The 57671-nt window shown below is 40.2% G+C and carries 34 protein-coding genes and 1 tRNA gene (2 of these 35 running past the window's edge); 17 read left to right on the top strand and 18 right to left on the bottom strand.

The genetic code is table 11. From position 1 onward, the window contains the following. A protein-coding gene (locus JMN32_RS00720) for a Ppx/GppA phosphatase family protein (RefSeq protein WP_202854351.1) crosses the window boundary here: on the top strand, positions 1–619 show its 3' portion. Its footprint begins 281 nt before the window's first position; only the last 619 of its 900 coding nucleotides appear in the window; its start codon lies beyond the left edge, outside the window; it ends in the stop codon at positions 617–619. Between the two features lie 21 nt (positions 620–640). Here the strand turns inward: JMN32_RS00720 and ppk1 are convergent, their stop codons facing one another. From ppk1 to JMN32_RS00690, 6 genes are all read right to left on the bottom strand, one after another. Then, positions 641–2809, bottom strand: a complete 2169-nt coding sequence (gene ppk1, locus JMN32_RS00715) for a polyphosphate kinase 1 (protein ID WP_202854350.1) — start codon at positions 2807–2809, stop codon at positions 641–643. A gap of 128 nt (positions 2810–2937) precedes the next feature. Beyond that, positions 2938–4890, bottom strand: a complete 1953-nt coding sequence (gene gyrB / locus JMN32_RS00710) for a DNA topoisomerase (ATP-hydrolyzing) subunit B (RefSeq protein WP_202854349.1) — start codon at positions 4888–4890, stop codon at positions 2938–2940. 383 nt (positions 4891–5273) lie between these two features. Continuing rightward, the gene (locus JMN32_RS00705) at positions 5274–5639 is read right to left on the bottom strand and encodes a CoA-binding protein (protein WP_202854348.1); all 366 of its coding nucleotides are present in this window, start codon (positions 5637–5639) and stop codon (positions 5274–5276) included. A gap of 40 nt (positions 5640–5679) precedes the next feature. Continuing rightward, on the bottom strand, positions 5680–7257 hold the full coding sequence (locus JMN32_RS00700; RefSeq protein ID WP_202854347.1) for an NAD(P)/FAD-dependent oxidoreductase: 1578 nt from the start codon (positions 7255–7257) through the stop codon (positions 5680–5682). Between the two features lie 25 nt (positions 7258–7282). Continuing rightward, on the bottom strand, positions 7283–9100 hold the full coding sequence (locus tag JMN32_RS00695) for a toxin-antitoxin system YwqK family antitoxin (RefSeq protein WP_202854346.1): 1818 nt from the start codon (positions 9098–9100) through the stop codon (positions 7283–7285). Positions 9101–9161: 61 nt separating this feature from the next. Further along, positions 9162–10127 carry a tryptophan 2,3-dioxygenase family protein gene (locus tag JMN32_RS00690; protein ID WP_202854345.1) on the bottom strand — a complete coding sequence of 322 codons (966 nt, stop codon included), beginning with the start codon at positions 10125–10127 and terminating at the stop codon, positions 9162–9164. 177 nt (positions 10128–10304) lie between these two features. Between JMN32_RS00690 and JMN32_RS00685 the strand changes: the two genes are divergently transcribed. Continuing rightward, positions 10305–11522: an acyl-CoA dehydrogenase family protein gene (locus JMN32_RS00685; protein ID WP_202854344.1), complete on the top strand. Its 1218-nt coding sequence runs from the start codon at positions 10305–10307 to the stop codon at positions 11520–11522. 104 nt (positions 11523–11626) lie between these two features. On the opposite strand, the gene JMN32_RS00680 is transcribed toward JMN32_RS00685, so the two are convergent. Together JMN32_RS00680 and JMN32_RS00675 are read right to left on the bottom strand one after the other, a co-directional pair. Continuing rightward, the gene (locus tag JMN32_RS00680) at positions 11627–12715 is read right to left on the bottom strand and encodes a FecR domain-containing protein (protein ID WP_202854343.1); all 1089 of its coding nucleotides are present in this window, start codon (positions 12713–12715) and stop codon (positions 11627–11629) included. A gap of 281 nt (positions 12716–12996) precedes the next feature. Then, entirely contained in the window at positions 12997–13560 is a 564-nt protein-coding gene (locus JMN32_RS00675; protein ID WP_202854342.1) for an RNA polymerase sigma-70 factor, read from the bottom strand. Between the two features lie 160 nt (positions 13561–13720). Here JMN32_RS00675 and JMN32_RS00670 point away from each other — a divergent pair, with 160 nt between their 5' ends. The 5 genes from JMN32_RS00670 (at position 13721) to JMN32_RS00650 (ending at position 20136) form a co-directional block, all read left to right on the top strand. After that, a complete protein-coding gene (locus JMN32_RS00670) occupies positions 13721–15031 on the top strand; it encodes an MSCRAMM family protein (protein ID WP_238354291.1) in 1311 nt (436 codons plus the stop codon). Positions 15032–15769: 738 nt separating this feature from the next. Continuing rightward, positions 15770–16807, top strand: coding sequence for a T9SS type A sorting domain-containing protein (locus tag JMN32_RS00665; protein WP_202854340.1), 1038 nt, complete (start codon positions 15770–15772; stop codon positions 16805–16807). 175 nt (positions 16808–16982) lie between these two features. Further along, positions 16983–17861, top strand: coding sequence for a hydroxypyruvate isomerase family protein (locus tag JMN32_RS00660; RefSeq protein WP_202854339.1), 879 nt, complete (start codon positions 16983–16985; stop codon positions 17859–17861). Between the two features lie 15 nt (positions 17862–17876). Then, entirely contained in the window at positions 17877–19556 is a 1680-nt protein-coding gene (locus JMN32_RS00655) for a GMC oxidoreductase (RefSeq protein ID WP_202854338.1), read from the top strand. Positions 19557–19560: 4 nt separating this feature from the next. Continuing rightward, entirely contained in the window at positions 19561–20136 is a 576-nt protein-coding gene (locus JMN32_RS00650; protein WP_202854337.1) for a gluconate 2-dehydrogenase subunit 3 family protein, read from the top strand. Positions 20137–20206: 70 nt separating this feature from the next. Here JMN32_RS00650 and JMN32_RS00645 read toward each other — a convergent pair whose 3' ends face one another. After that, positions 20207–21304 (bottom strand): DUF1573 domain-containing protein, encoded by a 1098-nt coding sequence (locus JMN32_RS00645; protein WP_202854336.1) that lies wholly within the window; start codon positions 21302–21304, stop codon positions 20207–20209. Between the two features lie 243 nt (positions 21305–21547). On the opposite strand from JMN32_RS00645, the gene trpS reads away from it, so the two are divergent. After that, positions 21548–22519, top strand: coding sequence for a tryptophan--tRNA ligase (gene trpS, locus JMN32_RS00640; protein WP_202854335.1), 972 nt, complete (start codon positions 21548–21550; stop codon positions 22517–22519). A 134-nt stretch (positions 22520–22653) separates the two neighbouring features. Here the strand turns inward: trpS and JMN32_RS00635 are convergent, their stop codons facing one another. After that, positions 22654–23058 (bottom strand): hypothetical protein, encoded by a 405-nt coding sequence (locus JMN32_RS00635; protein ID WP_202854334.1) that lies wholly within the window; start codon positions 23056–23058, stop codon positions 22654–22656. Positions 23059–23357: 299 nt separating this feature from the next. On the opposite strand from JMN32_RS00635, the gene JMN32_RS00630 reads away from it, so the two are divergent. Together JMN32_RS00630 and JMN32_RS00625 are read left to right on the top strand one after the other, a co-directional pair. Beyond that, positions 23358–25076 (top strand): phospho-sugar mutase, encoded by a 1719-nt coding sequence (locus tag JMN32_RS00630; RefSeq protein WP_202854333.1) that lies wholly within the window; start codon positions 23358–23360, stop codon positions 25074–25076. 171 nt (positions 25077–25247) lie between these two features. Then, positions 25248–26213, top strand: coding sequence for a calcium/sodium antiporter (locus JMN32_RS00625; RefSeq protein ID WP_202854332.1), 966 nt, complete (start codon positions 25248–25250; stop codon positions 26211–26213). 107 nt (positions 26214–26320) lie between these two features. On the opposite strand, the gene JMN32_RS27590 is transcribed toward JMN32_RS00625, so the two are convergent. From JMN32_RS27590 to JMN32_RS00600, 5 genes are all read right to left on the bottom strand, one after another. Further along, a complete protein-coding gene (locus tag JMN32_RS27590; RefSeq protein WP_202854331.1) occupies positions 26321–28495 on the bottom strand; it encodes a T9SS type A sorting domain-containing protein in 2175 nt (724 codons plus the stop codon). A 624-nt stretch (positions 28496–29119) separates the two neighbouring features. Beyond that, positions 29120–30070 (bottom strand): PorP/SprF family type IX secretion system membrane protein, encoded by a 951-nt coding sequence (locus tag JMN32_RS00615; RefSeq protein ID WP_202854330.1) that lies wholly within the window; start codon positions 30068–30070, stop codon positions 29120–29122. Positions 30071–30073: 3 nt separating this feature from the next. Next, the gene (locus JMN32_RS00610) at positions 30074–43930 is read right to left on the bottom strand and encodes a T9SS type B sorting domain-containing protein (protein WP_202854329.1); all 13857 of its coding nucleotides are present in this window, start codon (positions 43928–43930) and stop codon (positions 30074–30076) included. 101 nt (positions 43931–44031) lie between these two features. Then, the gene (locus tag JMN32_RS00605) at positions 44032–47181 is read right to left on the bottom strand and encodes an FG-GAP-like repeat-containing protein (RefSeq protein ID WP_202854328.1); all 3150 of its coding nucleotides are present in this window, start codon (positions 47179–47181) and stop codon (positions 44032–44034) included. Between the two features lie 8 nt (positions 47182–47189). Continuing rightward, positions 47190–48833, bottom strand: a complete 1644-nt coding sequence (locus tag JMN32_RS00600) for a PorP/SprF family type IX secretion system membrane protein (protein WP_202854327.1) — start codon at positions 48831–48833, stop codon at positions 47190–47192. Positions 48834–48968: 135 nt separating this feature from the next. Here JMN32_RS00600 and JMN32_RS00595 point away from each other — a divergent pair, with 135 nt between their 5' ends. The 4 genes from JMN32_RS00595 to mtaB all read left to right on the top strand — a co-directional run bounded on the left by JMN32_RS00595 (position 48969) and on the right by mtaB (position 52735). Beyond that, positions 48969–49736 carry an outer membrane beta-barrel protein gene (locus JMN32_RS00595; RefSeq protein WP_202854326.1) on the top strand — a complete coding sequence of 256 codons (768 nt, stop codon included), beginning with the start codon at positions 48969–48971 and terminating at the stop codon, positions 49734–49736. A 1-nt stretch (position 49737) separates the two neighbouring features. Then, positions 49738–50181, top strand: a complete 444-nt coding sequence (locus JMN32_RS00590) for a DUF1572 family protein (RefSeq protein ID WP_202854325.1) — start codon at positions 49738–49740, stop codon at positions 50179–50181. A gap of 153 nt (positions 50182–50334) precedes the next feature. Then, entirely contained in the window at positions 50335–51252 is a 918-nt protein-coding gene (locus JMN32_RS00585; RefSeq protein WP_202854324.1) for a DNA/RNA non-specific endonuclease, read from the top strand. A 163-nt stretch (positions 51253–51415) separates the two neighbouring features. Next, positions 51416–52735 carry a tRNA (N(6)-L-threonylcarbamoyladenosine(37)-C(2))-methylthiotransferase MtaB gene (gene mtaB, locus JMN32_RS00580; RefSeq protein ID WP_202854323.1) on the top strand — a complete coding sequence of 440 codons (1320 nt, stop codon included), beginning with the start codon at positions 51416–51418 and terminating at the stop codon, positions 52733–52735. 24 nt (positions 52736–52759) lie between these two features. Here mtaB and JMN32_RS00575 read toward each other — a convergent pair whose 3' ends face one another. Both JMN32_RS00575 and JMN32_RS00570 read right to left on the bottom strand, forming a co-directional pair. After that, positions 52760–52933 (bottom strand): nitroreductase family protein, encoded by a 174-nt coding sequence (locus tag JMN32_RS00575; RefSeq protein ID WP_202854322.1) that lies wholly within the window; start codon positions 52931–52933, stop codon positions 52760–52762. 117 nt (positions 52934–53050) lie between these two features. Further along, positions 53051–53704 (bottom strand): ABC transporter ATP-binding protein, encoded by a 654-nt coding sequence (locus JMN32_RS00570; protein ID WP_202854370.1) that lies wholly within the window; start codon positions 53702–53704, stop codon positions 53051–53053. 138 nt (positions 53705–53842) lie between these two features. Between JMN32_RS00570 and sucC the strand changes: the two genes are divergently transcribed. The 3 genes from sucC (at position 53843) to JMN32_RS00555 (ending at position 56202) form a co-directional block, all read left to right on the top strand. Beyond that, positions 53843–55054, top strand: a complete 1212-nt coding sequence (gene sucC / locus JMN32_RS00565; RefSeq protein WP_202854321.1) for an ADP-forming succinate--CoA ligase subunit beta — start codon at positions 53843–53845, stop codon at positions 55052–55054. A gap of 27 nt (positions 55055–55081) precedes the next feature. Then, positions 55082–55155, top strand: a tRNA-Arg gene (locus JMN32_RS00560). 138 nt (positions 55156–55293) lie between these two features. Next, entirely contained in the window at positions 55294–56202 is a 909-nt protein-coding gene (locus JMN32_RS00555; RefSeq protein ID WP_202854320.1) for an outer membrane beta-barrel protein, read from the top strand. 183 nt (positions 56203–56385) lie between these two features. Here the strand turns inward: JMN32_RS00555 and JMN32_RS00550 are convergent, their stop codons facing one another. After that, positions 56386–57671 carry the 3' portion of a polysaccharide biosynthesis protein gene (locus tag JMN32_RS00550; protein ID WP_238354290.1) on the bottom strand. Its footprint extends 571 nt past the window's final position, so the window shows 1286 of its 1857 coding nt (coding positions 572–1857); the start codon falls outside the window, past its right edge; it ends in the stop codon at positions 56386–56388.

Below are 57671 nucleotides of genomic sequence, written 5' to 3'. Positions count from 1 at the left end.
AATAGTAAAAGAGATTGAAAATGATGTAAAGCTGAAGATCAGAGTAATTGATGGAAAAAACGAGGCTCTTCTAATCAACAATGCTATAAAATCCTTTCTAGACAAGAAAAAAAACTACCTCCACATTGATGTTGGTGGAGGTAGCACCGAATTGACCATCATTAAAGGTGGTGAAAAGGTAGCTTCAAGATCTTTCAAGATCGGATCTGTAAGAAGGTTAGAGCATCATGATTCCCCCATTATTTGGAAAAACATGAAAAAGTGGGTTACTGAAAAAATAGCTGAGTATAATGAAAAAATAACTGCCGTAGGCACTGGTGGTAACATCAACAAAATTTTCGAGTTAGCACAAAAATCTTCGGGAGATAAAATGTCATTAGCCAAAGTCAGAGAGGTACAGACATTCATAAAAGGGCTTAGTATGGATGAGCGGATCAATGAACTTCAACTTAATCCAGACCGGGCGGATGTGATCATACCCGCTTCGGAGATATACATGGCAGTAATGGAATGGTCTGGTGCTAAAAATATAATAGTACCTGATGTAGGACTCAAAGATGGCATTATGCAACACCTGTACGAGCGTAATACCAATAAGCAAACTATTAAATTCAGCTGAACAGTTCTTCTGATACCCATGTTACTCCTTTTCGATAAAGGATGCTTCCTCTGGCTGTTTTTCTCCTGCTACTTTCTCCAGATTCAGATCTAAATCCAATAGCGTATCTTTTGTTACTTTGTAAAACTCTTGATGAATGTTGAATTCCGGATCGCCTGCAGGGTGCTTTTTTCTATAGCTTCCATCTTCATCCATCACATAACTATTGACATTATCTTTCAGGTTACACTGTAAAATATTGATGATCTGTTTTTTCAACAGGTCATCGGTAATCATAAAAAGTGATTCCAAGCGACGTTCAAAACTGCGCACCATCATATCGGCACTACCGATATATACTTTAGAGTCTCCGTGGCTATGAAAATAGTAAATACGGGAATGCTCAAGGTACTGACCTACTATTGATATTACCTGTATATTTTCACTCAGTCCTGCCCTACCGGGCCGTAAGCAGCACATCCCACGAACAATCAGTTTTATCGGCACCCCTGCCTGCGATGCGGCATATAGCTCATCTATAGATTCCTTATCCTGCAGTGAATTAATTTTGATGACAATACCTGAAGGAAGTCCTTTCCTTGCATTCTCTGCCTCTGCTCTTATCAGTTCTACAAGCTGCTGGCGCATATCTTTTGGAGCAGTAATCAGGTTCAAGTATACATTCGGCATCGAATGCCCTGTAATAACATTAAAGAATTCTGATACATCATGTGCATAAACCTCATTTGTGGTCAATAGCCCCAGGTCAGTGTAGAACTTAGAAGTAGACTCATTGTAATTACCGCTAGATAGGTGTACATATCGTGTTACTTTCTCGCCTTCCTTTCTAACAATAAGCAGCAGCTTGGTATGTGTCTTGAAACTGCTAATACCATAAATCACAAAACAACCGGCCTTCTGAAGTCTTTGCGCCTCCCTAAGATTATTCTCCTCATCAAAGCGTGCCTTTACTTCAAACAAAACAGAAACGTGCTTACCGTTTTCAGCAGCTTTCAAAAGTGCAGCGGTTACACGACTATCTTTGGCTAAGCGATAAATGGTTATTTTAATGGCCAATACTCCTGGGTCTTCTGCTGCTTTCTCAAGTAGTTCCAGAACAGGCTCAATACTATTATAAGGGTGATGCAACAACACATCCCTCTTGTTCAGGACATCAAGAATATTGTAATCATGAATCTCTGGGTAACTCAATGGCGGAACCGGTACGGGCGATTCCATTCTAAGATCTCTGAACTGGGGATGGTTAACAATCTGAAGAAGTCCCGCAAAATCCAGAAGACTTTTTCTCTTTATCTTGAAGATGTTGTCATCATCAATATCCCACCTCTCTTTTAAAACTTTGAGCATCCAGGAATCAGGTCTACCGGACACTTCGAGTCTTACAACCCGGCCTGTTCTCCTTGTCTTAAGCTTCTTCTTGAGCTCTTCCAGAAAGTTAGCTTCTATATCATCACTCTCATCCAAGGTGAAGTCTCCGTTTCTAGTAATCCTAAACAGGTTAACAGATAAAACCTCTACGTTTCTAAAAAGGTGTTTAATGTTATTCCTGATTACATCTTCTACCGGAACAAAATGTATAACCTCCTCTCTTTCTATCTCAATAAACTTTGGAAGGTTGGACGGAATCTGAATAAAGGAAAGCTTTTTATAATCTACAGCACCATCTTCCGCCTTTGTAACCACTCCAAATACGAGCCTATTGGATATCAGAATCGGAAAGGTATGATAGTTATCGTATGCCATTGGAGTTAGCATAGGATAAATCGTGGTTTCGAAATAGGTGTTTACCCTTCCCTTTTCCTCGCTGGTTAAGTTTTTATAGACAGTAATAGAGAAATCGTGCTCCTCAAAAAGTGGCATGAGTTCATTAATAAAAAGGCTATGTTGCTGATCAGAAAACTGCTTGGTTCTCGCAAATATTACCTTTCTAAACTGTATTTCCTTTAGCCCTGAATAATCTATCCTGGGTTTATTATAGTCCAGGTAGTTATACAAACTACCTACTCTAATGGTGAAAAATTCGTCCAGGTTGGATTCTGTTATTGCCAGAAACCTCAGTCTTTCGATAATACTTTTGTTAGCATCTCTGGCTTGGTCCAGAACACGGTCATTAAATTTTAGCCAGCTCAAATCTCGACTGACATAATCACTCTGAGCGATTTGCTTCTTAATCTTTTCCGGTAACATCATAATTCTAACAAAATAACTATCTATGCTCAAATAAAAAACCAGTCAGAAAAAGTTTTCTTAGCCTTATAAACAGGGAAAGGGTTCCAATCAATAGAACCCTTTCCTCTGACTGGTATTTTACTATGTTATTAAATATCTACCTTTGCATATTTAGCATTGCGCTCAATGAACTCTCTTCGCGGTGCTACCTCATCCCCCATCAACATTGAGAACAAATGATCTGCTTCCGCAGCTGACTCAATAGTCACCTGCTTAAGACTTCTATTTTCAGGATCCATTGTGGTAGTCCACAATTGCTCAGGGTTCATCTCCCCAAGACCTTTATATCTTTGTACACTAACAGACTCTTCTTTACCATCTCCAGCCATTTCCTGAATGAGCCTAACTCTTTCCTCCTCTGTCCAGCAGTACCTCTCGGCTTTACCTTTTTTTAACTGATAAAGTGGTGGCAACGCTATGTACACATACCCTTTTTCAATCAAGGCATGCATATACCTAAAAAAGAATGTCAGGATCAACGTACGAATATGACTACCATCAACATCGGCATCCGTCATAATCACAATCTTATGATATCTAAGCTTCTCCATATTCAGAGCTTTGTCATCGTCCTCTGTTCCGAAGCTTACACCGAGGGCTGTGATCATATTTTTGATCTCCTCGTTTTCGTATATCTTATGCTCCTGAGCTTTTTCTACATTCAGGATTTTACCTCTCAATGGCAATATGGCTTGAAAATTCCTATCCCTTCCCTGCTTAGCTGATCCTCCTGCAGAGTCACCCTCCACAAGATAAAGTTCACTTACAACAGGGTCATTATTTGAACAGTCAGCAAGCTTTCCGGGAAGCCCTGTACCGCTAAGTACATTTTTTCTCTGCACCATTTCACGGGCCTTACGTGCTGCATGGCGAGCCTGAGCTGCGATTATCACCTTTTGTACAATAGCCTTGGCTTCCTTTGGGTTCTCCTCAAGATAATTATTAAGCATTTCACCCACCACTGTATCAACTGCACCACTCACATCCGAATTACCCAATTTAGTTTTGGTCTGACCTTCAAACTGAGGCTCAGCTACTTTTACTGATATAACTGAGGTAAGTCCCTCCCTAAAGTCATCTCCACTGATATCCACCTTTACCTTATCCAGCAAACCTGATCTATCAGCATAGGCTTTAAGTGTTCTGGTGAGCGCTCTTCTAAAACCTGCAACATGTGTACCTCCTTCAATAGTATTAATATTGTTCACATAAGACACTACATTTTCACTATAAGATGTGTTATAGCTCATTGCTACCTGAACCGGTATTTCTCCCTTTTCACTATCCATATAGATAGGTTCCGGAATCAATTTTTCTCTGGTGCTATCCAGGTACTGAACAAACTCCTTTAAGCCTCCCTCTGAAAGAAAAACGTCACTTTTAGGCTTTTCTTCTTCATCCATTTCACGCATATCCTGCAACAGAATGCGAATGCCTGCGTTCAGGTATGCAAGTTCACGAAGTCTTGAAGCAACTGTATCATAGGTAAATTCTGTTACAGTAAATATGCTTCCATCCGGCTTAAATGTAATGGTTGTTCCTGTCTTATCAGTTTTCCCTATTTCTCTAACCGAATATTGAGGTACTCCTATTTTATATTCTTGTTCATAGATCTTTCCATCTCGGTGGACTAATGCCTTTAGATCTGTGGACAGAGCATTAACACAAGACACACCGACACCGTGCAAACCTCCGGAAACCTTATATGTATCTTTATCGAATTTACCACCAGCATGTAGCACCGTCATTACCACCTCAAGAGCAGAGCGTTTTTCCTTAGCATGAATATCTACAGGAATTCCCCTGCCATTATCAGATACAGAGATTGAATTATCTTCATTGATGGTAACGGAGATCTCATCACAATGACCAGCCAGGGCTTCATCAATTGAGTTATCAACAACCTCCCAGATGAGATGATGAAGTCCCTTAACCCCCACATCTCCAATATACATTGCAGGTCTTTTCCTAACCGCCTCCAGGCCTTCTAGTACCTGAATATTACCCGCTGAATATTCCTTCTTATTTTCTTTATCGCTCATAAATTTTTATATAATTCCTATTAAAACACTGCTGCCAACAACTGGAATCCCCTATTGTGGATAAAAAGAAAACCACCTGCCAAACTCCATGGATCAAGGTATTTTAAGGTCTCCCAAAACTACAATAATTAATGATTTTTTTTAGGATTTTACCTGTTTATTCTTCACTATTTTCCTACTAATACTGAACCATAAAATCCCATAAAAAATCCATATATTACAATAAGATTTACCGAGCAATTTTTCAGGTAATTAATTGATGTGAAGCTATTTAAACACTATATAAAACTGATTTACTTCCCCCCGCTCCAAACTCTTCCAATTGAATTATTACATAATCGACATCGCTTGCAGCGACTTATGTGTGAAACAATAGTTTCCAATCAGTAATTCCCAACACGAAGCATTACCAGTGTACAAGCTTCCTCAGTTTCAATTCCCTGCTTGTGAGCTAACCTTTCCAACTCATGGTTTTCCGTACCTGGGTTGAAAATTATACGCTTAGGCCTTAAACTCAGAATGTAGGCATACCATTCTGGCTGATTCTGAGGGCCTAGATACATGGTGATAGTATCTATACCTTCCACCTGGGGTTTTTCCCGTATATCCAGAATTTGCTTATCAAAAACTTCCCCTTTCTTAATACCAATGGGTACTATTTCATGACCATATTCCGTTAAAAGTTGTGCAGCCATATATGCATACCTTCCTGGGTTAGTTGTAGCTCCTATTATTGCCGTCTTTTTCATATCAATCAATAGCCCGAAAACCGTAAGATCCAGGGCAGGTTTATAGGGTAATATTTAAATACTTACTCATCAATGCTTCGGCACATCGCTCACCGTCCATAGCTGCTGAAACTATTCCGCCAGCATAGCCGGCTCCTTCTCCACATGGAAAAAGTCTTTTCAGGTCAATGTGCTCCAATGTCTCTTTACTTCTGGGTATCCTCACGGGAGAAGAAGTTCGACTTTCAACCCCGATTATCTGAGCCTCATTGGTATAGTACCCCTTCATTTTCTTACCAAAAGCTTTGAAGCTTTGTCTAAGACTTTCTGCTACAAAGCCCGGAAGAACCTCTTTCATATCCATGGAAAGTATCCCTGGCTGGTATGAAGTATCCAGCAAAGATGATGAAATCCGGTTTTCCACAAAATCAACCATCCTCTGAGCAGGCGCTGTCTGTGTGCCACCTGCCAGTGTACAAGCCCTCTGCTCTATTTCCTTTTGAAAATACAGGGCAGCCATCTCCTCATACTTTTGCAAGTGTTTAAAATCATTAATTTCCACCGCCACAACAATACCTGAATTAGCAAAACGTGAATCACGCCTTGAAGGACTCATTCCATTAACAACTATTTCACCAGGGCTTGTGGCTGCAGGAACAATAAACCCTCCTGGACACATGCAAAATGAAAATACGCCTCTCTTGGCATGATTCACCAAGGCTTGATTAACCAAAGCATAGGAAGATGCTGGTAAATAAGGCCCTCTGTCGTTTGCACAACTATATTGTATATTATCAATTAATTGCTGTGGGTGCTCTATACGCACTCCGAGAGCAAATGGCTTAGCTTCAATAGCAACATTACGCGACTTCAGCAATTCAAATATATCGCGTGCAGAGTGTCCTGTTGCCAGGATAACACCTTCACCTTTTATCTCCTCTCCACTGACCAGTTTCACCCCGCATAGCTCATCACCCTTAAAAATTATGTCTACAACCTTCGCCTCAAAGTGTACTTCTCCTCCGGCACTTAGAATACTTTCCCTAAGTGCTGTAACTATCTGCGGTAACTTATTAGTACCAATATGCGGATGAGCATCAAACAATATCTCATTTCTGGCACCATGTGCAACAAGGATTTCTAAAATACGCTGTACATCTCCCCTCTTCTTAGATCTTGTATATAGCTTGCCATCTGAATAGGTACCGGCTCCCCCTTCTCCAAAGCAATAGTTTGAATCAGGATTAACCTTATGGTCTTTGTTGATTGCAGCAAGGTCTCTTCGTCTTGACCGAACATCCTTCCCTCTTTCCAAAACTATAGGCTTAATCCCCTTTTCTATCAGTCTTAATGCTGCAAACAGGCCCGCGGGGCCAGCTCCAACAATTACAACTTGCTTTGACTGGGAAACATTCGGGTACTCTTTCCGGTAACTTATCAGCTCAGGAAGGGGTTCATTTTCGTAAATATCAACTTGCACTCTTATCCAAACTGAGGCCTTACGAGCATCAATAGAGCGTTTTACTATTCTAAAGCCTGAACTGGTTCCTGGCTTTATTTTCTTCTGTATTATTTCTAGAAATTTATCTTCATCAAAAGCCTCCTCGGGCTTTAACTTGAGATCAAGTGTTTTTTTCAATAGGTAAGGTTTTTATCCTTAAAAATTATTTTTTACCCCTGGCTCCAAAGGAAAAGGTATAACCGAAACTAAGACCAAAATTAAAAGCTAGTGGCACTTCATTTTGCGGAAGGTCTGAAAATGCATCCTTAAAAGTATCACTAACATCAAAGCTTCTGTATCCGGTTCCCAGACTCACAAATGCGTCGACTGTAAAGCCAGAACTAACCGTACTTTGCATCAGACGGTAACCTAACAACACAGAATACTCTATCCTTTGCTCACTCGCACTAGCCCGCACTACATTATCAGGTATCAAAACATGACTTACATTAGCAAAATGACTTAGGTTGGTAAACCTTATTTCATGCCCAAAATACCATAAGCCAAATTCACCTCCCGGATTATAAAACTTTTGCTTTATAGCAATATCATAACCTCTGCTATATACCTCGTCAATAGGGACATCACTATCACTAATAAAGAATGGATCACGGATACCTTCAAACTCAAATTCATGTCCTAAGCGCTCCTGCAAATAAAACTCCATACCCACCGGAACCCTTCCTATAAATGAAAAAAATGGATTAGCGTTCGCAACTACCCCTTGAAATTCATTTATTTTAGACTGAAAATACCTAAATCTTTTACCTCTAAACCTAAAATCAGCTACACCGTATTTCTTGGTACTTTTAATTTCCTCCAGATCTTCTTTTTTAAGAAGATTATTATCATAAATTGGCTTAAAATAGCCAGACAAAGAGCCATCATTTTTATAAAGCTCCCACTTGCCTATTTTTTTCCCCTCTTCAATGATACCTTTAGTTTGAAGAGACCCATCCGGGTAATAGCCATAATACTCCCCTCTCCCACTTACAAACTTACATTCTCCCTCAAGGTTTCCTCCTTCATAATAGTATTTCCATACTCCATGGTTTTTACCATCCACAATAGGTCCTTGTACCTTAAGCTTGCCACTTTTATAATATTCGGAATATGCCCCACTACCATTTTCGAAATTACTTTCACCTTTAAGCGAGCCATCTTCATAGAACAGCCCCCAATAGCCACTCTTCTTTCCATCTACAAACTGTCCTTTTGAGTTTACAGCACCGTTTTCGTAGTAATAAACCCATTTTCCTTCTGGTTCACTGTTTACAAACTCACCAACTGCCATGAGCTCTCCATTGTGGTGATAATACTTCCAAAGCCCTGATTTCTTTCCATTTTGATACTGTCCTTCAGCCTGAATTGAGCCATCTTTGTAATAGTATTTCCAAATACCTACATTCCTTGAATCGGATTTAGGTCCCTCTGCTCGCTTTTCACTTGTCGGGTAATACTCGGTGTACCTCCCCTTTCCAAATGCATAGTCGATTTCACCTTTTATACCACCACCTTCAAAGTAGTCCGTCCAGTGCCCTTCTCTCTTATTGTCTAAGAACTTACCCTTTTCTTTTAATGCCCCACTTTCAAAGTAAATCTTCCATTCTCCCTGGCGTTTTTGGTCATTTATCTCTCCCTCCATGCTCTTGTTCCCATTCTCATAGAAATATTCCCAATAACCATCGTTTGAATTATTGGTAAGGTCTCCACGCATCTTCAGCTTACCAGTTTCATAGTAAAACTCCCATTGACCCGTGGTTTCATTATTAGTAAACTGGCCCTTTGATTCAATATTGCCATTGATGTGATATGAAAGGTATTTCCCCTCCAACACATTGCTTAAAGTGTCCTGCACATGGTAAATTTCTTTCAGGTGGGTTTTCTCTTCATCATGAAATGTATATCGGGTGTGTTGTGCTGACACAAAATGACAACAACCTAAAAAGCCAATGACGATATAAGCAATTAGTATTCTCAAAAAAATGTAATATTATACAACTAATATACACAGAAAAGCTCGTTTAGAAGTGTTTCCCTTGCTATTTATCAAAGACTTCCTTCATTACCCAGATCTTCCCCCATTCTTCAATTTCCTTCTCAGACCAAAGCTCTGGAAAAAACACTATTTTCTGAAATCGCGGAGGTAAGAACTTCTGCCAATTTGTACCTCCGGTAGCTGCTATGTCATCAGGGTCCTTATGTAGGTATCGGACCGCTGATTTGTAATGTGATAATGGCCATAGCACATTTGCAGCCAGATCATACTTTCTCATGGCTTGAACAATCTCGTCTTTACGTTCTGAGTTAATAAAATTACTTCTAAATACCTCTAGGATGTTTTTCGGCTTATACTCCTGCGCCAACTTAATAAATTCCTCCAGGTACTTCTCTTCAAACTGCTTCAGAGTTAGGGTCTTTTTACCTGAAGCAAGTTCGGTAGCACCACGTTTCCAATAGATCTTATCCACTAACCTTTCAGCATCATCATCTTTTGACAGCTTTTCCCTTGACTCAAATTCAACCAGGTTATACAGGTGAGTTGAGCAAATCTCAATTTTCCTATATTGTGCCGATTGAAATCCACTGGCAGGCAACAATGACATTCTAAATTTAAGGAACTGCTCTCTGTCCATTCCGTCTATCATTACAGAGAATGAATCTTCGAGTATACCGAAGTAGCGGTTTATTCGCTCCAACTTTGTTAAAAAATAATCTTCTGTAATATTGACTTCCGTGGCTATCTGATCTATTTCCCACAGAATAAGTTTAAAGAATATCTCGGTATGCTGATGATAGGCAATGAATATCATCTCATCTTTTAAACCTGTTTTCGGGTTTTGCAAGCTTAAAAGAGTATCTAGGTGAATATAATCCCAATAAGTAAGGTAATCAGAATATAAAAGACCATCCAGGTAAGAAGAAAGGTCCTGGCCCATCACTTCATATTTCTCTTCGAGCTTTTTAATCTGCTCAAGAATTTTTGGATCTATTTCCGACTTCTTCATAGACTTTACAGCGGATTTTTAGTGTAATTAATTGGCTTTCACCTGATATTGGGCCTTTTTATTTCAAACGTTTTAAAAATCAAATAAGAGCGAAATTGACTCCCAATAAATGGTAAATCTTTAAATGTTGCGTAAATTTGAAACTTAAAACTGAATAACCCAAATTATAGATAATTGATGACAACTAATACCGCGAAAGAAGAAGCTAAACGCAAACCTTCTAACGACTTATTTGAATCTCCGGATTTCTACCAGATAGATGACCTGCTAACTGAAGAACATAAACTAATAAGAGGTTCAATCAGGGATTTTGTTAAAAAAGAGATTTCTCCGTATATCGAAGATTGGTGCCAAAACGCACATTTTCCTTATGAGATCGTCAAGAAATTTGGTGATATAGGGGCATTCGGACCTACTATTCCACAGGAGTATGGAGGTGGAGGCCTTGATTATATCTCTTATGGTTTGATTATGCAGGAGGTTGAACGAGGTGATTCTGGCATGCGTTCTACAGCTTCTGTTCAAGGATCATTAGTAATGTATCCTATTTACAAATTTGGTTCAGAAGAACAGCGCAAGAAGTATTTACCCAAACTGGCATCAGGAGAATGGCTGGGCTGCTTTGGACTCACAGAGCCTGACCATGGTTCTAACCCAAGCGGTATGGTCACAAACTTTAAGGATATGGGTGATCACTATTTGCTCAACGGAGCTAAAATGTGGATATCCAACTCTCCAAAAGCAGATGTAGCTGTAGTTTGGGCCAAAAACGAAGAGGGGCGCATACATGGTCTTATTGTAGAGCGCGGCATGGAAGGCTTCAGCACTCCTGAAACACACGGCAAATGGTCTTTAAGAGCCAGTTGTACTGGTGAGTTGGTATTTGATAATGTAAAAGTACCTAAAGAAAACCTGCTTCCCGGTAAGAGTGGCCTTGGTGCTCCGATGATGTGTCTTGACTCTGCTAGATATGGTATAGCATGGGGTGCTATTGGAGCGGCTATGGATTGCTACGACTCAGCAAGAAGGTACTCAAAAGAAAGGATACAGTTTGATAAGCCTATTGGTTCTTTCCAGTTAGTGCAAAAAAAGCTGTCAGAAATGCTAACTGAAATCACCAAGGCTCAATTGCTAAACTGGAAATTGGGTAAAATGATGGATGAAGGCAAAGCCACCACAGCACAAATCTCTATGGCCAAAAGAAACTCTGTGGAAACTGCTCTCAATATTGCACGGGAGGCAAGACAAATTCACGGTGGCATGGGTATAACAGGTGAATACCCTATGATGCGCCATATGATGAACCTCGAGTCGGTGGTGACCTACGAAGGTACCCACGACATTCACCTATTAATACTTGGTGCTGAAATTACTGGCATCCCGGCATTCAAATAATGATAAGTTAATTATAATTAAAAAGCCTGTTGTTTTTATAGCAACAGGCTTTTTAATGTTCTTAATGTCCGAAGCAATTCCTGCTGGCCCATGCAGGATGACCTTTATAGATCTGCTGAACTAATTACTCTGACTGACTTCAACTCTACCTCCACCTTTTTAGTATCAGTTAAAAAATCCATCAAACGCTTTTCATAACTTACTGTTTGTCCAGGCTGTATTTTATCAGTTATGGTAAATGTCGTGGTTGATGTTTTACCATTAGGTTTTGTATAAATCGCATCTAAAACTATATCTGTATAAATAGCCAGACCTGCCTGATTGGTCAGCTTCCCATCAATCACTGACATATTAATTTTATTTTTTTCCCATCTGTATGTACTTGTCAAATACGCTTTAGGGTTGTCCTTCTCTTGTTCATAAATAGCATTATTACGTTCACGCCACGCACTAAAACCGGGGTCCAAATTTTGAGACTTAACAGGGCCTTCATTTGTAGTTACAACTGCTTTTTCTTTGGCTGTAACTACAACCTTCTGTTTATTTTTAGACTTCATAGAAGAAAAGCTTACTTCTCCTTCTGCCACGGTTAACACAACTCCTGCAGAATCTTCCTTTATATTAAAGGATGTACCTAATACACGAGCATATGCTAATGATGCTTTTACAATAAAGGGCTTCAGGCTATCTGCCTTAACAGCAAAATAACCTTCTCCTGAAAGTGCAATCCTCCTATTCTCCACGCCAAAATCTTCAGGATAACTCAACTTGCTACCTACATTGAGCCATACCTTGCTACTATCAGGAAGATAAAAGGTAGCAACCTGATCACCCGCGCTGATATCGATCATTTTCTCTACGGGCCAAAGAATGAACAATGCAACCGCCAAAATCAAGATACTTGCCGCAAGTTTCAACCAGACTCCATACCGTCCTGTCAACTGAACTTCTTGTGACCGAGAATCATCATCAGCAATCTTTGACTTCAACCTGCTCCACTCATCTTCTGTATTCGCATCATGCATTTCTAACCTGACACCTGAATTCTCCCAAATTTGCTTAGCTTCTGCAAATTCTCTTTCATTCTGAGGGGAAGATTTAATCCATAGATCAACCTCTGCTCTTTCCGCCTCGTCCAGATCACCCGACAGATAAGCTGCAAGTTTATCCCAATATGGAGTACTCTCTTTCATCTACCTTGAATATAATATATTTATTAGTATACTTCTTTTTTATATACGTTTTACCTGTTCTTTCTTTTCCGGTGTATGTTTAGCATAAGCCGGACAAGTGTATGTAGAACACGATGAAACTAAAACTACAACTATTATTGCTATTACTCCAACAACCATTTTTTTCATGATGTGAAAATTTATATTATAAATAGAAATCAAAAAACGCAACTATTGCTTTGATCTTATAACACATTATTTCACATATACCCCCAAAAACTAAAATATATTTTTACACAATTTCATACAATAAGCACCAATGCAAGCCCTACTAGAAGAGCTAGTATCAAGGACTTGAGCTTTAAATACGGCTTAAGTTCTTCCCGTAGCTTTTGCAAAGCTATTCCCATTTGGTTTTCAACCGTCTTATGTGACAACTCCAAAACATCTGCTATCTCTTTATACTTCATCCCCTCCTGTCTGCTGAGCAGATATATGGTTTTACACTTTGGAGGCAGCTTATCAATAGCCTCTCTTACCCTAACCTCTAACTCATGGTTATTGGTTGGCTCTGTTTGCACCGGAGATACAACTTCCTCTATAGCAGTATTCTGGTCAAGCTTGACAATTTTCTTACTGGATCGCAAATGATTCAGAGATGTATGAGAAGTAGCTTTAAACAGGTAATGTTTGATCTGCTGTTGAAAATCAAGCTTATCACGATTTTTCCAAAGCTTTAGAAAAACATCCTGCACAATATCTTTCGCTTCATCAGCATCACCTACTATATTATAGGCAAGCTCACAAAGTTCCTTATGATAAGCATGAAATAAAGTTTCGAATTCCTGACGCGTTGCTTCCTGCATAAAATATATACTAAACTTGCTCTATCGGCAATTGACAATAAATCTAGCAATCTCTTTAGAGACCCGAATAAATAATTCAAAAAAAAATAAAATTCTTTTGGGGGTACGAGTCTACCTCAGTGCTATAGGGTCAAACATGGTAGTTAAACCAGATATAGATATGAAGAGAAATTTATTTTTTATTGTTCTAAGCTTTATTTTTTTCAACGTTTTGTTGACAGCTTGCTCCAATGATGATGATGGTGGACCTGCTACGGGTAAGCTCACCGGAACGGTTACAGATATTGAAAGCCAGGCAGGTCTGGAAGGTGTCAAAATAATTGTTTTTGACGCAGAAACTAATTCACCTACTGAAAATTCATTAAGTACGGATGCAAGTGGTAATTTTACCAGCGACCTTATTCCCGGTACTTATTTTCTAAAATTTTACAAGCAGGGTTATGATGCTCTACCTCCAAGGGGAATAGAGGCAGTCTCATTTTCTATAGAAGCAGGTGGTACTACGCAGCAAACTGCTGAGATGACTCCTAGTACAATTACTAATGCCGGGTTTATTTCTGGAAAAGTAGCTAGCGGCGGTACCGGAATTGCCGGCGTTCTGGTAGTCGCTGAGGACGCAGGGAACAAAACGGCCTTCTCAACAGTATCCGACAAGGATGGTAACTACTCCATATATAATGTGCCACAAGGAGGCTACCAGGTAAAAGGATATATAATGAACTACTCATCAAATTCGGTTGGAGCAAGTGTTACTATCAACACTGAAACTCCAGATGTTAACGTAGAATTAACCGCTGACGCAGCCGGAAGCTTGAATGGAGCTGTTAAGAACATTGCTACGGATAATAAAGATGTTGATGTTACTTTGGTACACCCGATAACAAAAGAAACTATCCCTGGTTTAAGTACAAAAACTGTATCATTAAGTTATACTTTGACCAACATCCCTGATGGAACATATATTGCTCGCGCCACTTACGACAATGATGAGCGTGTAATGGACCCGGATAGAATAGCGAAATTTGGCGAGCCCATCGTAACCTTTAGTGGAGGCAACTCTCTTACATTGACATTTGATATTACAGGGTCAATCACTATTAATACGCCTACTAATGAGGCCACAACAACTCAACCAGTAGAAATCACATCAACTACCCCAACTTTTGAATGGACAGCATACTCTAGTACTTCTGACTATGTTATTGAAGTAATGGACATATCTACAGGTACTATTGTTTGGGGAGGGTTTGATAATAGCGGCGCTGACCCTGTAAAAAATATTGTGATCCCATCATCACAAAAAAGTATTCAGTTTAATTCAGATGGTAATGCATCAATTGCTGAATTGATTGTAGGCAGAACTTACAGGTGGAAAGTTTATGCTAGTAAAGATGATCAGAATTCACCCGTTGGTTGGACATTGATCTCCTCAAGTGAGGATCAGTTAGGGTTAATCAAGGTTTCTAACTAAGATTATTTCTGGTCATAGGAGTAGAGCCCCCTCCTGGCTCTACTCCACTTTTAATCTCATTCCTTTGGGTTTTCAAAACACACAAGATTTCCTTTGATCATAGAGCCTTCAAAAGGCAAGGCATCTCCTCTCCATAAAAAGGTCATCCTCTCAGTTTTATCACATCAGTAAATACAAAGTACATATAACACCCTAATTTATCGTTACGACATTAGCACATAATGAGAGCGACTTTATGAGGCTAAATCCACCTATTGATCTCCTCCTGCATCATTTAATTTAACAAGATACAGTCAGTCGTATAGTTTCTCCGTGTACTAATAATTACAGGTTTATGTCATTTCCATCATTTTCCAACAAAATGCGACACAAAACCAACATGCTTCTTACAACAGGTTATTTTTTAATACACCCACTTTAATAAGGTTATCTTCTAAATTCTTATCTCGGGGTTATACAAAGTGCCTAAACCCCTACCACCAACAACAGAACATGTTTTGTCAAGCATACCCATATGCTCCATTATTTTTAACGATTTATAACCAGTCAGAGTACTCGGGGGGCCCCCTTAGAATGGATTAGGGCAAATTCTTACAACACATAGAAGTTACTACTTAAGCAAAAATAAAACAATTAATTATATAATTAAATTAACATACAAATGTTAATTATAATTAAAATACAATTTAATAAGAGAGACATATATCTCTACCTTGCATCAAGATATAAACTCAAATCATGATGAAAAGCCTCAATTATATTTCTCAGATAAAAAGCCTAGCAGCCATATTATTCTGCATAACCATCTCTAATGTCCAAGCCCAAGGCAATTGTGTATCTACCGATTACAATAAAGAAGGAAGCATTAGTGAAAAAATAGGCCAAAGCTTTAAAACAACAAACTGCTCGGGAGCTATATTTCACTCTATTGAAATTGAAAAGGCCGATTCCGCAACATATTCTGGAAACCTGGCCATTTATAATGGAGAAAGTATCGACGAGGCCAGCTTGATGTATTTTCAGTCAGATGTTAATGTTTCAGGGTATGGATTTCAGGCTATATTTCTTAATATAAGCGGAGGCTCTTTGTATTTTGCCTGTGGCAATACGTATACATTCCTTTTCTCAGATTTTGAAGAAGATATTAAATTTAATAGCTCTACAGCCAATGCTTATAAGGATGGCAAAGCATATTTAGACGGTTTCCAAATTCAAACAGACCTTTCTTTCAGAATTAATGTAATAGAAGATGAAGTATTGCCCGTAGCATTTACAAACTTTGACGCGAAAGAAAACCTTGAGGGCAAAATTGATCTTTCATGGGCCACCGCAAGTGAATTAAACAACGCAGGCTTTGAAGTTCAACATAGCACAGATGCAGAAAACTTTGAAGCCGTAGGCTGGGTTGCTGGAAATGGCACAAGCAATACATATCAAGCTTACTCATTTACCACTTCTGCTCAACTCGGAAAAAACTACTTCCGTCTCAAGCAAATAGACCTCGATGGCAATGCTATTTATTCAAACCCTTTGGCTGTTTCTGTCAAAGCAACGTATAAAATTGGCCCTAACCCTACCTCTGGTATTGTGAATGTACGATTAAACAGTTTCACTGATACACATGTGAAAATTTTCAATGCTACAGGAGATTTGATTGACTCTCAGACCATTCAAAAGAATGGGAGTATTGATCTTTCATCACAACCTGCCGGTATTTATATGGTCCAAATCACTACTGAACAGGAGAGAATAGAGCAAAGAATAATAAAAATATAAAATATAGACAGCTCATCACCATATCAAACGTTTGCGGTATCATATATCCATTAACAGGCTAAAATATCGTTGCAAGAACCTCCCATTTTACATATCTTAAGGAGGTTCTTTTTAATTATTATCTTCATAAAAAGATAATATTCTCTATATCTTCAACTTAACTATAGTAGATTACATGAACTTCAGTGATCGAAGAAGGTCTGTTTTAAAAAAGCTGCTTACCGGAACTTTGGCTTTGGCCTCACCTCCTTTTTGGTCAAGCTCTATATATGCTAACCACAACACCCAACTAAATCATAATATTAACCACTCAGTGTGCCGATGGACCTTCAATCAGCTTTCGCTCGATGAACTGTGCTTATTGGCTAAAGATGTCGGTTTTGAGGCTATAGACCTCGTTGGTCCCAGTGAATGGAATGTTTTAAAGCGACACGGAATTAATTCCTCCATGTGCAACGGTGCTGAAATAAACCTTGAGAAAGGTTGGAATAATAAAATTTACCATAAGCAGCTTATAGAAAACTACTCAGAGATGATCCCTCTAGTTGCTAAAAGTGGTTACAAAAATCTGATCTGTTTTAGCGGAAGCCGCGGTGGCATGGACGATGAGACAGGTTTAAAAAATTGTACAGAGGGATTAAAACAGGTTTTATCGCTGGCAGAAAAATCCGGGGTGATTATTCATATGGAGCTTTTAAACAGCAAAGTTGACCATCCGGACCATATGTGTGATAACACACCCTGGGGTGTAGAGTTATGTAAGAGGTTAGACAGTGAAAACTTCAAACTACTTTATGATATCTATCATATGCAAATTAGCGAGGGAGATATCATTCACACAATTAAAGGTAACCATCAATATATAGGTCATTACCATACTGCAGGCGTCCCAGGTAGACATGAAATCGATAGTTCTCAGGAGCTAAACTACCCTGCCATTATGAAGGCTATTTTAGAAACCGGTTTTAATGGCTATGTAGCTCAGGAATTTAAGCCTGCAAAAGTAGACAAAAAAGCTTCGCTCCGAGAAGCAATACATTTATGTGATATTTAAAACAAAAGAAAATTCATGGCAGATCAGAATTATGATGCGATAGTAGTGGGTTCAGGCATAAGTGGTGGATGGGCTGCAAAAGAGCTAACAGAAAAAGGATTGAAAGTGCTACTCCTGGAACGAGGAAAGAATGTGGAGCATGTTAAAGACTATAAAAGTGCTACTACGGCACCATGGGAAGTACCTCATCGAGGCATGGATACTCAGGGAATGATAAAGGCTCACCCTGTTTTAAAACGTGACTATGTACTTAACGAATTAAACCTTGACTTTTGGGCACACGAAGCCGAATGTCCATATGTGGAAGAAAAGCCTTTCAACTGGTTCAGAGGATATCAGGTAGGTGGTCGCTCCCTGACCTGGGGACGCCAGAGCTACCGGTTGGGCGACATTGATTTTGAGGCCAATGCCAAAGACGGTATAGCAGTGGACTGGCCCATCAGGTATAAAGATCTGGCCCCTTGGTATGATCATGTCGAAAAATTTATTGGTGTCAATGGATCCATTGAAGGCTTGCCACAATTACCCGATGGCCACTTCCTCCCTGCCATGGAAATGAACTGTGTGGAAAAAGATGTAGCCCAAAGAATAAAGGCTCACTACAAAGGTGTTCGTACCATGATCATGGGGAGATCGGCCAATTTAACCGCTCCTAAAACTGGTAGAGCCCAGTGCCAGTACAGAAACAAATGCTGGTTGGGTTGTCCGTTCGGAGCTTACTTCAGCACGCAATCCTCTACCCTGCCCGCTGCAGTGCAAACTGGTAATCTTACACTAAGACCCTTCTCAATTGTAACTAGAGTATTATATGATAAGGACAAAAAAAAGGCAACAGGTGTGGAAGTTCTGGATGCAGAAACCAATCAAACCTATGAGTATAATGCTAAAATCATATTCCTATGTGCCTCCGCCTTCAACTCAACCTGGGTATTGATGAACTCAGCCACAGATATTTGGCCAGAAGGGCTGGGAAGCAGTTCTGGAGAATTAGGGCACAACGTTATGGATCATCATTTTCGGGCTGGTGCCTCTGGGACTATGGAAGGTTATGAAGACAAGTATTACTACGGGCGCAGGCCTAATGGTATCTATATTCCGCGGTTCAGAAATTTGTTCGGTGATAAACGTGACTATATAAGGGGCTTTGGATACCAAGGGGGAGCAAGCAGAGATAAATGGAGTAAAAAGGTAGCAGAACTAGGTATTGGCATTGAACTCAAAGAGGCTTTTGCAGAACCTGGTGAATGGACTATAGGTATTACAGGTTTCGGTGAAATCCTTCCCTACCACGAAAACAGGATTTATTTGTCTAAAGAGGTGAAGGATAAATGGGGGCTTCCTGCCTTAGTCACCGATGCAGAGCTGAAAGAGAACGAACTTAAAATGAGGCAGGACATGATGAGTGACGGTGCCGAAATGCTTGAGGCTGCGGGAGCTAAAAATGTACACTCCTGGGATTCCGGATATACTTTCGGTCAAGGCATCCATGAAATGGGTACTGCACGCATGGGCAAAGACCCAAAAACATCTGTATTGAACGGAAATAATCAGGTTTGGGATGCCAAAAATGTATTTGTGACTGATGGTGCTGCCATGACTTCAGCAGCATGCCAAAACCCATCCCTGACATATATGGCTCTGACTGCCAGGGCATGCGATTTCGCTATAAATGAACTAAAGAAACAAAACATCTGATAATATGAATCGAAGAGAAGCATTAAAAGCAGTATCCGTAATCATGGGCGGCACAGTCATCAGTGCCAATACTTTTTTGTCAGGATGTTCTGTTGAAAAGGACGAGCGAGTCAATTCCCTATTTATGGAAAGTGACGTGGCCCTTTTAGACGAAATTGGCGAAGCTATTATTCCCACCACGGATACCCCGGGAGCAAAAGCAGTAGGTATCGGAGGGTTTATAACTATGATGGTACTGGATTGCTATGAGCCCAAACATCAGAATATATTTACCCAAGGCCTGGTATCTTTTAAAGAATCTTTCAACAAGCAATATGACCATGGTTTTATTAAAGCTAAATCTGAAGAGCGCATTGCTTTCCTAACTGAACTGGACAAAGCACAACGAGAAAGCTCTCTTAAGAACAAAGACAATCCGGATGCAGTCCCTCACTACTTTAGAATGATCAAAGAACTAACTCTACTGGGCTACTTCACTTCAGAAATTGGCTGCACGCAAGTGAGACGTTATGTGGAGACACCTGGTAGGTATGAGGCTTGCATTGACTATAAAGCTGGCGACGGAGCCTGGGCTATCTAAGGCAAGTAGCAATTGAAAGGCGGTTCATATGACTTTGAACCACCTTTTCATTATAAATCTCTTCTATTTTTCAATCTCCTACAGTGATATACCCTTTTATAGTCACTCTTTGTGCTGAATGTCTTGGGTCATTAGAGTATATAGTAATAGACTTCTGCTGGTTGCCTCGTCTACCTTGAGGATTAAAAGTTACTTCCAGCTCAGTGCTCTCCCCAGGCTTAAGCTTATCCCTTTTCAATTTGGCAGTAGCACAGGTGCAGTTGGATTTGGTCTGCCTGATCTCAAGTGGGGTATGACCAGTATTTGTAAGTGTAAATTTGGTTGAAATAGATTTATCATCACCTATTTTACCAAAATCATGAACATTATCCCCTAGCTTAAGGCGTGGTGCTTTTTCGAGTTCCTCTTGGGTCATTGGAGGAAAATATTCCTCAATTGTGGCATAAATGGATACAGACTTTATAGCATCAGCCCCTTCTTCATTGGTAGAAAATTTAACATTATCAGAACCAAACCCGAGGTCATTTTTTGCCTTTGCATCATAATGTACTTTAATCAAACCTTTTGACTTAGGAGCAAGCTCCTGAGGCTCAAAGGTAAGTTTAATATAGGGTGGAGCATCCTGCTTATCGAGAAAAGCAACAGCTTTGTCAGAAGCATTGTACACCTCAAACTCTTTTACAGCGGACTCTCCGCTAGTTTCAATTTTACCCATATTTAGTGAACGGTATTTCACTCTCAGCGCTCCCATTTCTGTTGGCAATTCATCCTCAACAGATTTGGGCTTGGGCTCAACATCACCCCTGATATATAACTTTAAAGGTGATGCATCCGCATCTGTAGTAACCGTTAAGCTCTTATTGAACTTCCCTGGACGGTTTCTGGGATTATACTGAGCTTGAATATACCCTGTCTCTCCAGGTTTTACAGGTTCTTTACTCCAATCTGGTGTAGTACACCCACAGCTGGCTTTTACACCTAATATTTTAACCGGTTGAAGTCCCTTATTTATAAAGCTAAACTCATGAATTATAGGGCCATCTTCTTCCTTAACGGCCCCAAAATCAAATGTCTTCTCACTAAAAACTAAGGTTTCCGCCTGCTGTGCCTTCAACAGGCTAATTGATAAAACTCCAACAAAGACTAAAAAAATACTTTTCAAATTCATATTTAGGTGGTTTAAAAGGTCGGTACGCTAAGTTAACTCAAATGCTTCATTTTGATCAGTAAAAGTAATAAAATGAATATACTCACGTAAAGTTTGGCTGACTTATTAACAGATAAATAACAAAATTAAATCCAAACTACTGTATATACCTTTTGCAAGACAAACATAAATAGCATCAGTTATTCAAGTCATATTCTTACCATTGTAACAGGATTTTCTTTTATTTGCCAAAAAATTTAAAATATGGCCAGAATTTTAACAGGTATTCAAAGTAGTGGCAGGCCTCATTTGGGAAATATACTCGGAGCAATAAAGCCTGCAATAGAGCTTTCTAAACAGAAAGACAATCAATCGCTGTTTTTTATAGCGGATCTACATTCTCTAACCACCATAAAAGACGCACAACAGCGTATTGAGAATGTGAACGCTACAGCCGCCGCTTGGCTTGCCTTTGGTTTTGATACTGAGACCAACATTTTCTACAGACAATCGCGCATACCCGAAGTTTGTGAACTTACCTGGTATCTTAATTGTCTTACGCCATATCCGATGCTTGCAAATGCTCATTCTTTCAAAGAAAAATCAGACAAGCTTGCTGATGTTAATGCGGGGCTTTTTACCTACCCGGTACTAATGGCTGCAGATATCATTCTTTACGATGCGAACATTGTGCCCGTTGGCAAAGACCAAAAGCAACACCTGGAGATAACCCGTGATATTGCTAATATTTTTAATAATCAGTACGGTGAAACTTTTGTTATTCCCGATGCTCAGATCGATGAAAAAGTAATGACGATTCCCGGTACTGATGGACAAAAAATGAGCAAGTCATACGGAAATACTATTGATATTTTCTTACCGGAGAAGAAACTGCGAAAACAGGTCATGAGTATTGTAACAGACAGCACCCCCTTAGAAGAACCAAAAGATCCGGATACTTGCAACGTATTTGCCATATATAAAATAGTGGCTACTGAAGAACAGACCGCACAATTAAGAAAGAAATATCTGGATGGCAACTACGGCTATGGCCATGCCAAGCAAGAGCTGTTCGAGCTTTTGATAAATACATTCGAAGAGCAACGTAAAACGTTCAACTATTATATGGAAAACCCTACTGAACTGGACGAACAGCTAAAAAAGGGTGAAGAAAAAGCTAGGTTAATTGCTAACAAAGTGATTGACAGAGTACGAAAGAAGGTGGGATACCTCTAAGGTAGAAGATCAACTTAAAAAACGTCTTAAATTAAAAGAAAGTCATTCCTAATTCGATTATAACAGTCGAAAGTGAATGACTTCCTTTTTTAGCTTAGTTAAGCCCTATTTATTATATATTTTAGCGTTAAGCATTACTTTGCCTGCCAGACCACTTCCTTATTCTGAGAATCTACCTGAAGAATGATCCTTGTAGGTTTCGGTAAAAGGACAAGTTTAGTTTCCTTTCCTGGGTAATCATCCACCTCAACATATACCCCTTCCTGGAAAGTAATGTCATAACCGTCTTCGGTAGATGCTACTTCGTTAGGCAGATAAGCTATTGGCAATAAAACGTCGGTATCAGGACAAAACTCATCATGCACTTCATGAAAAGCGTCTTCCAGGTAATCTCCATACTTTTCCAGAAAATCGTCTTCGAGGTCGTGCAGTTCCTCTTCCAACTCATCATAGTCTTCACTACTATAATCTGTTTTGCTTAATGCAATCTTTTTCTCTATTAAAGAAGTAAGGTCGTTGTCCAGTGCTTTTATATCCATTATCATTAATTTGTTAAAAAAGTGGTACAAAACTCAAAAGTCTGCAACTAACATCCAAAAATATCATTCGAAATTATGTTCCTCGAAATAAATAATTTTTATAAAAATATTTATCAATTAATTTTACAGCGTTATTGTCTGATATCTGCAATACAATGCCTTGTGACCCCCCCTGGTCAAATGGGCTAAACAAACTGATAATAAAAGTAACAAACTGATACAGCCCTTTCAATCCCTTTAGGAAACTAACTTGTTCATTGAAAGAAGTATCCATAAATTAACCTATAAAAATATTAAGTATGAATGAAATTATAGCCAAAGCCCAACGCTGGCTGGATAGTAATATTGACTCCAAAGTTAAAGGAGAGATCCGTGACCTGATGAATGACCATGAAGCTCTTACTGAAGCTTTTTACAAAGACCTTGAATTCGGAACGGGTGGTTTGAGAGGAATTATGGGTACCGGCTCCAACCGAATGAATAAATACACCATTGGAATGGCAACCCAGGGGTTGGCCAATTACCTGATCAAGACATACCCAGATGAACAGGTAAAAGTGGCTATCGCTCATGACAGCCGAAACAACAGCCGTTTCTTTGCCGAAACAGTGGCTGGGGTATTCTCTGCAAATGGCTTTAAGGTCTACCTATTTGAGGATTTGCGTCCAACACCTGAACTTTCATTTGCCATTAGGCACCTCAAGTGTCATAGTGGTGTAGTACTAACCGCCTCTCACAACCCTAAAGAATATAATGGCTACAAGGCATACTGGAATGACGGAGCACAACTGGTAGCTCCACATGATAAAAATGTTATTGCAGAAGTAAACCAAATCAAGTCTATAGACGATGTGAAGTTTAAGGCGAACAAAGATCTCATCGAAATTATCGGAAAGGATGTGGATGATCTTTATTTAAATGAGATCAAAAATCTTTCACTTTCACCAGACCTTATCAGATCACAAAAAGATATTAAAATAGTTTATTCCCCTATCCATGGAACTGGAATCAGTCTTGTTCCTACCTGCCTGAAAAACTTTGGTTTTGAAAATGTGCATGTAGTAGAAGAACAGTCTGAGCCGAATGGTGATTTCCCAACCGTAGTGTATCCCAACCCTGAAGAAGCTGAGGCCCTAAAGCTTTCTCTAAAAAAGGCTCAGGAGATCGATGCTGAACTAGTTATGGCCACTGACCCGGATTCGGACCGTGTAGGTATAGCAGTAAAAAACCATAAAGGGGAGTACCAATTGCTTAATGGCAACCAGACTGGAAGTTTATTAATATATTACATCCTGAAGCGGTGGGATGAACTGAAGAAATATAAAGGCAATGAGTATGTAGTAAAAACAATAGTCACCACCGAACTAATCGATGAGATAGCTGGCAGGTTTGGAGTTAAGTGTTACAATACACTAACGGGGTTTAAGTACATAGCGTCTATCATTCGAGAACTGGAAGGTAAAAAAACTTTTATAGCTGGCGGGGAGGAAAGCTATGGATATATGATCAGTGACTTTGTGCGCGACAAAGATGCTGTAGCTTCATGCGCAATGATTGCTGAAATGTGTGCATATGCAAAATCTCAGGACAAGTCTCTGTTTGACTTACTGATTGAACTCTATACCGAGGCGGGTTTTTATAAGGAAAAGCTTATCTCAATGACCAAACAAGGCAAAAAAGGTGCTGAAGAAATTAAAACCATGATGCAAAATTTCAGAAGTACCCCTCCTGCTCTACTAGCCGGATCAAAAGTGGTTAAGGTCATTGATTATCAAAATAGTACTGAAAAAAACTTATTGACAGGGGAAATCACCTCTATTGATTTTGAAAAATCTAATGTACTTCAATTCTTCACGGAAGCAGGGTATAAAGTATCTGCACGACCTTCTGGTACCGAACCCAAGATCAAATTTTATATTAGTGTAAATAAAAAGCTCGACAACGCCACTCAATTTGACTTGGTCGAGACAGACCTCAATAAGCTTATAGAAAGCATTGAGCACGACCTATTGGCATAACATGCCCTTTATCAGCAGGTATGAGACAAAAGTAAACCTCATACCTGCACCATTCCTTAAAAAGGATATGCTTTATCTCAATTTTAGTCAAAACAGTTATAACATTTTGCTCATACAGCTTACTGATTACAATAGATTTTTACTAGTTTTAGACGGTTTAACCCCCTCATATTGACTTTACTACTATACTTTGCGCTTATAATACTTGGTTTTGTGCTACTTATCAAAGGTGCAGGAGCCCTTGTAGGAGGTGCATCTTCACTGGCCAAAAAGTTTAACATCTCCGAACTTGCCATCGGTCTCACCATTGTTGCCCTTGGTACATCTGCGCCAGAGCTCGTGGTTAACATTATTTCGGGAACAGAAGGACATAGCGATGTAGTATTTGGTAATATCATCGGATCAAATATATTTAACCTCTTTCTCATCCTTGGCGTTTCCGGATCTATTTACCCCTTGGTAGTACAGAGGAACACGGTACTCAAAGAATTGCCATTTTCTTTGTTTATTACTTTGTTACTATTTTATCTCATCAATGATACCATGTTTGAAAAAGGTACTTCAGACCAGCTCAACTTTTTTGACGCGGTAATATTGGCTATTCTATTTGGTATATTTCTAGCCTATGTATTTCTAAGTATGAAATCCAGTCCCAGTGGAGAGGAGAGTAATATTAAGATTTATGGGGGGCTTGGTACTGCTCTAAGAATAATTGGAGGGTTGGCAGGTTTAGTCTTGGGTGGTAAACTTGTAGTTGATAACGCTGTAGAGATAGCTCGGATATTTGACGTAAGCGAAAAACTCATAGGTCTTACCATTATTGCAGCAGGAACATCCCTCCCCGAATTAGCCACTTCAGCGGTTGCAGCCTATAAAAAACAGGCCGATATTGCTATAGGAAATGTTATAGGTTCCAACATCTTCAATATCCTTTTTGTACTAGGTATAACGGGACTGATCACACCGTTACAGTATGATCCGGCACTAAATATAGACTTCTATATACTTTTAGGAGGTGGCGTACTTCTTCTTCTGTTTATGTTTACTATCAATAAAAAGAAACTTGACCGCTGGGAGGCTTTTCTTTATTTGCTAACTTTTATTGCATATATGGTATTCCTGTTTATGCGGAAATAAGGTTCTTGGCGAAGGCCACCTCTCCCTTATTACGTTGAAAAGCCATGACTGCCTCCATTTTAAGAGATCTCCAGTCATGACTTCATTAATCTTTCCGGTAATTGCTACTAATTCTTATCTATAATGATAAGCTTGCGTTGGTGCTTAGCCCCAAAACTTTTTATGGTTATTACGTACAGCCCCGCATCCCACTTCTTTCCAGGCATGATCACGAGGCTATTCCCTGCTGTATGATCTTCATAAATTTCCTTACCGGAAGTATTAGTCACCGAAATAGCTATACGTTCTGCATTCGGATTATCAAACTTCATATGAATTTTATTGCCACTTATTGCTGGGTTAGGGTACATCAATATTCCATCTTCAGCTATACCTTTCACATCTTGTAAAGGAAATTTATTTCGGTAATCATGCGAACAGTATTTGGACATATCTATACCTGGCTCTGCTCCTTCTGCCCGAGCTGAAGGTTTAGCTAAATTGGCTGATTGGTACCATCTGGTATAAATATCGGCTGCTCCCGATAATCCTGACACCAATTGTAATCGATAATCATAATGAGCGGTACGCGTACTCTCTCCTTCGTAGACATAGTCTGTATTAGTAATTACAGCTATCACTACACCATTGGCTGGCGCTTTATCCAGCCTTAGACTAACTTCTCCACTAGAAACCAGTTCACTATAAATGGGGGATCCGTCAATAGCTCGGTATACCAACTGGCAGGTCATATTTTGTCCTATAGGTTGAAAATTAACCGTGATCGTAGTTTCCCCGCTTACAGTAAGTGGTATCTGATTGGCTCCTGACCAACCTGGAGTAGTTCTTGACTCTGGCGTAAGTAGTCCGCTGCCATTATCAGTGGTTTTAATATATGGCGTTGCTGTCCAAGGTTCAGGGTTTAACCAGGAAGGCTGCCATTCTGCGACAATATTACGTTGAAAGTTAGCATCTATAAGTGCTATAACTGCCGGAGTCCATGGTCCAAAATCTACCAGTGCCTGTTTGGCTCTGTACTCTGAGATCAGGCGCCTTGTTTGAGCCTCACCCAAACCACCAGCAATTCCTTCAAGCACTCTGTCTGGACAATACCTCCATATCCATGGCACTGCACCGTCGCCAAGTACATTTCCGAGAAAAGTAGGGAAAGAACTACTATATTGATGTCCTCCCAAGTATGTTCTCCAGGTACATATCTGCTGCCCTCCATCAAACATATTCACCCCTTCTGCAGAAGGCCCCCCAAAGCTACCATCCTGCAGCCAACCCGAATAGCATTCAATTGGCATAAAAGGTGCGATAAAATCTGTACCATTAAGGAAACCCATAGAAGCATAACCGTCAGATCTCCGCGCATCAGCGGTTTGTTGCAGCCACACGTTTCCTCCTTCATGAAACCATGCTGACTTCTTTACTCCGGGAAGATCTGCCAGAACAGCATGAATACCTTCATGCACCATCGCCCCTTGCTGTGCTTCTTTATCATTAAAAGTGCAGGAAGGGTCAAAACTGTAAATAGGGTAATAAGAAGCCAATACCATAGGCCAGTTCCTTCCATTATAGAAAATCGCGCTTTGCCACCCTCCCAAATCAGTATTGGAAGCATTATCAGTACATAACCCTGATCCATAAAGATAAATAGAGCTTTTGTAGCCATTTTTTGCTCGCAAATCAGGTGGCCAACCCATTTCGTCACGGAAATAGGCAAAATCCTTATTCATTCTTTCCAACAGCGGAGTGATAGCACTGGGAGTCACTAAGGAATTGGCGTTAGGCCCCCAATGAAATGTCCACCACCCTGATGATTGAGTACCTACAACTTGAGGACAATCGTCCAATACCATAGTTGGGGTAGGCAGAGATGGAAATTCGTCTTTAAAATCATAACTAATAGTAGGGTTGTATTCTGGCCACGTAAAGGTATCTCCACCTCCCCCATCAGGTGTTGATTCATATACTCTCCATTCTAAAATACCTGTGGATTGAGTAGTGTTAAGCATGGACACTCGAAACTTAGTCGTTACTACATTATCCATCTCCAATGTATTCCATGCATCTTTAGCAGTAGGGATATCACCTGCATTAATCCAGACAGCACCATTCCAGTACTCTACATAAGCCGCCGTTGGTGTAAGTACGCCTCCCGAATCATCAAACCAGTAAATTTGCGTTGAAGCAATGGTTACTTCTGCTGGCCAATCATATTGCACCCATTGAATTGAGTTAGGGTTATACCAATTACCGTAGGCTCCCCGCGACTTGTCATTGGAATGAGATGGCACATATCCGTCATTTACAGCAGTTAATGTTTCTCATGGAGAAACATAAGAAGTAGATGATGTAGCCTCCAATGCCAAATTGGACTGTGGATACAATTTTAAAGGTAAAACAAAACTAATAGACAATAGAAATATCAGTAATTTACTCATAGGTTATTTGGTTGAAAATGGGGCTCCTTTTGAGTAAATAAAACCTGTTTACTTGTTAAATTAAAGTTTAAAAACAAGCAGAGTTTTACTTAAGGGGCGTAAAGTGTTTCAAATTAGAATTTGTTTAAAAGGTTTTCCGGAAAGATTGCCATTCAAATTACCTTTGGATTAAATAGCAATTACAAGGTGGGAAAAATATAGTTTTCGGAGTTTTCATTTTCCTCTAAAAACTTATCAAAAACAGATTATTGATTGATGGAAAGGCAATATTAAAACGCCTCCATTGTGTTGCATCAAGGCTTTTCATACCCCTTAGGCATTGGCTGTCCCTTAACATCCTGTTGCTGTATGAGTTGCTCGAATTAAATTTATTCTCCCCTCCGTTTTGAGGTACTTATTGAGTCTGGCAACATGGTTGCAATAAAAATATTAACCTTGACAGTCTCTTTACAAATAAAAGCAAGAAAAGACAGCCTACTAAAAATATGAAGGACACTCCAGTCCTTTATGAAGCGTTGGAATCTTGATACGGTAATTCAACAAGAATTCATGAGAGCCATTGGATACGGTATTCAGGCCACTGGTGGTCATATCATAGGCATACCCTACATGGAAATTCTCATTAATCTTAAGTTCAAAGAGGTATACCATACCCTCTATCAAACGATAGCTAACTCCTAGCCCCACTGTTTCTTTAAATACACCATTGGCATTAATATCAAAACTAAAAGGAGCTCCCTCCTGAAACCTGAGCAAGGTTGAGCCTATGATTTTAAAATCAGGACTCACAGGAAAAGTATTCCCAACACTTATTAAGTAGTTACGGGTATTTTTAACTGATTCTACAGCAGCTTCAGTATCCTGAATAATCTCATTATCCAAAAGATAGGGAACAGAAAAGCCAAAATAGAATTCCTTATTAGTATAAAATAAACCTGCACCAAAATTAGGATTGATAGCGTTAGTCTCTCTATAAAAAGGATCTGATGAACCAGAGACTCCACCACTCACTCCGGCAGTTGGTACCGTAGTTTTAGTGAAATCAGATTGTAAGGAATTAAAACCAGCCATTAGCCCCATAGACAGGGACCCGTTAGGCATTTTAATTTTATAAGCATAGCTGGCATATAAGCTAAAATCTTCATGCACACCGATTACATCTTTTCCCAATACAATACCAAGCCCCATTCGGCCTTGCACAAAGCTCGACTGAATTGAGGCTGTAAATGTTCTGGGTGCTCCTTCAAGGTTCACCCATTGATTCCTGTAAATTGATGTTGCACTTAACTGCACCTGACTGCCAGCATAGGCCGGATTGATCAATAATTGATCAAACATATACAATGACTGAATAGGTCGTTGTTGCTGACCATAAACAAGGGTTGTTAGCAACATAAGAGACAAGACTGTAAATAAAGATCTATTCATAGGTTATCGTATTAATTCTAAGAATCCTGAAATAATTTCTGAGCCATCGCCTTTATCTATTAAATAAAAGTAGGTACCATTGGGCAACCTGTCTCCCATAGAATAAACTCCTTTTTCACCAATTCCCCTAAACGCCCTGTCTGTATTGTTATAACCATCGATTTCATATACTAGCACTCCTACCCTATTGTATATCCTCACATTGTTATTAGGGAAGTTCGTGATACAATCAATCTGGAAAGTGTCGTTGATGCCGTCACCATCAGCTGAAACAAGGTTGTAGTTGGTAATAACTGTTCCAATCTCCACAACTCCTGTATTTTCACATCCCAAGAAGGTAGTAACAAGTGCTTCATACTCTCCTGGTGCAACTCCATATAGATCTGTTCCTAAGCCTATTGAAGCTCCAGTTGCATCAAACCATTCCACAGTGTTGACAACTGTATTGTTAGTAATTGAAATGGTAGCCTGCCCGGTGTTTTCATCACACTTGGAACCAACTGTTTCAAATACAAACTCAGGAAGTAACCTCTCATCTCCTACATCAATAGGCACACCATCAGAGACACAACCGGTTACTAAATCTGTCGCAGTTACTGTATATGTACCTATATCAAGACCTACTACATTAACTCTATCGGATATTGGCGTACCACTCACTGTACCTCCCATATACCACAGAAAGTCATACCCTTGGGTTTCGCCTTCTACCGTAACGGTTACTTTACCATCAGGATCTATACATGAAGTAACGTTGGAAAGCAACTCTGGTGTTGGTGATGGCGGTATGAGGTGTGCATCTTGTAACTCGTGGGATTCTTCAGACTCACACCCTGTGAAATCATCTATAACCCTAACGGTATACATACCTGCAGGATAACCAATGAGTCTGTTTCTGGTGGTTAAACCGGTACCTGGAGCTCCTGCTGAAGTACCGCTAAACCATTCAAATGAATAGCCCCCTACCCGGCCACCTACCGTGGCTGTCAAAACACCATTTGGTAAATAAGGAGGACATGTGGTTTGCGAACTTTCGGTTATTTCAATAACAGGGTACTGACGTTCATCTTTAATATTTTGAAGTTTCACTACAAAACAGCCTGTATTATTATCCGTAACCCTAATCGTATACACTCCATCTGGCAGGCCTGATACGCGATCTGTATTAGGGTAATCAGGCGCTGCACTTAGATCCGGTGAATCACCAGTATACCAATCCACTGTATAGTTATTGATATTAAATGGGTAGTCATCCGGAAAGCGTACACTGGCTAGTAATACAGACCCATTATCACCGGAACAGAATGTTAATGGCTCTGAACTGGTACTTACTATAGGTTTGTACCTCTCACTTTCATCTCTAATTATGAAGAATGCAGAAGAGCTACAACCCGTTGTAGGATTCAATGCTGTAACTTCATAAGTACCACTTGGCAAATTACTTAGAGTACTGGATGTAGGTGTTGTAGCAGAAACGTTCGCACCTGCAGGAAGGCCTCCGCCCTCGTAACTCCATGTAAATATGTAAGTACCAACATTACCATCAGATTCCTCAGCGGTAGCCTCCAGTTCTGCACTAAAAGGAGGGCCAATACAATTGATCTGAGGAATAGTCTGCTCTATCGCTATTACTGGCAATATTCTGTCCACGTCAAGAATATTAACTTCCTTTGGAATGGATTCACAACCCGTAGCATTGCTGGTCACAATAACAAAATACCGCCCTGGCAATAGGTCTTCTATAAGAGGATCGGTATCCGCTAATTGATTAGCTGGCAATACATCTCCTTCATACCAGCGATATGTAAAGTCGTTACTTAACACCACCGGATCAGTAATTGCCGCACCTCCTCCTATAGAAATGGACTGAACTTCAGCATAACCTGATGGCATACAATCTACTGGATCAAATGTAGCCACATCAATAATATTGGGTTGGCTTTGTGGTTGATCAAGTGTAACATTCACTGATGTAGTAATGCTACAACCTGTATTAGAAACATTAGTGACAAGTAACTCATAAGTACCTTCTAGGGTATTAGTAAGACTACTGGTATTGGCCACATCACTCTGAATAACTGTTCCCGGCAAAGCTCCTCCCTCAAAGGTCCAAGAGAACGTATATGTATCTCCCGTCGAGCCATCCTGCTCTTGTACTGAGGCTGTTATTGTTCCGTTAGCTAATGAGGGATCACATGCAGTATTTGGAGTAAATGACACATCCGGCATAGGATCAGTACTTACATCCAGTATATCAATTCTAAATGGCGGTGAAGAACAACCTGAACCTGGTGCATCACCTGAATTTCTTGTAGCTATCACATAATAAGTACCGGCTCCCATTGTCGGGTATTGACCAGCTAAAGTACCCGCTTCCAAAACCGGACCGGAAATTATGGTTCCAAACTGGTCTGTCAACCGACTGGTACTAATATCCCCTAAATACCACTCATAAGTATAATTTGTTGGTGCCGTAGGGCTGGTAACCGTTACTTCAACTCTACCATCCGGATAACATATATCCTGATCCTCATGATCCACCGTGATCACATCTATGGGCTCAGGCCTATACTCAATAGTTTTGGTAGCTGACGATGAACACCCGGTTGTCTCATTTGTAACAAGCACAACATAAGTCCCTTCTTGAAGATCTGTTATAGTATTTCCTGCTCCTGAATTACCACTCGAATTCGTAAGCGGATTACCATTCAACGTGATATCATAAGTAAATGTCGCACCCACACCAGGCCCTGAAGGGTCAGAAGCATTAATTGTTAAAGTCCCATCAAAGTTACCATCGCAGGCGGTATTCGAAGTTGCTAACAATAAAACCTGCGGGTTAACATGCGAATCGATGATCTCAATTCTTGCTGGAGGAGAAGAACAACCAGCCCCCGGAGTGAAGCCTGGACGTCTTGTCGCGACAACATAATATACCCCTGCTTCAATAGTTGGGTAGTTGCTAATATCCAAGAAAGGATCTTCAATAAGTACTCCTCCATTCTGAAGGCCTGTACCCACTGCGCCAGGGCTATCCTTATACCACTCAAATGTAAACTCATTCAATGGCCTGCTGGTAGCCCCACCATCTATTGATACCCCTGTCACATCCGCTCTACCATCGGGCGTACAGAGTTGCTGGTCAGTAGAGCCTACAGTAGTAACAATGATAGGTGTCTGGCTCGTTAATAAAGTAATTGAGCCTGTAACCTCACAAGAGGTGATCTCATTAGTGGCAACAATTGTGTATGATCCCTCTTGCAAACCTGTAACTGCATTTGCACTACCTGTTTGAGCACTAAGTAGGTTAGTGTAACCATTCGGCCCTACAATATCATAAGTATAAGTAGCACCTACTCCTGGTCCTGATGGTGTGGTCATATCTATAACTATACTTCCCTCATAATCTGTAGTACAAGAGGTATTAGCAAAACCTTGCAGAGCAATTTGAGGGTTGACATGGCTATCCAAAATTTCCACTCGAGCAGGAGGAGAAACACATCCCGCTCCTGGAACATTTCCAGGCAAACGAATAGCCACAACATAATATGTGCCCGCCTCTATTGAAGGGTAGTTAGTGATATCTATGAAAGAATCTGTAATAGTAGCAGCACCACCATCAACCAAGGCTGTGCTGTTCGGATCATCTTTAAACCATCTAAACTCAAATTCGCCCAAAGGCTGGTTTGTTGCACCTCCATCTATTGAAACTCCCGTTACTTCTGCTCTTCCATCAGGTGAACACAATTCCTGATCCGTTCCTGCAGCAGCTGTAATAATTATAGGTGTCTGGTTTTTCGGGATAGTCACAGATCCTGTAACAGTACAGGTCGTGACCTCATTAGTGGCTATAATCGTATATGTGCCATCTTCCAGATCAACCACGGTATTGGCAGTTCCTGATTGGGCATTCAGTGTATTCGCATAACCATTTGGTCCTGTAATATCATAAGTATAAGTCGCTCCTACTCCTGGGCCTGATGGAGTTGAAGCATCTATAGTGATACTTCCTTCAAAGTCTGTATTACAAGATGTATTAGCAAAGGCCTGCAGTGAAATTTGAGGGTTAACATGACTATCTAAAATTTCCACACGGGCAGGAGGAGAAACACAACCTGCACCTGGAACATTACCTGGCAAACGAATAGCAATAACATAATATGTTCCTGCCTCAATTGTAGGATAATTGGTGATATCAATAAAAGAATCTGTGATAGTGACAGCCCCCCCATCGACCAATGCTGTACTGTTCGGGTCATCTTTAAACCACCTAAACTCAAACTCAGCCAATGGCTGGTTGGTTGCACCCCCATCTATGGATACCCCTGTCACTTCGGCTCTACCATCAGGAGAGCATAATTCCTGGTCTATTCCAGCTGCAGCTGTAATAATTATAGGTGTCTGATTTTTCGGAATGGTTACTGTACCTGTTACAGTACATCCCGTAGTTTCATTTGTAGCTATAACTGTATAAGTACCATCTTCCAGATCAGGGATTGAGTTAGATACTCCTGTTTGTGCGTTCAGGGTACTGACATAACCATTCGGACCAGAAATATCATAAGTATAGGTCGCCCCTACCCCTGGTCCGGAGGGAGTTGAAGCGTCTATCGTGATACTTCCCTCAAAATCTGTATTACAGGATGTATTAGCAAATGGCTCAAGAGATATTTGCGGATTCACATGTGTATCAAATATGTCTACTCTGGCAGGAGGTGAAGAACAACCTGCTCCCGGGGCAAAACCCACAAGTCGTGTTGCTACGACATAATATACACCAGCTTCTATTGAAGGATAATTAGTGATATCCAAGAATGAATCTGTAATCGTTACAGCACCTCCATCAACAAGTGGTGTGCTATTTGGATCATCCTTGAACCAAGCAAATTCAAACTCATTCAAAGGTCTATTAGTAACCCCTCCATCTATAGAAACTCCTATAACATCTATTCTTCCATCAGGTGTACACAATTCCTGATCTACAGCTGTAGCCGCGGTAATAATAATTGGAGTTTCATTAATTGGAACCGTAATTATCCCTGCTACAGTACAACCTGTAATTTCATTAGTAGCTACTACTGTATACGTGCCGTCATCCAAACCAGTCACAGTATTTCCAACACCGGTTTGAGCATTTAGAACATTATTATATCCTCCAGGCCCTGTAATATTGTATGTATAAGTTCCCCCTGCTCCAGGCCCCGAAGCAGTGGTGACATCTATTGTTATGGTTCCCTCAGGAGTCACATCCGTACAAGAAGTATTTGAAGATGCCTGCAAACTGATCTCTGGATCAACACTTACATCCGGCACTACAGATTGGAATGGCGCACTGAAACAACCCGCTCCCACACCAGTTGTTTTTTCTGCAACAACCCAATAGGTGCCGGGTCCCATACCAGCATAATTCACATTATCCAATACCTCACCACCATTGACTGCAGTGGCATCTCCTTGCGCCTGAAACACAATGCTGGTGAGGCCTGCATCATCATACCAGGTAAATTCAAAATCATCCAGATTATCAGGGCCTACGCCAACCAGACTAATATTAGTAATCTCAATACTTCCAGAAGGGGTACAAAGATCCGCTGCGGTAATGATCACATCACCATCTACAATCTCAGATATAGTAGGTGCATCCGGCACGGTAAAGTTTTTGGTAATTGAACAGCCTGTTGATGCAGTAACCGTTACGGTATAAGTATCCGGTGGTAACTGTGTAAATGAATATGACCCCACAGGTTGCCCCACAATAGGATAACTACTGGTAGGGTCTGGAGAAATATCCAAAGTATAAGTTGTACCCACAGCATTGTCATCAGGATCTTTTGAAACATCAACCGTAAACTCTCCATCCGCCTGATTAAGATCGCATGCCGTATTTGAACTTACAGTACCCACCAGAGAGACCAATGGAGGAAGGGCACCAATCTCAACCTCAATAACCTCAAACATACTACAGTTATTCCCGGTATAATCCTCTATCAGTTCTATGGTGTAAAGCCCTGGAGCAAGTCCGGTAGCAATTGTTACCGGCCCGTTAGCAGGGAATGCTGGTGGATCAAGGTCTGTTGGCCCTGATATCAGCACATCAGCATTGGCTCCTGAATAGAAGTTTACAGTAAAGTTATCATTATCAATAGCTCCACTTGGATCACCAGCAGGCGGTAGTGCCATAACTCCTGATGCATCTATATCTATAGTTACTTCACCGTTTCCTGACGTATAAGGACATTCCGTCGAATTGGTAATAGTAGGCGTGATATCAGGAGAATCAATAAATGGCAAGAATACAGTCCTCAACTGACTACAGCCTGTAATATTATATGTAACCACCACGGTAAACGTACCAGAAGTCAACCCGGATATAGTTCTGGTGCTAGCAAAGGCTGGTGCGGCAAACGTTGGAGGATTACTGAAAAAATCTATTGGGTCCACATTTGTAGGCCCACCCTCATACCATTCGTAAGTGAAGTCGGTATCCGGATCAGTAACTGTTAAAGCCACAGTTGGCGTCGCGGTCATTTGTCCATTACCTATATTACAATCCGTAGGTAAAATATCAAAATTCACACCTATGGAAATGGCATTTGTTGCATCCAGAACTCTCTCTATTTGCATTGGAGAAATACAACCCGTTGTATTATGTACAGCAACTACAGTATAGTCACCGGGTACCAGTCCGGTATAGGAGCCGTCATCTACATTAACTGCATCAGCATTTGCAATCACAAAATTTTCGTCTATGGCATCATTACCATGATACCAATGGAAGGTATACCCTACCTCAACGCCACCAATATCTGCCTGTAAAGCTCCATTTGGACTTCCACATGTAGTTAGATCACTAACTTTCACTAAAGTAACATCAGGGATGGTGATATTTTCAGGCAAGAACACGATCTCATTATTCACACAACCAGTTGCTGTTCTTATCACCTCAAGCATATAGTAGCCTTGTGGTAGTTCTGTAACTTGTTCACCGTTAACTCCACCAACAACACCAACGCTCAACGCAGTAGACGTATTTGTTGAATTATCATATTCATACCAGGTAAAGGAATAGTCATTCGGATCAGCGGGATTACCTCCTCCAATTGATGTCTCATTAATAGTAGCCAAAAGTTCCCCATTTAAGCCTACACAAAATGTTTGAGGTGTTATAGCAATATTTATATCAGGAAAATACTGAGTATCAACCACCTCAATAGTAACCGGATCAGAAGTACAGCCCAAAGCTACATTGTTAACCGTTACGGTATAAAAACCACCCTCAAGACCTGACAATACCTCTGCAGTATTATCTCCTACAGCAATAACCGGATCAGAAGTTGATGAACCATCATACCAGGTAAATATGTAATTGGCGTCAGGTAATGTAACGCCACTTCCTTTATAGGAAACAGCCGCAGTAACGGAACCATTAAAACCTATGGTACTACTACATACAGTATTACTTTTTTTGCCTAAAGTAACAATTGGTAGTTCGCTATCATCCGCCAGCGTATATGATTCAGTATTAATACAGCCTGTTAAGTTATTAATGACTTCAACAGTATAGTTTGCTCCTCCAGGTATACCGGCGTATATCGCCCCGGTGCCGTCAGGAAGCCTGTTGCCTACTCCATCGAGCTTGACACTATTACCATCGTACCAATTAATGGTATAATTTGCATTTGGAGCAACTCCATCAATCGTTGTTATTTCTATTGCACCATTATCCGCTGTAGTACAATTGGTACTTGGTGTAAACGCTTCAACGATCACAGGCAGAGAAGGACTAAAACCTATAACCACCTGAACGGGGTCAGAAAGGCAACCTAATTGGTCATTTCCTACAGTGACTTCGTAAGTACCATCTTCCAGGTTGCTTAATGTTGCCGTTGCCTGGTTCACCACATCACCTGTTCCCGTATTGGTAAAAGTATAGGTGTAAGTATGCCCTGCAACAAAATTGGCATCTACCAATGACACGACACGGATCTCTCCGGTAAAATCACTACTGGCCAGGGTCTCATCACACACTGAGTTAGGATCTGATTCCAAACTAAACGTTGGCAAAGCACTATTATCAGCAAGTGTATATGATTCCGTATTGATACAACCTGTAATGTTATTGATGACTTCAACAGTATAATCGGCTCCGCCAGGTATACCCGCATAAGTAGCACCGGTAGCATCAGGAAGCCTGTTTCCTCCTCCATCAAGCTTAACACTATTTCCATCGTACCAATTGATGGTATAATCGGCTGTAGGAGCAACACCATCAATCATAGTTATTTCTATTGCTCCGTTTGGAGCAGCTGTACAATTGGTACTTGGCGTAAAGGCTTCAACGATCACTGGCAGAGAAGGTGTAAAGCCTACCACGACCTGTACCGGATCGGAAAGACAGCCTAATTGGTCATTTCCTACAGTAACTTCGTAGGTACCATCTTCCAGATTACTTAATGTTGCCGTTGCCTGGTTCACCACATCACCTGTTCCCGTATTAGTAAAAGTATAGGTGTAAGTATGCCCTGCAACGAAATTGGCATCTACCAATGACACGACACGGATCTCCCCGGTAAAATCACTGCTGGCCAGGGTCTCATCACACACTGAGTTGGGGTCTGATTCCAAACTAAACGTTGGCAAAGCACTATTATCAGCAAGTGTATATGATTCCGTATTGATACAACCTGTAATGTTATTGATGACTTCAACAGTATAATTGGCTCCGCCAGGTATACCTGCATAGGTAGCTCCGGTGGCATCAGGAAGCCTGTTGCCTCCTCCATCAAATTTCACACTATTACCATCATACCAATTGATGGTATAATCTGCATTTGGAGCCACTCCATCTACTGTTATAACTTCTATGGCACCATTTGGCGCTGCGGTACAATTAGTACTTGGTGTAAACGCCTCAACGATCACCGGTAAAGAAGGTGTAAAGCCTATCACGACCTGTACCGGATCAGAAAGACATCCTAATTGATCATTGCCTACGGTAACCTCATAGGTTCCGTCCTCCAGGTTACTCAAAGTGGCTGTGGCCTGGCTTACAACCGCTGCGGTTCCGGTATTAGTAAAGGTGTAAGTATAAGTATGACCCGCTTCAGCATTGACATCGTTAAGAGAAACCACTCTTATCTCACCCGTAAAGGCACTACTACCCAAACTTGGGTCGCAAACTGCATTAGGATCTGACTCCAGACTAAAAGTAGGCAGAGCACTTAGATCCGCGAGAGTGTATGATTCTGTATTAACACAACCTGTAATATTATTGATTACTTCTACAGTATAATTAAACCCACCAGGAATGCCACTGTAAATCGCTCCGGTGGCATCAGGGGTTCTGTTGCCTAGTCCGTCGAATTTCACCACAGAGCCATCATACCAGTTAATAGTATAGTCTGCGTTAGGAGCAACACCATCTATAGCGGTAATCTCAATAGCCCCATTATCAGCTGCAGTACAGTTAGTACTTGGTCTAAATGCTTCAACGATATTCGGTAACACTGGCACAAAGTCAACAATTACCTGAACAGGATCAGATATACAACCCAATTGATCATTTTCCACTGTAACCTCGTAAGTACCATCTTCAAGGTTACTTAAAGTTGCTGTGGCCTGGCTCACAACAGCAGCTGTACCCGTATTTGTAAACGTATAGGTATAGGTTTGTCCAGCTTCAAAATTAGGATCCACCAGAGAAACTACTCTTATTTCACCGGTAAAGGCACTACTGCCCAAGGTTGCGTCACATACAGAGTTAGGGTCTGACTCCAGACTGAATGTTGGTAAAATGCTGTTATCAGGCAAATTGTAAGTTTCAGTATTTATACAGCCTGTTATATTATTGATTACCTCTACAGTATAAGTAGCTGCACCTGGTATACCACTGTATAATGTTCCAGTAGCATCGGGAGTTCTCACACCCCCACCATCGAACTTCACACTGCTACCATCATACCAGTTGATGGTATAATCCCCGGGTGCTACGCCATCTATAGTTGTAATTTCTATCTCTCCATTATCAGTGCCTCCAGGGCAATTTGTGCTTGGGGTCATTACTTCACCTATCGTTGGTAAAGCCTCCACATCCAGTATTTCCACGGTGACTGGTGCAGAAACACAAAACAGGTCTGTTCGTGTAACTTCAACCGTATAATACCCTCCAGGTAACTCACTTAATACCGGAGATGTTGGATCTGCAGTAGCTATCACCGGAGCACCGGTAGTTGTTCCATTATACCAGGTAAATTCATATTGCGGGTCTGGTAAGGTTATCGTAACTCCCTTGAAGGTAACGGTTCCGGTGATTTGCCCATTGTAAGTAGCGGAAGCAAGACTTGGATCACAAGTTGTGTTATTTAGTTTAACTAAATTAAGTATCGGCACATTAACATCCTCACTAACAATTGTATCTGTTGTGGTGAAACAATTGTTTATGTTGGTGACTTTGACTGTATAAGGAATACCCCCACCTTCAACTCCTTCGGCTACTTCACCATTTACTCCTGATGTATTAGTATGCAGGTTGGCAGGTAGCGTATTCTGTCCTCTAAACCATTCAATCGTATAATTAAGTGGATCATCTACCACACCTCCATTGGAAATCTCAACTTGAAGAATACCATTTGGATTGTTTGGATCACATGATGTCTGGGGTGCAATTTCGTTAATTACTAACTCCGGATAGGTACGGTTATCAGTTACCTGAACAATCTGTAAAGGGGAGGACTCACAACCTGAAACGATTTCAGTAGCAACCACCGCATAATAGCCTATATCTAAACCTGACCTGGTTGGTCCCGATCCCGTAGACGGTGGCAAAATACTCCCTAGAGTACTTGTAGCATTATTATAGTAATACCAATCAAAAATATAATTGGCAGTATCCTGTAACACACTATTTATAAAAGGTTGAGCAGTTATAATACCACTACCTGGGTTTGCACAATTATTTACATTCTGAACCACTGAAGCCACTACATCAGGTTCCGTTGGACCTCCTATGGTTGTTGATACCCGTTCTATACAGCCGCTCTTTACCACATCAACAATCCACTCTCCTTCTGTAAGATCACTGGCGATTGGACCTGTTACACCAATTGGATTAAGGTTATTATCATACCACGCAAAGGAATAGCCAGCGAGGCCACCTTCTATGGTAACTTCCAGTTCACCATTGGGTGGGAAACAATGTGTTTGGTGTGAGTTAATAAGGATATTTACTACAGGATCAACTCCCTGACGAAGCACCGTATCTGTTACAGGTAAGCTTGAACACCCCTTCTCCAGATTGGTTACTACCACCGTATATGTTGTATCTGCCAAACCTGTCAGCCAATCGGAGCTGCCGGCCGGATCTGGCATTGCGTTGGTTGTATCTGAGCCAAAATACCACTGGAAGCCGAACAGACTATAGTCAGAAACTTCTACGCCATTTCTTTTCACAACAGCTCTTATCTCCCCGGTATCTGGTGCAGTATCATCGCATTTAAAGTTATCAGCAATATTCTCTATTTCAACAGTAAATGGCTCGGGAACAATATCAATAGCAAATACATTATTATCTAGTTTGCACTCCTGCAATCCACTAGCACTGGTTGTATCCACAGGAAACTGCGTTCCATCGTCGTTAAGTATAATATAAAGTGTGGTTGGCTTACCACTGTAATCAAAATTAACTCCTGCTGTAGTTACTGTATCCCCAACCTGTATATTATTAAGTACCAGTACATCTGCATGAAGGAATGTGGCTGGTTGACCGGTCACCGGATCGACAGCCACTGTAGGGTCTCCTTCCCAGAAACTAACATCTACATTATCTGAGATCGCTAAAGCTCCACTGTTGACAATATTAAATAACACTTCCACTCCAAGGTCTCCACAGGTCGGAGGTATAACTACCACTGCAGGGAAATAATCAGGATCATTGGGGTCCACATTTGGGTCTCCAGGATCATCACCTACGAATGAAATGTCCGGTGAAGGGTAAAAAGGACAACCGTCAGGACCGATGGATGGCACCTGATTAAGAAATGTGTTAAAAGGTCTTTGAGGACCAGGCAATCCGTTATCACAAGGGCCTTCAGAAAATACGGTTGTCATATCAAACCTGGGACAAGGTACACTCAGATCATCGGCAATATTGGTAACAAAATAACCAGATTGGTTCCAAACACCCCTTGTTGGCAACCAGCTACTGTTTTGAGAGAAGAAACACCTCAACTCACCTAACGCCTGCTGTTGGATTGGAGCCTCTATATCGAAAGAGGTATTGGTATTACAGGTAGTACAAAGGTCAGTAGCTCCGTCACCATCCACATCAGCTATTATTGGACCTTCGGTCATAGTGTGCGATTGACATGCGGTACTCCATAGTACATTTTGCCCTGTCTCTCCATCAATTACAACCAATTGTTGAGAATCACGATACACCACTTCAGGGCTACCATCATTATCAAAATCAAATACAGTAGTGGCTACTATCCCTGAACGGGAGTCATTAATTGTTCTGACCCACTTTTGTGAAAGAGCCCCTGTATTTGGGTCTACTTCAAGAGCATATAATTGATTACCCGCTACAAACGTTATTTCAAGATTGCCATCACCATCAATATCACCAAGGTTCGGACGACTGGTTCCCCATATCCACCCATCAGCATAATTTGGATCAGGAGGCGTAAAGGAACTTACAGTTCCGTTGGCAACATCCCAAAAGAAGATCGCTGTCTCTCCATTCTTACTATCCAGTGCTCCCGACAATACCACATCCATGTTACCGTCACCATTCATATCAGCTACACTGGTAGAGCTAAAATTATCAAACCCATATTCGTTTGCATCAAATATCTCTTTAGGAAACCACTGATCACCGCCAAGGGCATTCATGTCTGCAATCACCGCCATATCCGGATATGAAAGGATCAAGTTACCCACAACTACTTCCAGATTACCCCCTTCTATAATATCAACTGCCACTGGTGCAGATACTACTTCCGTATTCCAGTCTCCAACATTTCCATCCGCTAAAAGTGCTCCGGTTTCAGCATCATATACCTGGTCTTTAAGAATTATTTCAGCACCACTATCACAATCCATATCTGCAATAGTAATTTGCCCAGGCCTATCTGGTCCTAAAGGAATAGCATCAAAAAGAGGTACTAGATCTGAAGTTGACGGGCTTGCGTTAGCTCTAAATCCTACAAGGTAATAACCTTCCGGCTCTGAGTTCGCATTTTTCCTTTTACTTACTATAGAAAATATCTCTGCGGGACAACTGCCATCAATATCCGCTATCAGTACTTCCAGCTCAAAAAAGAAATTTCCCTGAGGGAATATACTACTTCCTGGTGTTTTAAAATCTTGTATTATATCTCCTTTATCTGAGCCGTCTGCCTGATTATCTGAAGTAGCTACCACCCTAAGGGTCTGGTTCCACTTTGAGGTAGTAACAACATCAGGTATACCATCACAATTGACATCACCCACGGCCACCTTGGATTGAGTATCAACAGTATTTTGACCTGAACTTGAAGGGTTTACAAAATCGAATGTACCAGTTCCCGGATCAGGAGTAATGGAGCAGTCACTATCATCTTCCCCAACGAACGTTAGTCCATAAAAAGCAGCACAGTCAGCATCTGAAACATCTGCTCCGCCATCACCATCATTATCTATACCATCAGCACAGTTACATCCTTTTTCAATATTTGAAGCAAATTGGCAATCAGGGTCGCTACAATCTATAAGACCATCGCCATCATCGTCGACCCCATTGTAACATAATTCCGATTGCGCAAAAGATAAGCTTACCGTAAAAGTCAGCAGTAATATAAATGAATGTTTAAACACACTTTTCATTAAAAAAATGTTAGGTGAAAATCAATATAAAAAATTGCCAACTGAGAAAAAAGCAGGTTTCTGCTTTTATGTTTATACCATAATAGCCCAAATGGTAACAGTTACCGAACAACCAGTACCGTACCTGTCTTAGGCTCAAGGCCTTCGCAACCGAACACATAGTAGTAGACGCCCTCCGGAAGAGGCTTACCCTCATAAGTAGCATTCCACCCGTTACTATAACCTTTTTCACGAAATATCACGCTTCCTTTTTCATCAAAGATGCTAAGAGTACAGTCAGGATAGGCTTCAACATTTTGGATCTCCCAAGTAGGATTAATAGTACTATTGGGAGAAAAGGCTTTTAATGGTGTGATGTCTATTTCAACACTTTCATTTACAACTATGGTTATTTCTGCAGTAGCAGAACAACCATCTAAAGAGGTTCCGGTAACAGTATACGTTATGGTTTCCTCTGGTAAGGCTATCGGGTTGGGGATAGCCGGATCATTTAAATACAAATCCGGAGACCAGAAATAAGAATCTGCTCCTGTGGCTTCCAACTGAACCTGATCACCATCTGAAATACTGGTACTATTGGCTGTTGCCTGAACATCAGGTAGCGGTTTTGAACCAATTACAATTTCTCCATATGCATTACAGTTGTTAGCATCTTGAACATTTACACCATAAGTTCCTGGCTGGCTTATGGTGATAGCATTAGTTGTTTCCATTGTTGTCCATTCAATAGCTCCAAACATACCGGTTACAGAAAGCTCAAGTTCTCCTCCAGGACAAATGGAAGTTTCCGCACTTTCAATCAAAGGCACGATTGGTGCCTTGACAGAGACTCCCTTTGACTTGCTACCATTGCACCCAGTCACTCCGGCATAACTTACTGCCAGTTGAACCGTGTAGTTATTCGCAGCAGTATATGTATGCGTAGGGTTTAAAACCGTAGATGTTTGCCCATCTCCAAAATTCCAACTATAATTTACGGTCGCTGAAGGATCAACTGTTGAAGTATTGGTCAATACCGATGTCTGCCCCGAACAAATGGCACTGGTAGTAGTAAAATCTACTACAGGTGCAGTATAAACATTTACAGCCACCTCATTTGTGGTCACTTTACAACTACTACCACTGTCATCCACGACTACCCGGTATAAACCAGACTGTGTTGCCAAATAACTAAAAGCTGTGGCCGACGGAATATCAACACCATTTCTCTGCCACTGATAGGTATACCCCCCTCTGTTTTGTGTGGATAAGGCTACAGTACTCCCCTGACAAACATTTGTAGCTCCAGATGCACCTGCGCTAAAATCTTCTAACTCCACTATTTCAAGGGTAGTTGAAGATTCGGAGCTACGGCAATCCCCTACCTGCACAACAACAGTGTAGATACCTGCATCATTACGCGTAACGTTAGATATCAAGGGCTCCCGAACATTTGAGGTGAAATTATTTGGTCCTGTCCAGCTGTAAGTAGCCCCACTAACAGCCGACACGGATAGTGTTACATCACTTCCTATACACGCCGGAAGCGGATCAGCAACAACCGGATCTCCCGGAACAGTTCCGCTACCATTTGCTACATTGATGCTTGCTGATGTAACACAGTCTCCCGACTCTGACACAGCCTGTACTTCATACAGGCCATAGGTGGTTATATCTAGGGTATTACTATTTCCTCCTATCGGTGTCTCATTTAATGTCCAGTTAAATGTAACAGCTGGGGCTGCCGGAGAAACTAATGTAAATGTTTGTGTGGGACATATGGCCAGAGGTTGATCATTCAAAACCTGAGGTTGATAACAATTTTTATTTCTAATCATTCTCAGGTCATAAACACCTCCATTTTGTGCGGTCACTACAAAGTCAGGTTTCGCATCACCATCTAAATCCTGAACGGAAACATTTCTGGACTTTGAACCAACATTCAATAGTTTCCTTGTAAAAGAAATGTTGCCACCACTATACTGATTGTTCAGTATAGCCATAGAATTATCCGTTAAGCTAGTAGTAATTATGTCAAGCCGGCCATCACCATCCACATCCCCGGTAGTTATACCCCAGGGATTAGCATTAATAGCAAAGGACTGTAAGGCACCAAAATTAAAGCTTCCTGAACTCGAGTTATTTGGAAATATAACGACCCTGCCAGTAAGGTTGGCAATCGCTGCAATATCCAGTCGGCCATCTTCATTAAAATCACCAGTTGTCAGGTTAATTAATGAATTACCGTCTAATTGCAGCACATAAGGACTGGCAAAGCTGATGGCACCAACGCCAATGTTTCTTAATACAAAAACATCATCACCAACAAACTGACAAACTATAATATCCGCTTTTCCATCACCATCTATATCCTGTACATCCAATCCAGTGGTTGAGGATGCTCCTGCGACATTGATCGTCACTGGTGTGTTATTAAAACTTATTGAACCCGAACTTGTATTCTCAAATACATAAACATTTCCCGCTCCTGAGTTGGTTACAATAATCTCAGGTTTATCGTCACCATTTAAGTCCTTATGGGCGACTCGTCTGGTAGATACATCGGTGGGTAGATCTAAACTCTGAATAGCACCAAAACTTAGGCTACCCGGATTACTGATATTAGGGACCACAAGAACGTGGAATCTGGTAACACCACTCTGGCTCATATAAAGATCCGGTTTACCGTCGCCATTAAGGTCACCACATCTAATATTCAATGTAGGGAAACCAACACTGATAGCTGTTGTGCTGAATGAAAAGCTTTCCAAAGTGCTTTGATTAAATAGTATTTGGATTTGAATGGCATCATTGGCACCACTGGACTTAGTAGATATAATTTCAGCCCTTCCGTCTCCGTCAAGATCGCAGGTACAGGGGTCATAAAGTTGCTTGCCAGAAGGATCTGCAAAAACAACAGGAGTTGCTATTTTGGTACCATCAAATGAAGTTCCACTATAAACAGGAAAAAATTTCTCTGAACTCTGCGCAGCCAACCTACTACCTAAATGGATGACTGTAATATTATCTGCATAAGCACCAGCAGGAACCATTACCCTGATCAGGTTATCGGTTACAGAATTGACCGTAGCCTTGACGCTTCCAAACCACACCACAATGTTGGCTGCATTAGCGCCAAATCCGCTACCGGTTATTACAACTTCTTCATTAATATAAGCACTAACCGGGTCAATGTTTGAAATAGAAATCTGGGCATTGGCCACTAATGCGGTGCAAAATGCTAGAAAAAAAACTACAATATATTTGTTCATACCTTTCATTATTGAACTGTAATTACCCATGCCTTTGTAAATAAACCATTCTTCCTGAACTTATCTCTTTCTTTTCTGGCCTCCTGAATATCCTCTCCTTTAAATAAATAAACGTACCAAAGCTTCTTACCAGTAATATAGCCAAAACGAGTTTGGTAACCTTTAAAGAAGAGTTCATCTGAATGCTTCTCAGCATTTTCATAGCTGCTAAATGCACCTACTACCACATATTCCCCAGGTTCAAGTTCGAGTAAGTGGTCTCCTCTTTTTACAATTACCCTTTCATCTGTATACTGCTCGCCAATAAGGTTTCTTCCATCACCCTTAATTGGCTCACTCTCTTTTACTACCTGCTCCTCAAGTTCGTTTTCGACCTGTTGTTTCCTCTCTTCAGCTTGCTGCTTTTCTTCTTTTTCCCTTCTTGCCAACTCCTTCAATTCGGCCTGCCTTTTTTGCTCTGCGATTCTCTCTCCTTCAATCCGCTTTTGCTCCTGCTCTAGTCTTTCATTCTCTCTTTTCTCTGCTACAATCCTATCTTCTTCTTTCTTTCTTGCTGCTTCTGCTTTCCTCTCTTCTTCTTCTTTCTCCTGACGTTCAATCTCCGCCTGAATCTTCGCTTCCTCCTCTTTCTTGCGAGCTTCCTCTTCACGCTTTTTAGCCGCCTCTTTCCGCCTCTTCTCTATTGCAAGCTGACGCCTGGTTTTTCCTTTTGGTTTAGATGTATCTACAAACGAATAGTAACTTTTCTCCTTTTTCCTGGTACCAAGAAGCAAGTTAAGCTGAATTTCGTGTGTCGGACTATTAATTTCATTAAGCCCAGTATTCTTTAAACTGTACGCATACCCTACTCCAAATACCTTTTGAAGTTTTATGCCTGCAAATGCGGTAATCCCAAAATCCTGTTTATATGATCCTCCAAACCAAACTACATGGTTAAGATGTACCGCAGCAGAAGCCTCTATCTGATGAGGGAGTATATCACTATACCTATATAACAAAAAAGGCTCAAATACGTGTTTATCATCACCAAAGTAAAACCTGTTACTAAGAAACAAGATAGTATTTTCCAAAGGCTCAACTTCCCCTACTCCAAAACCGTCTCCGGAAGTATACTTATCTGCAAAAAGATTAGGCACCGACACCCCAAAATTTAAAGTTTTAACCTGAAAGGAAAGCCCCGCATTACCTATCAGGTACATATTATTATCCAATAACAGACTTTGAAGTTCAGGGTCTCCAATATTTTCAATTTCAGCGACATCAACTCCATTATAAGCCGCTCCTCCGGAAATACCAAAACGCAATGTTACATCCTTGGAAAATGGCACCCCATAAGAAAATGTTATATAACCACTAGTGGTATTGAGCAAGCCTCGTTCGGCATTATTAACATTAACTCCAAAGCCAAGTTTATTTCCTGCCGGAGTATGAAATGAAAAATTACTGATCACTGGTGCCCCCTCAATACCAACCCACTGTTTTCTATAAGTAAGAAAAAGTGAGGCCTTGCCATCAGTTCCGGCAAAGGACGGATTGATAACATAAGGGTTCATAAAATAATGAGTCAGGTTAGTATTATCCTGTGCCTCACTCTTGTAGATTATCGAAAAAATTAAAAAATTAAATAATAGTATTGGAAGGCTCAATTTCATGAATATGGGGTTATTGCCTTAGTTATTTAAAAAATTATTACTACAATATATATTATTGAAAGCTAAATTGAAGTAACCAAAGCTATTTTTATTTAAAATAGTTTCTTACTTTAAATCATCATTAACGCCCCAAGTGTGATATACAAAATAATATTTTTTTTAGCCATTGCTACTTTTTTGGCTTCCAGTATAAATGCTCAGAAGTTTTCATTAGGCCTTGCCGGAGGTACACATATTTATAAAGTAGCGTTTCATCACGATGAAGAAGAAAGCTTTTTTAAGTCAAAAAACAAACTGGGCTATAAGCTTGGGGGCTTCATAGAATTTCCTCTTGAGAATAATTTCTCTTGGTCTACTGAAGCCTACTACTCAAAAAAGGGAAGGAAAGTAAGCTATTATAATGGAGCCATAACTAATAATGCCGACTACAACTTCTATGAAATTTCAGTACTTCTAAGAAAAGGGTATGATATGGCCGTTTCATCAAAACTCAAGGGTGAGCTTTTTTTCAATATCGGCCCCAATGTAAATTACTGGTCAAGTGGCTCTGGCACCATCGATGCCAACGTAGACCTTGACTATGAGGTAAAGTTTCAAGAACCAGACGGTAATGTTTTTGTAAACTCCATTAATGACGCTAACCGCTGGTTATTTGGACTTGAAGCTGGTGTGGGTGCTGAAATACGTGTATACGACACACAATTTTTCGAGGTTGAACTTAGATATACGTATGGACAAACATATCTTGGAGGTAAAGATAGCTCAACTATTCCTATCTTGGCTTTTGAAGACAGTTTAAGGTCAAACTACCGGGTTTTAAGTATGATTTTAAGGTATGGGGTAGACATAGATCTAAAAAATGCCCGAAAAGGAAAAAGTACAATTAAAAGAAAAAAAAGATAAAATGCTGGATTCTCTAAAAAAACTATACGAGCGAGACCTTGATGCGCTTATCAATGAAATTCAATCCTTTAATAAAAAAGAGAACTTATGGAGTATACGTCCAGGAGTTTCCAATTCTGCCGGCAACCTCGCTCTCCATATTTGCGGCAACCTCAAACATTTTATTGGTACAGGTATCGGTCAAACGGGATATATAAGACAACGTGAACTGGAATTCAGCCAAAAGAATGTTCCTATACCTGAGTTGATCAAAAACATTAATGAAACCAAACAAATTGTAACCTCTGCTCTAAGCAAAATCTCGCCAGAGACTTTGGCTTCAACCTACCCTATTACTCTTAGGGGTGAAGCCTTCGGTACCGAATACTTTCTTTTACACCTACATGCACATCTCAATTACCACTTAGGCCAAATTAATTACCTAAGGAGGTTAATTGAAGGTTAAGTCGTTAGTTACTGAAAATCATAATATTGCTCTTTTCTTATAAAGAATAAGAGTTACCTGCAGTCTATAATTAACAGCATCATAATGTCTGCATAAAAAACTGTTGATCTATTTTTTTGTTTTTACAGCAATTTCAACTTAAAACCTAACAAAATGAATTTGCTAAAATCAAAAATCAGCATTCTTCTATTTCTGAGTGCGTTAATCTTTTCATGCCAGGAAGAAGGAATTTCTCCAAAGTCCCCTTATGAGCAAACTGTATCTGAGAGTCCGGTTTCTTCTGACAAGAATAACAACCAGGACGCCAAGTATGGCAGAGACAATAACTTGCTCATGGGGAACCCCAGTGGAGCCAATTCAAACTCGTATTACTATTGGAACTACCTGATCTCCAAGCCCCAATATGCTATGTCTTACCACAGGGATAGAGGAACACCAAACTGGGTGAGCTGGCATTTGAACGAAGACTGGCTGGGGTCAGCTTCACGATCTACAAGCTTTGTTACTGACACCTCGTTGCCAAGTGGCTGGTATAGAGTAAGCTCTTCTGATTACACCAATAGCGGTTTTGACAGAGGTCACAATTGCCCCTCCGCTGACAGGACTGGCAGCTCTGGAGATAATAAAGCAACCTTTTATATGTCCAATATTATCCCTCAGGCACCCAATAATAATCAACGAGTATGGGCTAATCTTGAAAGCTACTGTCGTAAACTCGTCGACCAAGGAAATGAACTCTACGTAATTATGGGAAGCTATGGCAAAGGGGGCAGCGGAAGATACGGTTATAAATCAACACTAGCTGGCGGAAAAGTAACTGTACCAGCCTACATATGGAAGGTAATCCTTGTTTTACCTGAAGGTTACAATGACCTAAATAGAGTAAGTTCGTCGACTCGAGTAATTGCCGTCAACATTCCAAACAACCAGGATATCGGGTCAAACTGGGGTGATTACAGAACTAGTGTCGATAATATCGAATCTATCAGAAATTATGATCTATTCAGTAATTTATCTGGCAGCATACAAAGTACCATTGAATCAAGAGTAGATAACGGCCCAACAAACTAATTCAAATTTAGCCGAACCTCAGCAGGCCCTCTTCAAAACAATTTTTGAAGAAGGCCTGCCTTAAATTACTCGATATAATAATTTTAACCTCTAAATATACGCATAGCTTTTAATAATTTCATCTGAGGACTTTACGTAATTTTATTCTTAACTTTGCAGCCCGATGAAAAAAGTTGCATTTTATACATTAGGCTGTAAACTGAACTTCTCTGAGACTTCAACTATCTCCAGGATGTTCGAAGAAAAAGGGTATAAAAAGGCTGAGTTTACTGACAGCCCTGACATTTTCATTATCAATACATGTTCCGTCACTGAAAATGCTGATAAAAAATGTAGGAAAGTGGTCCGGGAGGCAAGAAAAATATCTCCTGATGCATATATCACTATCATTGGTTGTTATGCCCAGCTAAAGCCCAAGGAAATATCTGAAATACCTGGAGTTGATGCTGTATTGGGCGCTGCTGAAAAGTTTAGACTTATTGAACTCTTGGATGGCTTCGTAAGAATAAAAGAAACAAAGGTATTGGCGTCTGAAATTGAAGAAGCCAATATTTTCAACAATGCTTACTCCATCAATGATCGCACACGTACCTTTCTAAAAGTTCAGGATGGCTGTGATTATAGTTGCACCTTCTGCACTATTCCATTAGCCAGAGGAAATAGCAGAAGTGACAATGTTCCCAATATCATTCAAGCTGCCAAGGAAATTGCAAACTCAGGTGTAAAGGAAATTGTTTTAACAGGTGTAAATACAGGTGATTTTGGCATTAGAGATGGTAAAAGGGAAGATAAGTTTATAGATTTAATCAAAGCACTGGATCAAGTGGAAGGGATTGATCGTTTTAGGATATCTTCTATTGAGCCAAACCTCCTTCATGATGATATCATTGATTTCGTAGCAGAGTCAAATAAATTTGTTCCCCACTTCCATATCCCATTACAATCAGGCTCCGACAAAATACTAAAAATGATGAAAAGGCGGTATCTCAGTGCCTTATATGTAAGTCGGGTAGAAAAAATAAAATCGGTCATGCCACATTGTTGTATTGGAGTGGATGTTATAGTAGGGTTTCCTGGCGAAACGGATGAAGACTTCCTTGAGACATACCAGTTCCTTAACGAACTTGACATTTCATATCTACACGTATTTACTTACTCTGAGCGTGCCAATACGGAGGCACCAGAAATGGGCAATGCTGTACCTATGAAAATAAGACATCAGCGGTCCAAAATGTTAAGAACCCTATCTGAAAAGAAAAAGAGGAAGTTTTACGACGAAAACCTGGGACGCATAGATACAGTCTTGTTTGAAGAAGACATTGAAAACGGTATGATGCATGGGTTTACCAACAATTACATCAGGGTAGCTGCCAAGTATGACCCAGTACTTATCAATGAACTCAAAAAAGTAAGACTTACTTCAATTAACGCTTCTGGTCATGTTGAAATAGAAGAAGTTGAAGCAGAAATCTTAAATCACTAAACAAAGCTATCGCCCCAGGACTCTTTAAATATTACAAATATAAGCACCTTTCTGTCTTTCGGCAACTTCAGGTTTCCTGTTCCTTTCACTTAGTTGATTTAGGTCTCCAAGATACCCCAAAGCTACTCCTGTTAATACTTCAAAAGTTTCAGGAACCTTAAAGAGTTTTACCGCCATGCCTTGGTTTATTCCTGCCATCTGATGAACATATAGATTATCGGCTATGGCCTCATAGTTGCTCCACAAGCATACATATAATGTCTATTGGCTTGTAATCGTGGGTAAATAGTTTTTAAACCACTTTGAAACAACACCTTAAGAAAACATCACTCCATCCTTGATCTCTAATTTTCTGTCAGCCATATCAGCCAGTTCTTCATTGTGAGTAACAATAACAAAGGTCTGACCGAGTTCGTCGCGTAGTTTAAAAAAAAGATTGTGTAATTCCTTAGCATTCTTAGAATCCAGGTTACCACTTGGTTCATCAGCAAAAATAATGGATGGATTATTGATTAAGGCTCTCGCCACTGCCGCTCGTTGTTGCTCTCCCCCTGAAAGCTCAGAGGGTTTATGGTCTTTCCTGGCAGAAATACCAAGTACTTCAAGTAACTCATCAGCTCGTCTACTTACTTCGTTGACATCTTTTTTACCAATATAGCCGGGTATGCAGATATTTTCTTTAGCCGTGAACTCTGGTAAAAGATTATGAAACTGAAAAATAAAGCCTATGTGTTTATTTCTAAAGGCTGACTTTTCTTTATTGGTCATCCTGCCAATATCAGATTGATCAATTCTTAATGAACCTCCATCTGCTTGATCAAGTGTACCCAAAATGTGTAGTAATGTACTTTTACCTGCCCCAGATGCTCCAACTATAGAGATTATCTCCTTTCTTTCAACAAGGAGATCGATTCCCTTAAGAACACGAAGCTCTCCGTATGATTTAGTAATTCTGCTTGCTTTTAACATAATCCTGTTGCTGCCCATATTAAGTACGATTCAAACTTATGAAAATTGAATATAGAATGCCTCTTCAACATGATTTTAAATCAACAATGTTTGAAATATAAAACCAAAAGAACTACTTTCGTGCAAAAATTTGTAAGCATGAACATTCACGAATATCAAGCAAAAGACATATTAAAAAAATACGGGGTACAGGTTCAACGAGGTATTGTTGCCGACAATGCTGATAAAGCATTGGATGCAGCGAAAGAGCTTCATAATGAAACTGGTACCAGTTGGTATGTAATCAAAGCTCAAATTCATGCCGGTGGACGTGGAAAAGGAAAGGTGAAGGAGACTGGTTCAAACGGAGTTGTTTTGGCTAAATCGTTGGATCAGGTGACTGAAAAAGCCAAAGGCATTCTGGGTGGTACATTGGTAACACATCAGACCGGAGAAGAGGGTAAAAAAGTAAACAAAGTCCTTATTGCAGAGGATGTGTATTACCCTGGAGATTCAGAGCCAAAGGAATACTACCTGAGTATATTGCTTGATAGAGCGAAGAGTTGCAACGTTATCATGGCCTCTACGGAAGGTGGTATGGATATCGAAGAAGTTGCTGAAAATTCACCTGAAAAGATTGTAAAGGAATGGATTGACCCTTCTGTAGGTTTGCAAGGCTTCCAAGCACGAAAAATTGCTTTTGCCCTAGGTCTTGAAGGTACCGCTTTCAAAGAAATGGTAAAGTTCATTAATGCTCTTTATAAAGCATATGAGGCTACCGATTCGTCAATGTTTGAAATTAATCCTGTTTTAAAAACTTCTGACAACAAAATATTGGCTGTTGATGCCAAGGTTAACCTTGACGACAACGCTATGTTCAGACATAAAGACCTTGTTGAACTTAGAGATATTACCGAAGAAGATCCTGCGGAAGTTGAAGCCGGAAGATCAGGTTTAAGTTATGTTAAACTTGATGGTAACGTGGGATGTATGGTTAATGGTGCCGGTCTAGCTATGGCCACAATGGATATCATTAAGCTCTCTGGTGGTGAGCCTGCCAATTTCCTTGATGTTGGTGGCGGTGCTAATGCGGAAACTGTTGAAGCGGGATTCAGAATTATATTGAAAGATCCTAATGTAAAAGCCATTTTGATTAATATCTTTGGGGGTATCGTTAGATGCGACCGTGTTGCGAACGGTGTAGTAGAAGCATATAAGAAGATTGGAAACATTGATATCCCGATCATTGTTCGTCTGCAAGGTACCAACGCGGAAGAAGGGGCAAAAATTATTGAGGAATCAGGCTTAAAAGTGGCTTCTGCCATCTTATTAAAAGATGCTGCGGCAAAAGTAAAAGAAGTATTATCATAAATAATAAGCTATAGCAATATAGCTGATGCACTCGTAGTTCAACTGGATAGAATACCAGATTTCGGCTCTGGGGGTTGAGGGTTCGAATCCTTCCGAGTGCACTTAAATAGCTCTGCAAAATGCGGGGCTATTTTGATTTTAAAGGGTAAGCTAGAACTATAGCGTTAATTTGATGTTACAATATTTTATAATTACCAACATTATTTATTAAATTGTAGCTTAATGAGTATAATTAGACCATGAAGATATTTGTAGCTGTACTCAGCATAAGTTTGTTAGGGGTAGTTGGAGTTGTTAATTCGCAGAGTTTTTATAGGTTTAGTGGAGGAAGAGATGCTATTGTTTCTATGGGCACCGGAACTTCAACTTACTTTGGAGACCTCAAAGATCCTGGTGAGTATATGGATGCCAAGCCCAGTTTAAATATAGGTCTACAACATTTCCTCACACCTCGAATATCTGCCAGAACAGAAATCACGTGGTTCCAATTACGAGGTGACGACAGCGATGCCAATGAAGAAGGACGAGTTGTAAGAAATTTGTCCTTTAGATCTGATAACTTCGAACTTAATATTGTAGGGATTATTAATGCACTGCCTAATGGTACTAAATTTTATCAAAGGCCACAATTCAACCCATATGGTTTTGTTGGAATTGGGCTATTGTATTTCAACCCAAAAGCACAGGTTCCTTCGACAGATTGGAATGGAACTGAACTTCAAAAAGCCGGAGAATATATAGCACTTCAGCCACTCCAAACAGAAGGCGTTGATTATAGTCGCATTGGTATAGTTATCCCCTTTGGTGCAGGCATAAAATATAAGGCTAACCCATTTATCAATATCTCACTGGAAGGAGGATATCGCTTAACATTTACTGATTATTTAGATGATGTCAGCACTACCTATCAGCTTCATAATTCTGTTGAGGACCCATTAGTACAAGCTATGGCAGACAGAAGACATGAGTTAAGCTTACCTCCGTTAGGCCTGGAACTTAATCATATTCGCGGAAATTCTTCAAATAATGACGGGTATTTTCTATTTAATTTGAAGCTAGAATATTACTTACCTCCAAATGTATTGAGTTTTAAAAAGAAGAGAAGAAACCAAAGACCATTTAAAAATATTCAAAGGAGACGTCGATAAGATTTGGGGCCTAATATCCTGATAAACAAAGACCAAAGTTTTCAAATGCTTGTAGTATGATATACCGGAACGGTTATAAAAACTTCAGGAAAGGTAAATAACGTCTCAAGGAATATAACTTATGTCATGCCAAAAACCTCACATGCTCACTGAAATTCTAATACTAAATCAAAAAAATTATATTCAATTAGATGAAGAAGTGGATGAATCCTTATCAAGAATTTGGTAACGAGAGCTATTGCTTCTGAATTCGGGAACAATAGTCTTCATAATACTAACAATTTGATAATCGTCCATATTGTTACTAATAGCCGCTCTTAGTTCTTCAACACAATCATTTATACGATTATAATCATATTCTTGTACCTTAGCTATCATTATCTTATTATTATGTGTTGGAACGGTATTCTCTTTATTGGCCAATAACTCCTCGTAGAGTTTCTCTCCCTGCCTAAGGCCTGTAAAAACAATCTCAATATCTCTATTTAGCTGTAATCCTGATAGTTGAATCATCTTTTTGGCAAGATCTACAATTTTCATTGATTTACCCATATCAAATATGAATATCTCGCCCCCCTTACCCATAGCACCAGCTTCTAGGACTAACTGACAGGCTTCTGTAATAGTCATAAAATATCGTGTAATTTCAGGATGTGTTACTGTCACAGGACCGCCAGAATTAATCTGCTTCTGAAAAAAGGGTATAACGGACCCATTGGATCCCAAAACATTACCAAAACGTGTTGTTACAAAGGAAGTCCCACCCTCTTCCTTTAAAGACAAATAATTATTAAGTGAACGAACATAAATCTCTGCAATTCGTTTGGAACATCCCATTACATTTGTGGGATTCACAGCCTTATCAGTAGAAATCATAACAAACTTCTCAACCTGATACTTGATCGCAAGGTCTGCAAGGTTTTTTGTTCCAATTATGTTACACAAAACTGCTTCTATTGGATTCCTCTCCATCATTGGAACATGTTTATAAGCAGCAGCATGAAACATTATTTCAGGCTTATGATCTGCAAATATTGCATCAATACGATTATAGTTAGTAACATCTGCAACATAGAACTCAACTTCTCTAATGCCTTCAAATTCACGTTCTATATCATATAGGGCAGACTCAGCCTGATCAATTAAAATTAGCGCTGCTGGCTTATACTTGGCAACCTGTCTTACTAACTCACTACCTATTGACCCTGCCGCACCTGTTATACAAACTCTCTTTCCTAAGAGTTGATTCCTTACTACCTCATTATCCAACTCAATGGCCTCTCTTCCTAATAAGTCTTCTATATTTATTTCTTTAATCTGATTGAGACTAAGTTCTCCCTTTACCCATTGATCCACTTTGGGAACCGTTCTTATCTTCACCTCATTATCAAGACAAATATCCACTATATCATTTTTTCTATCAACCGAAATATTTGTAACCGCAATCACTAATTCTGCAATTTCCAAAG

It is taken from the genome of Fulvivirga marina, from assembly GCF_016775155.1.
GTDB classification, from domain to species: domain Bacteria; phylum Bacteroidota; class Bacteroidia; order Cytophagales; family Cyclobacteriaceae; genus Fulvivirga; species Fulvivirga marina.
Note: the sequence above shows the minus strand (reverse complement) of the source record. Positions and strands in the feature narration are given on the sequence as shown.

Excerpts from the sequence above, each read along its gene's own strand:
- ppk1 (WP_202854350.1), bottom strand. The coding sequence starts at position 2,809 with ATGATGTTACCGGAAAAGATTAAGAAGCAAATCGCTCAGAGTGATTAT.
- gyrB (WP_202854349.1), bottom strand. The coding sequence starts at position 4,890 with ATGAGCGATAAAGAAAATAAGAAGGAATATTCAGCGGGTAATATTCAG.
- JMN32_RS00705 (WP_202854348.1), bottom strand. The coding sequence starts at position 5,639 with ATGAAAAAGACGGCAATAATAGGAGCTACAACTAACCCAGGAAGGTAT.
- JMN32_RS00690 (WP_202854345.1), bottom strand. The coding sequence starts at position 10,127 with ATGAAGAAGTCGGAAATAGATCCAAAAATTCTTGAGCAGATTAAAAAG.
- JMN32_RS00685 (WP_202854344.1), top strand. The coding sequence starts at position 10,305 with ATGACAACTAATACCGCGAAAGAAGAAGCTAAACGCAAACCTTCTAAC.
- JMN32_RS00680 (WP_202854343.1), bottom strand. The coding sequence starts at position 12,715 with ATGAAAGAGAGTACTCCATATTGGGATAAACTTGCAGCTTATCTGTCG.
- JMN32_RS00675 (WP_202854342.1), bottom strand. The coding sequence starts at position 13,560 with ATGCAGGAAGCAACGCGTCAGGAATTCGAAACTTTATTTCATGCTTAT.
- JMN32_RS00670 (WP_238354291.1), top strand. The coding sequence starts at position 13,721 with ATGAAGAGAAATTTATTTTTTATTGTTCTAAGCTTTATTTTTTTCAAC.
- JMN32_RS00665 (WP_202854340.1), top strand. The coding sequence starts at position 15,770 with ATGATGAAAAGCCTCAATTATATTTCTCAGATAAAAAGCCTAGCAGCC.
- JMN32_RS00660 (WP_202854339.1), top strand. The coding sequence starts at position 16,983 with ATGAACTTCAGTGATCGAAGAAGGTCTGTTTTAAAAAAGCTGCTTACC.
- JMN32_RS00655 (WP_202854338.1), top strand. The coding sequence starts at position 17,877 with ATGGCAGATCAGAATTATGATGCGATAGTAGTGGGTTCAGGCATAAGT.
- JMN32_RS00650 (WP_202854337.1), top strand. The coding sequence starts at position 19,561 with ATGAATCGAAGAGAAGCATTAAAAGCAGTATCCGTAATCATGGGCGGC.
- JMN32_RS00645 (WP_202854336.1), bottom strand. The coding sequence starts at position 21,304 with ATGAATTTGAAAAGTATTTTTTTAGTCTTTGTTGGAGTTTTATCAATT.
- trpS (WP_202854335.1), top strand. The coding sequence starts at position 21,548 with ATGGCCAGAATTTTAACAGGTATTCAAAGTAGTGGCAGGCCTCATTTG.
- JMN32_RS00635 (WP_202854334.1), bottom strand. The coding sequence starts at position 23,058 with ATGGATATAAAAGCACTGGACAACGACCTTACTTCTTTAATAGAGAAA.
- JMN32_RS00630 (WP_202854333.1), top strand. The coding sequence starts at position 23,358 with ATGAATGAAATTATAGCCAAAGCCCAACGCTGGCTGGATAGTAATATT.
- JMN32_RS00615 (WP_202854330.1), bottom strand. The coding sequence starts at position 30,070 with ATGAATAGATCTTTATTTACAGTCTTGTCTCTTATGTTGCTAACAACC.
- JMN32_RS00610 (WP_202854329.1), bottom strand. The coding sequence starts at position 43,930 with ATGAAAAGTGTGTTTAAACATTCATTTATATTACTGCTGACTTTTACG.
- JMN32_RS00605 (WP_202854328.1), bottom strand. The coding sequence starts at position 47,181 with ATGAACAAATATATTGTAGTTTTTTTTCTAGCATTTTGCACCGCATTA.
- JMN32_RS00600 (WP_202854327.1), bottom strand. The coding sequence starts at position 48,833 with ATGAAATTGAGCCTTCCAATACTATTATTTAATTTTTTAATTTTTTCG.
- JMN32_RS00590 (WP_202854325.1), top strand. The coding sequence starts at position 49,738 with ATGCTGGATTCTCTAAAAAAACTATACGAGCGAGACCTTGATGCGCTT.
- JMN32_RS00585 (WP_202854324.1), top strand. The coding sequence starts at position 50,335 with ATGAATTTGCTAAAATCAAAAATCAGCATTCTTCTATTTCTGAGTGCG.
- mtaB (WP_202854323.1), top strand. The coding sequence starts at position 51,416 with ATGAAAAAAGTTGCATTTTATACATTAGGCTGTAAACTGAACTTCTCT.
- JMN32_RS00575 (WP_202854322.1), bottom strand. The coding sequence starts at position 52,933 with ATGGCAGGAATAAACCAAGGCATGGCGGTAAAACTCTTTAAGGTTCCT.
- JMN32_RS00570 (WP_202854370.1), bottom strand. The coding sequence starts at position 53,704 with ATGTTAAAAGCAAGCAGAATTACTAAATCATACGGAGAGCTTCGTGTT.
- sucC (WP_202854321.1), top strand. The coding sequence starts at position 53,843 with ATGAACATTCACGAATATCAAGCAAAAGACATATTAAAAAAATACGGG.
- JMN32_RS00555 (WP_202854320.1), top strand. The coding sequence starts at position 55,294 with ATGAAGATATTTGTAGCTGTACTCAGCATAAGTTTGTTAGGGGTAGTT.